This window comes from Nocardiopsis halophila DSM 44494 (assembly GCF_000341245.1).
GTDB lineage: Bacteria > Actinomycetota > Actinomycetes > Streptosporangiales > Streptosporangiaceae > Nocardiopsis_A > Nocardiopsis_A halophila.
This window is the reverse complement of record NZ_ANAD01000059.1, coordinates 1-55659: the sequence shown is the minus strand read 5'-3', so window position 1 is coordinate 55659 and position 55659 is coordinate 1. Positions and strand designations below refer to the sequence as shown.

General features: G+C 71.7%; 62 protein-coding genes, 3 tRNA genes and 1 pseudogene (1 of these 66 only partly in view). 62 read left to right on the top strand and 4 right to left on the bottom strand.

The features are described from left to right. The 6 genes from D450_RS0107490 to D450_RS0107465 all read left to right on the top strand — a co-directional run. Positions 1-120: the 3' portion of a hypothetical protein gene (locus tag D450_RS0107490; protein WP_017538054.1), read on the top strand. The gene continues 90 nt to the left of window position 1, outside the view; only the last 120 of its 210 coding nucleotides appear in the window; the start codon falls outside the window, past its left edge; the stop codon is at positions 118-120. 706 nt (positions 121-826) lie between these two features. Beyond that, positions 827-1054: a hypothetical protein gene (locus D450_RS0107485; RefSeq protein ID WP_017538053.1), complete on the top strand. Its 228-nt coding sequence runs from the start codon at positions 827-829 to the stop codon at positions 1052-1054. A gap of 60 nt (positions 1055-1114) precedes the next feature. Then, a complete protein-coding gene (locus tag D450_RS0107480; protein ID WP_017538052.1) occupies positions 1115-1345 on the top strand; it encodes a hypothetical protein in 231 nt (76 codons plus the stop codon). A 14-nt stretch (positions 1346-1359) separates the two neighbouring features. After that, on the top strand, positions 1360-1590 hold the full coding sequence (locus D450_RS0107475) for a hypothetical protein (protein ID WP_017538051.1): 231 nt from the start codon (positions 1360-1362) through the stop codon (positions 1588-1590). 15 nt (positions 1591-1605) lie between these two features. Beyond that, positions 1606-1839, top strand: a complete 234-nt coding sequence (locus D450_RS0107470; RefSeq protein WP_017538050.1) for a hypothetical protein — start codon at positions 1606-1608, stop codon at positions 1837-1839. Between the two features lie 10 nt (positions 1840-1849). Next, positions 1850-2101: a hypothetical protein gene (locus tag D450_RS0107465; protein ID WP_017538049.1), complete on the top strand. Its 252-nt coding sequence runs from the start codon at positions 1850-1852 to the stop codon at positions 2099-2101. Between the two features lie 127 nt (positions 2102-2228). Here the strand turns inward: D450_RS0107465 and D450_RS0107460 are convergent, their stop codons facing one another. Together D450_RS0107460 and D450_RS0107455 are read right to left on the bottom strand one after the other, a co-directional pair. Then, on the bottom strand, positions 2229-3434 hold the full coding sequence (locus D450_RS0107460; protein WP_017538048.1) for a lipid-transfer protein: 1206 nt from the start codon (positions 3432-3434) through the stop codon (positions 2229-2231). Beyond that, on the bottom strand, positions 3431-3874 hold the full coding sequence (locus D450_RS0107455; protein WP_017538047.1) for a Zn-ribbon domain-containing OB-fold protein: 444 nt from the start codon (positions 3872-3874) through the stop codon (positions 3431-3433). Before D450_RS0107455 ends, D450_RS0107460 begins: the two co-directional genes overlap by 4 nt. A gap of 149 nt (positions 3875-4023) precedes the next feature. Here D450_RS0107455 and D450_RS0107450 point away from each other — a divergent pair, with 149 nt between their 5' ends. The 12 genes from D450_RS0107450 to D450_RS0107395 all read left to right on the top strand — a co-directional run bounded on the left by D450_RS0107450 (position 4024) and on the right by D450_RS0107395 (position 18137). After that, a complete protein-coding gene (locus D450_RS0107450; RefSeq protein WP_017538046.1) occupies positions 4024-4515 on the top strand; it encodes a hypothetical protein in 492 nt (163 codons plus the stop codon). Between the two features lie 679 nt (positions 4516-5194). Next, positions 5195-5893, top strand: coding sequence for a DUF2397 family protein (locus tag D450_RS0107445; protein ID WP_241483086.1), 699 nt, complete (start codon positions 5195-5197; stop codon positions 5891-5893). Then, a complete protein-coding gene (locus tag D450_RS0107440; protein ID WP_017538044.1) occupies positions 5890-7092 on the top strand; it encodes a DUF2398 family protein in 1203 nt (400 codons plus the stop codon). Before D450_RS0107445 ends, D450_RS0107440 begins: the two co-directional genes overlap by 4 nt. After that, on the top strand, positions 7093-11598 hold the full coding sequence (locus D450_RS0107435) for a TIGR02680 family protein (protein ID WP_017538043.1): 4506 nt from the start codon (positions 7093-7095) through the stop codon (positions 11596-11598). Positions 11599-12335: 737 nt separating this feature from the next. Further along, a complete protein-coding gene (locus D450_RS0107430) occupies positions 12336-14474 on the top strand; it encodes an AAA family ATPase (protein ID WP_017538042.1) in 2139 nt (712 codons plus the stop codon). Between the two features lie 52 nt (positions 14475-14526). Continuing rightward, positions 14527-14599, top strand: a tRNA-Thr gene (locus tag D450_RS0107425). A 123-nt stretch (positions 14600-14722) separates the two neighbouring features. Then, a tRNA-Met gene (locus D450_RS0107420) sits at positions 14723-14795 on the top strand. 85 nt (positions 14796-14880) lie between these two features. Further along, a complete protein-coding gene (gene rpmG, locus D450_RS0107415) occupies positions 14881-15045 on the top strand; it encodes a 50S ribosomal protein L33 (RefSeq protein WP_026124401.1) in 165 nt (54 codons plus the stop codon). 71 nt (positions 15046-15116) lie between these two features. Beyond that, the gene (locus D450_RS0107410) at positions 15117-15605 is read left to right on the top strand and encodes a MaoC family dehydratase N-terminal domain-containing protein (RefSeq protein WP_017538040.1); all 489 of its coding nucleotides are present in this window, start codon (positions 15117-15119) and stop codon (positions 15603-15605) included. Further along, a complete protein-coding gene (locus D450_RS0107405) occupies positions 15602-16030 on the top strand; it encodes a MaoC family dehydratase (RefSeq protein ID WP_017538039.1) in 429 nt (142 codons plus the stop codon). Before D450_RS0107410 ends, D450_RS0107405 begins: the two co-directional genes overlap by 4 nt. Positions 16031-16158: 128 nt before the next feature. After that, positions 16159-17232 carry a UDP-N-acetylmuramate dehydrogenase gene (locus tag D450_RS0107400; protein ID WP_017538038.1) on the top strand — a complete coding sequence of 358 codons (1074 nt, stop codon included), beginning with the start codon at positions 16159-16161 and terminating at the stop codon, positions 17230-17232. 311 nt (positions 17233-17543) lie between these two features. Further along, positions 17544-18137: a TMEM165/GDT1 family protein gene (locus D450_RS0107395; RefSeq protein WP_017538037.1), complete on the top strand. Its 594-nt coding sequence runs from the start codon at positions 17544-17546 to the stop codon at positions 18135-18137. Here the strand turns inward: D450_RS0107395 and D450_RS0107390 are convergent. Together D450_RS0107390 and D450_RS0107385 are read right to left on the bottom strand one after the other, a co-directional pair. Beyond that, the gene (locus D450_RS0107390; RefSeq protein WP_017538036.1) at positions 18107-19198 is read right to left on the bottom strand and encodes an adenosine deaminase; all 1092 of its coding nucleotides are present in this window, start codon (positions 19196-19198) and stop codon (positions 18107-18109) included. The two genes, D450_RS0107395 and D450_RS0107390, sit on opposite strands and share 31 nt — an antisense overlap. A 121-nt stretch (positions 19199-19319) precedes the next feature. After that, a complete protein-coding gene (locus D450_RS0107385; RefSeq protein WP_017538035.1) occupies positions 19320-20528 on the bottom strand; it encodes a pyridoxal phosphate-dependent aminotransferase in 1209 nt (402 codons plus the stop codon). A 173-nt stretch (positions 20529-20701) separates the two neighbouring features. Here D450_RS0107385 and D450_RS0107380 point away from each other — a divergent pair. The 44 genes and pseudogenes from D450_RS0107380 to D450_RS29670 form a co-directional block, all read left to right on the top strand. Next, positions 20702-20774, top strand: a tRNA-Trp gene (locus tag D450_RS0107380). A 52-nt stretch (positions 20775-20826) separates the two neighbouring features. Then, on the top strand, positions 20827-21093 hold the full coding sequence (secE, locus tag D450_RS0107375) for a preprotein translocase subunit SecE (protein ID WP_017538034.1): 267 nt from the start codon (positions 20827-20829) through the stop codon (positions 21091-21093). A gap of 126 nt (positions 21094-21219) precedes the next feature. Further along, positions 21220-22002, top strand: a complete 783-nt coding sequence (gene nusG / locus D450_RS0107370) for a transcription termination/antitermination protein NusG (protein ID WP_026128429.1) — start codon at positions 21220-21222, stop codon at positions 22000-22002. A 209-nt stretch (positions 22003-22211) separates the two neighbouring features. Beyond that, entirely contained in the window at positions 22212-22643 is a 432-nt protein-coding gene (gene rplK, locus D450_RS0107365) for a 50S ribosomal protein L11 (protein WP_017538032.1), read from the top strand. Between the two features lie 67 nt (positions 22644-22710). After that, complete coding sequence (gene rplA, locus D450_RS0107360) at positions 22711-23412, top strand: 50S ribosomal protein L1 (RefSeq protein WP_017538031.1); 702 nt, start codon at positions 22711-22713, stop codon at positions 23410-23412. Positions 23413-23797: 385 nt separating this feature from the next. Next, positions 23798-24322, top strand: a complete 525-nt coding sequence (rplJ, locus tag D450_RS0107355) for a 50S ribosomal protein L10 (protein WP_017538030.1) — start codon at positions 23798-23800, stop codon at positions 24320-24322. 60 nt (positions 24323-24382) lie between these two features. Beyond that, the gene (gene rplL, locus D450_RS0107350) at positions 24383-24772 is read left to right on the top strand and encodes a 50S ribosomal protein L7/L12 (protein ID WP_017538029.1); all 390 of its coding nucleotides are present in this window, start codon (positions 24383-24385) and stop codon (positions 24770-24772) included. A gap of 542 nt (positions 24773-25314) precedes the next feature. Further along, positions 25315-28782 carry a DNA-directed RNA polymerase subunit beta gene (gene rpoB / locus D450_RS0107345; RefSeq protein WP_017538028.1) on the top strand — a complete coding sequence of 1156 codons (3468 nt, stop codon included), beginning with the start codon at positions 25315-25317 and terminating at the stop codon, positions 28780-28782. A 34-nt stretch (positions 28783-28816) separates the two neighbouring features. Next, entirely contained in the window at positions 28817-32692 is a 3876-nt protein-coding gene (locus tag D450_RS0107340) for a DNA-directed RNA polymerase subunit beta' (RefSeq protein ID WP_017538027.1), read from the top strand. Between the two features lie 166 nt (positions 32693-32858). Beyond that, complete coding sequence (locus tag D450_RS0107335) at positions 32859-35156, top strand: DUF4190 domain-containing protein (protein WP_026128428.1); 2298 nt, start codon at positions 32859-32861, stop codon at positions 35154-35156. Between the two features lie 506 nt (positions 35157-35662). Next, a complete protein-coding gene (rpsL, locus tag D450_RS0107330; protein WP_017538026.1) occupies positions 35663-36034 on the top strand; it encodes a 30S ribosomal protein S12 in 372 nt (123 codons plus the stop codon). Between the two features lie 2 nt (positions 36035-36036). Then, positions 36037-36507 (top strand): 30S ribosomal protein S7, encoded by a 471-nt coding sequence (rpsG, locus tag D450_RS0107325; RefSeq protein WP_017538025.1) that lies wholly within the window; start codon positions 36037-36039, stop codon positions 36505-36507. Positions 36508-36552: 45 nt separating this feature from the next. Further along, on the top strand, positions 36553-38667 hold the full coding sequence (fusA, locus tag D450_RS0107320) for an elongation factor G (RefSeq protein ID WP_017538024.1): 2115 nt from the start codon (positions 36553-36555) through the stop codon (positions 38665-38667). A gap of 53 nt (positions 38668-38720) precedes the next feature. Beyond that, positions 38721-39914, top strand: a complete 1194-nt coding sequence (tuf, locus tag D450_RS0107315; RefSeq protein ID WP_017538023.1) for an elongation factor Tu — start codon at positions 38721-38723, stop codon at positions 39912-39914. 223 nt (positions 39915-40137) lie between these two features. Then, positions 40138-40446, top strand: a complete 309-nt coding sequence (gene rpsJ / locus D450_RS0107310) for a 30S ribosomal protein S10 (protein ID WP_013156110.1) — start codon at positions 40138-40140, stop codon at positions 40444-40446. A 13-nt stretch (positions 40447-40459) separates the two neighbouring features. Continuing rightward, entirely contained in the window at positions 40460-41110 is a 651-nt protein-coding gene (rplC, locus tag D450_RS0107305) for a 50S ribosomal protein L3 (RefSeq protein ID WP_017538022.1), read from the top strand. A gap of 2 nt (positions 41111-41112) precedes the next feature. Beyond that, positions 41113-41784 (top strand): 50S ribosomal protein L4, encoded by a 672-nt coding sequence (rplD, locus tag D450_RS0107300; protein ID WP_017538021.1) that lies wholly within the window; start codon positions 41113-41115, stop codon positions 41782-41784. Beyond that, positions 41781-42071 carry a 50S ribosomal protein L23 gene (gene rplW, locus D450_RS0107295; RefSeq protein ID WP_017538020.1) on the top strand — a complete coding sequence of 97 codons (291 nt, stop codon included), beginning with the start codon at positions 41781-41783 and terminating at the stop codon, positions 42069-42071. Before rplD ends, rplW begins: the two co-directional genes overlap by 4 nt. 63 nt (positions 42072-42134) lie before the next feature. Continuing rightward, a complete protein-coding gene (rplB, locus tag D450_RS0107290; RefSeq protein WP_026124405.1) occupies positions 42135-42974 on the top strand; it encodes a 50S ribosomal protein L2 in 840 nt (279 codons plus the stop codon). A 12-nt stretch (positions 42975-42986) separates the two neighbouring features. After that, a complete protein-coding gene (rpsS, locus tag D450_RS0107285; protein ID WP_026124406.1) occupies positions 42987-43265 on the top strand; it encodes a 30S ribosomal protein S19 in 279 nt (92 codons plus the stop codon). 75 nt (positions 43266-43340) lie between these two features. Continuing rightward, the gene (gene rplV, locus D450_RS0107280; protein ID WP_026124407.1) at positions 43341-43694 is read left to right on the top strand and encodes a 50S ribosomal protein L22; all 354 of its coding nucleotides are present in this window, start codon (positions 43341-43343) and stop codon (positions 43692-43694) included. Further along, the gene (gene rpsC / locus D450_RS0107275; RefSeq protein WP_017538016.1) at positions 43694-44524 is read left to right on the top strand and encodes a 30S ribosomal protein S3; all 831 of its coding nucleotides are present in this window, start codon (positions 43694-43696) and stop codon (positions 44522-44524) included. Before rplV ends, rpsC begins: the two co-directional genes overlap by 1 nt. 5 nt (positions 44525-44529) lie before the next feature. Beyond that, entirely contained in the window at positions 44530-44946 is a 417-nt protein-coding gene (gene rplP / locus D450_RS0107270) for a 50S ribosomal protein L16 (protein WP_017538015.1), read from the top strand. Continuing rightward, the gene (gene rpmC, locus D450_RS0107265; protein ID WP_017538014.1) at positions 44946-45197 is read left to right on the top strand and encodes a 50S ribosomal protein L29; all 252 of its coding nucleotides are present in this window, start codon (positions 44946-44948) and stop codon (positions 45195-45197) included. Before rplP ends, rpmC begins: the two co-directional genes overlap by 1 nt. Continuing rightward, positions 45194-45469 carry a 30S ribosomal protein S17 gene (rpsQ, locus tag D450_RS0107260; protein ID WP_017538013.1) on the top strand — a complete coding sequence of 92 codons (276 nt, stop codon included), beginning with the start codon at positions 45194-45196 and terminating at the stop codon, positions 45467-45469. Before rpmC ends, rpsQ begins: the two co-directional genes overlap by 4 nt. 101 nt (positions 45470-45570) lie before the next feature. Further along, a complete protein-coding gene (gene rplN, locus D450_RS0107255; protein ID WP_017538012.1) occupies positions 45571-45939 on the top strand; it encodes a 50S ribosomal protein L14 in 369 nt (122 codons plus the stop codon). Between the two features lie 3 nt (positions 45940-45942). Continuing rightward, positions 45943-46248: a 50S ribosomal protein L24 gene (gene rplX / locus D450_RS0107250; RefSeq protein ID WP_017538011.1), complete on the top strand. Its 306-nt coding sequence runs from the start codon at positions 45943-45945 to the stop codon at positions 46246-46248. Then, complete coding sequence (gene rplE / locus D450_RS0107245; RefSeq protein ID WP_017538010.1) at positions 46248-46823, top strand: 50S ribosomal protein L5; 576 nt, start codon at positions 46248-46250, stop codon at positions 46821-46823. The genes rplX and rplE overlap by 1 nt, the downstream gene beginning before the upstream one ends. Before the next feature lie 11 nt (positions 46824-46834). Beyond that, the gene (locus D450_RS0107240; RefSeq protein WP_017538009.1) at positions 46835-47020 is read left to right on the top strand and encodes a type Z 30S ribosomal protein S14; all 186 of its coding nucleotides are present in this window, start codon (positions 46835-46837) and stop codon (positions 47018-47020) included. Positions 47021-47282: 262 nt separating this feature from the next. Next, positions 47283-47681 carry a 30S ribosomal protein S8 gene (rpsH, locus tag D450_RS0107235; protein WP_017538008.1) on the top strand — a complete coding sequence of 133 codons (399 nt, stop codon included), beginning with the start codon at positions 47283-47285 and terminating at the stop codon, positions 47679-47681. Positions 47682-47698: 17 nt separating this feature from the next. Further along, on the top strand, positions 47699-48235 hold the full coding sequence (gene rplF / locus D450_RS0107230; RefSeq protein ID WP_017538007.1) for a 50S ribosomal protein L6: 537 nt from the start codon (positions 47699-47701) through the stop codon (positions 48233-48235). 2 nt (positions 48236-48237) lie between these two features. Beyond that, positions 48238-48624, top strand: coding sequence for a 50S ribosomal protein L18 (rplR, locus tag D450_RS0107225; RefSeq protein WP_017538006.1), 387 nt, complete (start codon positions 48238-48240; stop codon positions 48622-48624). A gap of 51 nt (positions 48625-48675) precedes the next feature. Further along, positions 48676-49278, top strand: coding sequence for a 30S ribosomal protein S5 (rpsE, locus tag D450_RS0107220; protein WP_017538005.1), 603 nt, complete (start codon positions 48676-48678; stop codon positions 49276-49278). Between the two features lie 2 nt (positions 49279-49280). Next, the gene (gene rpmD / locus D450_RS0107215) at positions 49281-49466 is read left to right on the top strand and encodes a 50S ribosomal protein L30 (RefSeq protein WP_017538004.1); all 186 of its coding nucleotides are present in this window, start codon (positions 49281-49283) and stop codon (positions 49464-49466) included. Beyond that, positions 49463-49927 (top strand): 50S ribosomal protein L15, encoded by a 465-nt coding sequence (gene rplO / locus D450_RS0107210; protein ID WP_017538003.1) that lies wholly within the window; start codon positions 49463-49465, stop codon positions 49925-49927. Before rpmD ends, rplO begins: the two co-directional genes overlap by 4 nt. Before the next feature lie 293 nt (positions 49928-50220). Then, positions 50221-51534 carry a preprotein translocase subunit SecY gene (gene secY / locus D450_RS0107205; RefSeq protein WP_017538002.1) on the top strand — a complete coding sequence of 438 codons (1314 nt, stop codon included), beginning with the start codon at positions 50221-50223 and terminating at the stop codon, positions 51532-51534. Next, positions 51534-52184 (top strand): adenylate kinase, encoded by a 651-nt coding sequence (locus tag D450_RS0107200; protein ID WP_026124408.1) that lies wholly within the window; start codon positions 51534-51536, stop codon positions 52182-52184. Before secY ends, D450_RS0107200 begins: the two co-directional genes overlap by 1 nt. Beyond that, complete coding sequence (map, locus tag D450_RS0107195) at positions 52184-53008, top strand: type I methionyl aminopeptidase (RefSeq protein ID WP_017538000.1); 825 nt, start codon at positions 52184-52186, stop codon at positions 53006-53008. The genes D450_RS0107200 and map overlap by 1 nt, the downstream gene beginning before the upstream one ends. Positions 53009-53108: 100 nt before the next feature. Continuing rightward, a complete protein-coding gene (locus tag D450_RS0107190; RefSeq protein WP_017537999.1) occupies positions 53109-53567 on the top strand; it encodes a DUF1707 SHOCT-like domain-containing protein in 459 nt (152 codons plus the stop codon). A gap of 223 nt (positions 53568-53790) precedes the next feature. After that, on the top strand, positions 53791-54012 hold the full coding sequence (infA, locus tag D450_RS0107185; protein ID WP_017593374.1) for a translation initiation factor IF-1: 222 nt from the start codon (positions 53791-53793) through the stop codon (positions 54010-54012). 64 nt (positions 54013-54076) lie between these two features. Continuing rightward, complete coding sequence (rpmJ, locus tag D450_RS0107180; protein ID WP_017537997.1) at positions 54077-54190, top strand: 50S ribosomal protein L36; 114 nt, start codon at positions 54077-54079, stop codon at positions 54188-54190. 163 nt (positions 54191-54353) lie between these two features. Then, entirely contained in the window at positions 54354-54731 is a 378-nt protein-coding gene (rpsM, locus tag D450_RS0107175; protein WP_017537996.1) for a 30S ribosomal protein S13, read from the top strand. Positions 54732-54795: 64 nt separating this feature from the next. Then, a complete protein-coding gene (gene rpsK / locus D450_RS0107170) occupies positions 54796-55203 on the top strand; it encodes a 30S ribosomal protein S11 (protein ID WP_017537995.1) in 408 nt (135 codons plus the stop codon). A gap of 133 nt (positions 55204-55336) precedes the next feature. Then, positions 55337-55659, top strand: a pseudogene (locus D450_RS29670) (DNA-directed RNA polymerase subunit alpha); the annotation flags it as partial.

The following is a 55659-nucleotide window of genomic DNA, read 5'->3' as shown; positions in this document are numbered from 1 at the left end:
GACGGCATGGTCCGGATCCTCGTGGCCCCGACCTGGGCCGAGCTGCTCGGCTCCGAGACGACGCTTCCCACCCCGGTCGAGGAGCTGAGCGCGCGGCGGGACGAGCGCCGGCGCGGCTGAGCGGCGGAGCGGAACGGGGGACCCCGGAAAGCTCCGGAACGGCGGGCGTCCGAGTGCGGAGCTGTGTACGCTGGACCCGCCCTCAGGCGTTCGAGCGGTGCAGTGGGAGCAGCGGCACGCGATTCGTGCGTGCTCCCGCCCGCCTGTGGTCCGCCGGATCCGTCGTGCGGACCCGCCTTCCGACCCCGTTAGGGGCCCACCTGCTCTCCGACTCTTCCGCGCCTCCGGCACCCCCGGCGTGTCGGAGCGGAGCACTTCGTGCCCCCATCACCCCGGTCCGGTGACCGTCCGCCGTCGGCGGGGCCGGATATGGGTAGGACCGAAACCCGCAGCGCGCCCGTGGCCGGGTGCAGCAGCCGTGTGCCCGGACCCGCATCGGTCCGAATCCTCCCGCGCGCCGCCTGGCGCCCCCGCGCCGGGCGTCCCGACCGCCCGGTCCGGCGCCGCGCCCCCGCCTCCGCCGACGCGACGCCCCCGACCGGGCACCCGGAATGCCGGAAATGGTGCCGCGTTTTCTCTCCCCATTCCCTCCGTATTGCGGATCCATGGTCGAAGAAGGGTGAAGAGGACATTTTGAATCCGCCGTTTCGGCGTTGACAAAATACGCTGCGTAGTCCCATGATTACTCACGTCCACCGCGGGGGAGCGTCCGCACGGCGCGCCCTTATCTATCCGCCTCCTTAGGGAATCTTCCGGGGGAATCGCAATGAAGAAGCTGACCGCCGCCGGCCTGCTCGCCGGCGCCGCCATGGGTGCCGTTCTGATGGCCGCCCCGGCCCAGGCCACCGACCAGGAGTACAACTCCAACCTGCAGGGCGTGCCGATCCAGGTCTGCAACGCCAACGTCGGTGTGCTCGGCGCGGCCGTCCCGGTCCTGTCCCCGCAGACCACCGGTGACTGCACCAACGGCCCGATCCTGACGAAGGTCGGCTAGAGCGGCAGCACCCGATAACGGGTGACGATTCCAGACATACTTTTCCAGAGGGGAAATCCGATGATCCGCAAGATCTCCGCCGCCGGCCTGGTGGCGGGTGCCGCGATGGGCGCTTTCCTGATGGCCGCTCCGGCCCAGGCGACCGACCAGGAGTTCAACTCCAACCTGCAGGGCATCCCCGCGCAGGTCTGCAACGCCAACGTGGGTGCCGCCATCGGCGCGGCCGTGCCGGTCGTCTCGCCGCAGACCACCGGTGCCTGCACCAACGGCGCCATCTCCTCGCTCGTCTAGGAAGGAACGACCTGATGATCCGCAAGATCTCCGCCGCCGGCCTGGTCGCCGGCGCCGCCATGGGCGCGCTCATGATGGCCGCTCCCGCCCAGGCGACCGACCAGACGTTCAACCAGAACCTGCAGGTCGTCCCGGTCCAGGTCTGCAACGCCAACATCGGCGTGCTCGGCGCCGCGGTGCCGATCCTGTCCCCGCAGACCACCGGCGACTGCACCAACGGCCCCATCTCGACGATCGTCGAGTAGCGAGAGGAATCACCCATGATCCGCAAGTTCACCGTCGCCGGCGCGCTCGTCGGCGCCGCGGCCGGCGCCGTCCTGATGGCCGCCCCGGCCCAGGCCACCGACCAGGACTTCAACTCCAACCTGCAGGGCGTGCCCGCGCAGGTCTGCAACGCCAACGTCGGTGCCGCGATCGGCTTCGCCGTCCCGGTGCTGTCGCCCCAGTCCACGGGCGCCTGCACCAACGGCGCGATCTCCACGCTCGTCAAGTAGGGAGACGCAGATGCTGCGTAAGGCCACCGTCGCCGGCATGCTCGTCGGCGCCGCGGCCGGCGCCGTCCTCATGGCGGCCCCGGCTCAGGCGACCGACCAGACGTTCAACCAGAACCTGCAGGTTCTGCCCGTGCAGGTCTGCAACGCCAACGTCGGCGTGCTCGGCGCCGCGGTGCCGGTCCTGTCGCCGCAGACCACCGAGGACTGCACCAACGGGCCGGTCCAGACCGTCGTCGACGAGGGTGACGGCTACCGCCACTGACGCGTGATCCGGGCGCGCGGCCGCGACCGCCGGAGCGCCGCCGCCCGGACCGCCGCCGGTCGGCTCGTGGGCCCCTTCCCCGCTCCGGGGAGGGGGCCCGTTCGCGTGCGGTGCGCGCCCGTGGTGCTCAGCGGGTCAGCACGGTCGCCGACCCGTGTCCGAACAGCCCCTGGTTGACCGCGATCCCGACCCGCGCTCCCTCCACCCGGCGCCCGGCCTCGGCCCGTCCGCGCAGCTGGTCGGCGATCTCGCACACCTGGGCGATCCCCTGGGCCGGGACGGCCTCGCCGAAGCTCGCCAGCCCGCCGCCGGGATTGACCGGGATCCGCCCGCCCACCCGGGTCGCCCCCTCGTGCAGCAGCTTCTCGGCGCCGCCGCAGGGGCACAGCCCGATCTCCTCGTACCAGTCCAGCTCCATCGCGGTCGACAGGTCGTAGACCTCGGCCAGGTCCAGGTCCTCCGGGCCGACGCCGGCCTCCTCGTAGGCCGCGTGCGCATTGGCCGCCCGGAAGCGCGGGGCGCCCGTGACCCGGCCCCCGTCCCCGCGCCGGGGCGGGTCGCCCGCCAGGTAGGGCATCTCCGGCTCGGCCACCGGGTAGGCGGGGACGGCCGCCGACAGCCCGGACACCCGCACCGGGCCGGCGCCCCGCCGCCGCGCGTCCTCGGTGCGCACCAGCACCAGCGCGGCCCCGCCGTCGCTGGTCGCGCAGACGTCCAGCAGGTGCAGCGGGTCCGCGACCACGGGGGAGGCCAGCACCTCCTCGGGGGTGGTGCGCGCCCGGTAGCGGGCCCGGGGGTTGGCCGATCCGTGCGCGGCGTTCTTGGCCTTGACCGCGGCGAAGTCCTCGGGCCGTGCGCCGTACAGCTCCATCCGGCGCCGGGCGGCCAGCGCGAAGTAGAGCGGGTTGGCCGCCCCGAGCAGGCGGAAGCGCAGCCAGTCGGGGTCGTCGGGGCGGTCGCCGCCCAGCGGGGCGAGGAAGCCCTTGGGGGCGGAGTCGGCCCCCACCACCAGCGCCGTGTCGCTCAGCCCGGCGAGCAGCCGCGCGCGGGCGGCCGCGATCGCCTGGGCGCCGGACGCGCAGGCGGCGTAGGAGCTGGCGACCTGCTGGCCCCGCCAGCCCAGGGCGCGGGCGAAGACGGCCCCGGCGACGAACCCGGGATAGCCGCCCCGGACGGTGGCCGCGCCGGAGACGAAGTCGACCTCACCGGGGTCGGTCCCGGCGTCGGCGAGGGCGGCCCGCGCCGCGACCGCCCCGTACTCGGTGAAGGGGCGCCCCCACTTGCCCCACGGGTGCATGCCGGTGCCGATGACGCACACCTCTCCGCCGCTCACCGGTCCTCCTCCCGCGGTCCGTCCGCGGGCAGCGGCCGCCAGTGCCAGACCGGGTGGCGCTCGCCTCCGGGTCCGGCGGCCGTGCCCTCGACCAGTTCGGCGGGCAGGCCCACCCGCAGGGCGGACAGGTCGGTGCCGGGCGGGGCCTGGCCGAGCACGATGGGTCCGGGGCCGTCCAGTTCGACGGCGAGGAGGACGAACGGCTCGAAGGGGTCGGTGGGCGGGACGAACGGGGGCGGCGGCCGGTACCGGCAGTCGGTGAAGGACCAGACGCGGCCGCGGCGGGGCAGGGGCGCCTCCTCCGTCGGCCCGCCGGGGCAGTGCGGGTCGCGGCAGTGGTCGGGGTCGGGCGGGAAGGCCACGGCGCCGCAGGCGGTGCATCGGCTGCCGACCAGGTGCGGCCCGTCGGGGCCGCGGGCCAGCCAGTGGGCGGTCTCCATGGGCCAGATATAGCACCTAACGCTTGCTTGGTATAGGGGGCGGGCGGCGGGCGGATCGGGGCCGCGCAGGGCGGCATCCGGCGAATCCGGCGAAGCCGCACGTAGGATTACGGTGAGTGACGATGCTCGGCGTTCCGAGGGAGGACCCCATGAAGCCGACACGCACCATCACCGCCGCGGCGGGAGCGGCCGCCGTCGCCCTGGCCGCGGGGTGCGGCGCGGGCGGGGGCGCGGCCCAGCAGCCCACCCCCGAGACGACCGGGGGAGTCGACCCGTCGCCGGCCGGGGGGACCCGCGACGGCGGAGAGGCCTACGTCTTCAACACCCACGGCGACGAGCAGGGCTCCACCGACCAGGAGCCGCAGGACCTGACCGCATCGGAGTTCACCGCCTTCAACGACCTGGAGTGGAGCGAGTGGGGCACCGAGCGGGCCGTCGGCGAGGGCGACCTGTCCGGCACCTGGTGCCTGCCGCAGTGCCAGAAGGACCCGTACCGGGTCCCGGTCGAGCTGACCGATCCGGAGGAGTTCGACGGGAAGAGCTATTTCACCGCCTACGAGGTGGGTGAGACCGACGAGCTCCCTGACGAGGAGCGGCAGGCCATGGAGGAGGCCGACGGCGGCAGGCTGATGCGCCCGTGACCGAGCCCGCCCCGCCCCGGGCGGGCGGGGCCATCGATCGTGGTGAGGTCACCACTCGATCGCACATCGGGTGGCGATATCGCCACCCGATGCACGGGCCGGGCCGCCCGTCCGCACCACGGACCCGGCGCCCGGCCAGCGGGCGTGAGCGGGGCACCTGCTGCTCCGTCGTCGCCCTTTCGCCTGGATCGCGAGAGACCCGGCAGCTGTCGAGCAGGTCCGGGAAGCGCCCGCCTCTTGGGCCGTAGGGGCGGCGGACAACGGCCGGATCCCTGATGAGGCCTGCCTGAACGACTGCGGGCGCGGGTGGGCGTCCGTGGCCGGTCGGCCGCCGCCCTCCCCGGCGGGCCCCGCCCGCGCGCTCCGTGTTCATCGGTGCGTGCCCGTCGGTCCGTATCCGTCAGGACGAGGGGCCCAGACCCCGTGTCGGCCCAAGCACCGGCCTCGGCGCCCCTCATGCATCCCCTGATGCTCTCCTCATGCCCCGGACGCCGGAATCCGGCACGGCCGGACGACCGGCACCCCGCCCAGCGCCCCTGCCGACGCCCGCATCGGCCCCGCATAATTCCCAAGGTGTGCATAACTCCCAGCTCACCGGCGTGATTTCGGCCGCCCGGCGGGCACCGGGACGGGCAATCGGGGCACGGCGGTCGCCGGGGGTCTTTAGGCTGCTGAAGTGATGGGTGACTCAGCAGTGGACGAGGCGGCCGGGAGCGGGCGGGCGACCGGCCGGCACGGGCGCGCCGCCCTCCTGCGGCTGGCCCGGTGGTTCGACTCCGCCGATACCGCGCGCGCCGACGCGCTCTACGCCGCGGCCTTCGCCGCCTGGCCCGCGCGCCGCCTCGGCGGCGCCGGCGACGAGACGGCCCCGGCCACCGGCAGCTGGTGGAACGCCCCCCGCGCGCACGCCGCGCCGCCGCGCCCCGCGGGCCCCGTGCCCACCGAGCCCGCCGCCGACCACTCCGCCCAGCGGGCCGCGCTGCACGCCGCCGCCGAGTCCCGCGCGCACTGGCGCCGCGCCGCCGCCGCCGAGGTGCACCGCGCCCTGGCCGAGCGCACCGAAGGCGGCGCCCGCATCGCGCTCGACCCCGCCGCCGCGGGCGTGCTCATGGAGCTGCTCACCGCCGCCCTGGGGTCGGGCGACCCCGAGCGCGCGCCCGTCACCGCCGGAGACATGGAGCTGGAGGTCCGCCTGCACGCCGGCCCCGCCCCCGACGCGCGCCTGACCCTGGCCTCCCCCGACGGCGAGCTGCACCTGGACGGGCTGTGGCTCCAGGTCACCGACTACCGCACGACCCGGGTCCCGGACGACACCCCGGCCGACGCCCCGGCAGGCGACGGGCCCCACGACGGTCCCGAGCAGGAGCCCCCGGAATGATCGACGACATCGCGCTCACCGGGGAGCGGCAGGCGGCCGCCCGGCGGCTGCTGCGCACCCCGGTCCTGTCCGCCCGCACCCACCCCCGCGACCTGGCGCTCGTCCGCGCCCACTCCGACTGGCTGGTGCAGCGCTTTCGCCGTGTCCTGGGCTACGAGCTGGTCGTCGAGGCCGACCACGCCCGGCTGGTCAAGGCCGCCCCGCCGCAGGACGCCCCGCCGCCGCGCCGGGCGAGCGGCGCCCCACTCACCCCGCGCGCCTACACCTACCTGGCCCTCACCCTGGCCGCCCTGCCCGAGTGCGCCGCCTCCACCGGCACCGGCGAGGTGGCCGACCGGGTGCGCGCCGCCGCCGCCGAGGCCGGGCTGGCGCACGACCCCGAGGCGCGCGCCGCCGAGCGCCGCGCCTTCGCCGCCGCCCTGCGCCACCTGGCCTCCTGGGGGGTGCTCGCCGAACGGGAGGAGGGCGCCCTGGCCGACTACGCCGCCGGGAGCCGCCCCGCCGCCGCCCTGGACGCCGACGCCGAGGCCGCCCGCCGGGCGCTCGCCCACCCGCCGCACTCGGCCTCGGGCCCCGAGGAGTTCCTGGAGTCCGCCCGCGACCCCGACCCCGCGGCCGACGCCGACGGCGAGGTCGCGCTCCGCCGCCTGCTGGCCGAGCAGGCCGTCGTCTACCGGGAGGACCTGCCCGAGCGCCAGCGCGGCCGACTCGCCCGCCACCAGTGGCGCGCCGCGGCCGAGCTCGGCGCGCTCCTGGGGTGCGAGACCGAGGTCCGCGCCGAGGGTGTGGCGCTGATCACGCCCGACGGCCGGGACGAGGCCCTGCTGCCCGGCGAGGGCGCGGAGGGCCGCGCCGCGCTTCTGCTGGTGCGCGGCCTGGCCGGGCGGGTGCGCCCGCCGGCCACCCCGGCCCGCGCCGCCGAGGTCCCCGAGGCGGTGCTGGAGGAGGAGCTGGCGGCGGCGCTGCCGGACGGGCCGGGCCGCCGCGACCTGCGCGCCCGGGTGCTGCGGCGGCTGTGCGGGGCCGGGCTGCTGCGGGCGCCGGACGGCGGCGGCCGACAGGGGTGGGAACTGCTCGCGGCCGCCGCCCGGTACGGCCCGCAGGGGGCGCGGATCCGGGACAATGGCCCGGATCGCCCGGTTCCGGCCGCGGCGGGGACGGGCGCACCCAGCGGCACCGACGAAAGCGGAGGGCGGTAGATGAGCGACACCGGCACGGCCCCGGACCCGGCCGGCCCCGCCGAGCAGCAGGTGTCCGCCGACGAGCAGGTGACCGCACCGCTGCCGGTCGTCGGCCGCTCCGCCCGCCGGCGCCACCGGCTGCGCCGGGCCGGCATCCACAACGTCTGGCACTACGACGACCAGGTCTTCTCCTTCGCCGACGGGCGGCTGCTGCTGCGCGGACGCAACGGCGCCGGCAAGTCCAAGGCCCTGGAGATGCTGCTGCCGTTCCTGCTGGACGGCGACGCCCGGCGGCTCGACACCACCGGCACCGGCCGCACCAGCCTGCGCTGGCTGATGCAGGACGGGCGCAGCGCCCCGGTCCTGGACGACGACGAGGACGGCGAGGAGCGCGGGGAGCGCGCGGAGGAGGCCGACGCCGCCGACAGTGCCGACGGCGCCGACGGCACTGATGCCGCCCCCGGCGACGCCGGCCCCGGTGCCCCCGACGGCGCCCCCGCCGCGCGTGTGGGCTACCTGTGGATCGAGTTCGCCCGGGACGCCGCCCGGGGCGAGACCGACGGCGCCGGGGAACCCGAGGGCCCCGGCTCCCCCGACCGCCTCACCCTGGGCGCCGCCGTCACCGCCGTGCCCGGGGAGGAGCCCCGCCGGCTGTACTTCGTCACCGGCCGCACCGTCGGCGAGGACCTGGAGCTGGTCCGCGACGGCCGCCCCGTCCCCGTCGAGCGGCTGCGCGCCGAGCTCGGCGCCGACGACTGCTACGACTCCGCCCCGGCCTACCGGGCCCGCGTCATGCGCGACCTGTTCGGCCTGGAGGACCCGGTCCGCTACCGCAACCTGGTCCACCTGCTCTACCGGCTGCGCCGCCCCACCATCGGGGAGCGCCTGGAGGCCGGCGAGCTGGTCTCGGTGCTGGCCGAGGCCCTGCCGCCGATGGACGAGGCCGTGCTCGACCAGGTCGCCCGCAACGTCGCCGACCTGGAGGAGGCCCGCGACCGCCGCACCGCGCTCACCGGGGCCGCCGAGCACGTCCGGACCTTCCTCGAGGGCTACCGCTCCTACCTGCACGGGGTGCTCGGCCGCCGCACCGCCCGGGTGCGCGGCCTGCTGGAGGACTACCAGCGCCGGGACGCCGAGGCCGCCCGGCTGGAGGAGGAGCTGGACCGGCTGGTCACCGAGGAGGCCGCAGCCCAGGAGGAGCGCGACCGCAGCCGGCGCACCCGGGACACCGCCGCCTCCGACGCCGCCACGCTCACCGCCGCCGGCCGGGCCGAGCCCGCCCCCGCCGAGGGCGAGCTGCAGGCGCGCGACGCCGCCGTCGCCGCCTACATCCGGGCCGCCGAGGCCGCGTGGACCGCCGCCGGGTACGCGCTCACCCGCGAAGAGCGGGCGGTGGCCGCGCTCGCCACCGGGACCGGCGCCGTCGAGCGCAGCCTGGAGGGCCTGGAGGAGCTGCACGCCGAGGCCGCCGAGTCGGCCCGTGCCGCCGGCATGGACCCCGCCCTGCTCGGCCGGGTGCCCCGCCCCGTGCACACCGTGCTCGCCCCCCGCGAGTCCACCACCCACGTCGACTTCGAGGGTCTGGAGCGCGCCGTGGAGCGCGACCCGGTTCCCGGCATCGACCTGGAGGCGCTCCGCTCCGGCCTGGCCGACCTGCACGACCGGCTCTGCCGGGCCGAGGCCCATGCCGCCGAGCGGGCCGCCGCCGTCACCGCGCTCGGCGCCGCGGCCGCCCGCCGGGACGCCGCCGAGCGGCGCGCCGAGGCGCTGGAGGGCGAGGCGGAGGCCGCCGACGCCGCCCTGGAGCGCGCCCGCGCCCGCGAGGCCGACGCCGTCCGGGCGCTGGGCGAGGCCGGGGGGCACTACGCCGAGCGGGTCCGCGCCTGGGCCCAGGCCCTCGCCGAGGACTTCCCCGAGGCCGCCGGGGCCGCCTCGGCCCTGGAGGAGCTCGTCCACCTGCCGCCCGGCGGGGGAGAGGCGGTCGACGCCGACCTGTGCGCCCGGGTCGAGCAGGCCGCCCACGCCCTCGTCGACGACTTGCTCAAGGAGCTGCGCGCGCGCCGGGACACCTCCCTGGGCGAGGAGCGCGAGCTCGTCACCGAGCTGGACGAGCTCTCCGAGCGCAAGCGCCGGGCCGCCGACGCCGGCCCGGACGGCACCCCGCTGTACCTGCTGGTCGACTTCGCCGACGGGCTCAGCGACGCCGAGAAGGTCGGCCTGGAGGCCGCCCTGACCGCCTCCGGGCTGCTCGACGCCCGCCTGGCCCCCGACGGCACCGCCCACGGCGTCGGGGACGGCGCCCTGGACGGGGCCGTGCTGGTGCCCGGCCGCCCCGCCGACGGCGCCGGCCTGCTCGACGTGCTCCGGGTCGCCGAGGGCGCCGCCGAGGAGTTCGGCGTGCCCCGGGACCGGGTCGAGGCGCTGCTGTCCTCGGTCGCGCTGCTGCCCGCCGAGGGCGGGCCGGCCGGCGACCCCGCGCCCCGGCACCGCCGGCTGCGCGACGGCGAGCGGCCCCCGGCCGCCTGCGCCGTCTCCGTGGACGGCCGCTGGCGCCTGGGGGTGGCCTCCGGCGCTGCCGGGCAGCTGCCGGTCGCCCCCGAGCGGATCGGCGCCGACGCCCGGGCCGCCGCCCGCGACCGCCGCCTGGCCAACGTCGACCGGCGCATCGACATCGCCGAGGCGCTGCTCGCCGAGGCGGGCGAGCGCCGCGCCGAGACCGAGCGCGCCCAGGACCGCCTGGTGGCCGCCGCCCGCGAGCTGCCCGGCCCCGCCGGGCCGGACCGCGCCCGCGCCGCCCTGGAGGCCGCCCGGTCCTGGCTGGACGCCGCCCTGCAGGAACGGGACCGCGCCCAGGAGGCCGCCGAGGACGCCCGCGGCACCGCCCTGGGCCTGCGCACCCGTGTGCGGGAGGAGGCCGAGGCCGCGTCGCTGCCCACCGACCCCGGGGAGGCCGCCGCCACCGGAGCCGCCGTGGAGGGCCTGCGGGTGCGCACCGCCGCCGCCCTGCGCGACCTGCGCGACCTGGCCGCGCTGCTGGAGGAGCACCGCGTCGCGGTGGAGGACTGGCGCCAGGCCCGCGCCGACCGGGTGGTGGCCGAGGACGCCCGCACCGCCGCCATCGGCGACATGATCACCGTGCGCCGGGACATCGAGCTCACCGACCGGGCACGCGCCGCCGACCCCGACCGCCTGGGCACCGCCGTGGACGAGGTGCGCGGCCGGATGGACGAGGCCGCCGCCCGCGTGCCGGACCTGGAGCGCGCCGCCCAGCGCGCCCGCGACGAGCGCATCGCCGCCGAGACCCGGCTCGCCGCCGCCGCGGCCGAGCGCGCCGGGCAGGCCGAGCGGGCGCTGGCCGCCGGGGACCGGCTGCGCGCCGCGCTGTGCGGCGCCGACGGCGCCCCCGACACCGACCTGCTCGCCGCCGCCGGGCTGGAGGAGGCCGCCCCGGCCCTGGAGGGCGGCGCCGAGCCCGGGGCCGGCGAGGACGAGCGGCTGGCCGCGCTGGAGGAGCTGGTCGCGGCGCTGGAGAAGGGCCTGGAGGGCGGCGCCGGCGCCGAGGAGGTCGACGACAGCGGGCTGCTGCGCCGCCGCGAGGAGCTGCACGAGGCGCTGGGCCGGTACGCCGCCGCCCGCACCTCTGTCGCCGAGGTGCACGGGGTCAAGCGGGTCACCGTGCACGACGACTCCGGAGCCGACGGGGTGAGCGCGTACGCCGCCCGGCTGGAGCGGATGCGCGCCGAGGCCGAGGAGGCGGCCCTGCTGCGCGAGGAGGAGGCCTACGAGCGCCACCTGCTCGGCGAGCTGGCCGAGCACCTGGCCCGCCGCATCGACGAGGCCCGCGAGCTGGTGGCGGCCATGAACGGGGTGCTGGAGGGGGTGACCACCTCCCAGGGCATCGGCGTGCGCATCGGCTGGGACCTGGCCCCCGACGCCGACGAGGACGTGCGCGCGGTGGTGCCGCTGCTGGCCCGGCCCGCGCACCGGCGCAGCCGGGTGGAGACCACCCGGCTGCGGGACGCGCTGCGCCGCTGCATCGAGTCCATCCGCCGGCTGGACCCCAGCGCCACCGGCGGCGCCCAGCTCCGCCAGGCGCTGGACTACCGGTCGTGGTTCTCTTTCGAGGTGCGGGTGACCGACGCCGCCCGCCCGGGCCGGGAGCGGCGGCTGAGCCACCGCACCGGGCTCAGCCAGGGCGAGCAGCGGGTGGTGGCCTACCTGGTGCTGTTCGCCGCGGCGGCGGCCCAGTACGACTCGCTGGCCAAGAGCGCGCCGCACGCGCCGCGGCTCATCCTGCTCGACGACGCCTTCGCCAAGGTCGACGAGCCCACCCACGGCCGCCTGCTGGGCCTGCTGGTGGAGCTGGACCTGGACTTCGTGCTCACCTCGGAGCGGGTCTGGGGCTGCTTCGCCAGCGTGCCGAGCCTGCACGTCTACGAGTGCCTGCGCGACCCGTCCGAACCGGGCATCGCCACCCTGCACTTCACCTGGGACGGCACCCGCAGACGCATGGTCGGGGCCTGAGCGGGGGCCGGCCGTGCACGGCACGCTCCGCCCCTGCCGCCGCCCCTTTCACGGGCGCCGGGACTGCAGAACGTGGATGCGCGAGCATGCCACCAGTGCCGAGGCCGGCTCCGCCACGAGCACCTCGACGTGGGCGTCTCCCGCGGACCGGACGTGGTCGAGTGCGCCCGCCCCGTCACCTTCCCGAGCAGTCCCGCAACGGGACCCCGGCCTCCGTGCCCGGTATGACTCTCCGCCCCCGGTCGCCCATGGTCCGGGGGTGGTGTCACCGGGCACGGAGGCGCCGCGAGACCGCTGATAGAAGCACGATCCGCCCCGCGGGCAGGACCTTCGTGATGTGGATGCCGGCACACGGCGCCCAGGCGAGGCCGGGAGGACACCGACCAGGATCAGGAGCGCCCATGGCCGACCCCCCACCGACGACATCGGCGTCTACCTCGGCCTGGACGTCGGCAAAGGCGAGCACCACGCCCGGGGGCCATCGCCACCCGGCGGTCCTCGGAGGCCGTCGGAGTGCGGACGTCCGGCTCCGTCCGGGCTCGCGCCGTTCCGGCCGCACACGCCGGGCGTGCTCGGTATGCTCCGGCCCCGTGTCTCCGGGCCCGTCGTCCCGTGCCCCTCCCCGGGACCCGCCTGCCGGGCCCGGACCGGGCGGGACGGGCGGCCCCCGGGCTGACCCGGTACGCCCCGAACGCGCATACTGTCCCTTCGTACCGGAACCGACGACGGAGGCGGGTGTGGTGACGACGCTGACCACCGGCGCTGAGACGTTCGCCGAGGAACCGCCGCCGCCCGACGGGGCGGCCACCGCCGCCGCGGTGCTGGGCCTGCTCGCCCGCTCCCCCCTCGACAACGGGGCCCGCGGCTGGGTGCTGGCGGCCCTGAGCGGCGAAGAGGCGCTGGAGGCCCTCGCCGGGGGCGGCCCCGCCCCCGAGCCCTCCCAGGTCCTGCACGGCGCCCCCGAGCCGCAGCGCGACCCCGGGGCCGTGCCGCGCCCGGTCTTCCTCTCCCGCATCGGGGTGCAGGGCTTCCGGGGAATCGGCAGCCCCGCCGCGCTGGAGCTGACGCCCGGCCCCGGGCTGACCGTGGTGGTCGGCCGCAACGGGTCGGGCAAGTCCAGCTTCGCCGAGGCAGCCGAGGCCGCCCTCACCGGCCGCAACCTGCGCTGGGACGCCATGCCCACCGCCTGGCGGGACGGCTGGCGCAACCTGCACCACCCCGAGCGCACCGAGGTCACCGTCACGCTGGCCGCCCCCGGGGCCGACGGCCCCCTGCGCGCCACCCGGGTGTGGGACGGCGACAGCGTCCGCTCCGCCCGCGGCCGCGTCGAGCTGCCCGACGGCTCCTCCGGCCCGCTCAGCTCCCTGGGCTGGGGCCCCGACCTGGACCGCTACCGCCCCTTCCTCTCCTACGACGAGCTCGGCCGGGCCGTGAACGGCCGGGCCGCCGAGCTCTACGACACCCTCACCGCGGTCCTGGGCCTGACCGGACTGGCCGACGCCGAGCGGGGCCTGGCCAAGACCTGTTCGCGGCTGGCCCGGCTGCGCGACCGCCCGCGCCGCGACCTGGACCACCTGCTGGCGCGGCTCGGCGAGGCCACCGACCCGCGCGCCGCGCGGGCCGTGGAGCTCCTCGGCGAGCAGGGCCCCGGCGCCCCCGACCTGGACCGGCTGGCCGCGCTGGCCGCCGACGACGGCCCCGCCGACCCCGAGGCCGAGCGGGTGCTGCGCCGCCTGCGGCGGCTGTCGGTGCCCGAGCGCTCCCTGATCGCCGACGTGGTCAACGAGCTGCGCGGCGCCGCCATGGAGCTGGCGATGGCCGCCGGGACCAAGGGCGACCGCGCCCGCGGCGTGGCCGACCTGCTCTCCCGCGCCCTGGAGCACCACGAGCGCCACCCCGCCGACTCCGCCTGCCCCGCCTGCGGCGCCGAGGGCGCCCTCGGCGAGGAGTGGGTGCGGCGCGCCCGGGCCGAGATCGACCGGCTGCGGCCGGTCGCCGAGAGCGCCTCGGCGGCCTACGAGCGCGCCGAGGCCGCCCGGGACCAGGCCCGGTTCCTCATGGCCCCCAAGCCGTCCTGGCTGCCCGCACAGAGCGATCTGGGGCGCATCTGGAGCGAGTGGGAGGAGGGCGCCGGCATCACCGACCTGGTGGAGCTGGCCGAGCACATCGAGAGCACCGGGCGGCGCCTGCGCTCGGCCGCCCTGGCCGCCCGCAAGGACGCCGGGCGGCGCCTGGACGACCCCGCCGGGGACTGGGGCGAGTACGCCGAGATGCTCGCCGCCTGGGTGGAGGACGCGCGCGCGGCGGTCAAGGCCGACGGGCTCCTGGTCTCCGCCCACGAGGCGCTGGACTGGTTCTCCGCCGCGGCCAAGGAGATCCGCGACGAGCGGCTGCGCCCGCTGGCCGCGCAGACCGAGCACGTCTGGCAGCGGCTGCGCCAGGAGCGCCACATCGACCTGGAGTCGCTGCGCCTGGTCGGGCGGGGCGCCCGCCGGCGCGTGGCCGTGGACGTGGCGGTCGACGGCGCCGAGGGGGAGGGCAACGCCCCCGGGCTGCTCAGCCAGGGCGAGTTCCAGGCGCTCGCGCTGTCCATCTGCCTGCCCCGCACCCTGGCCGCCGGCAACCCCTTCGGGTTCCTGCTCCTGGACGACCCCGTACAGGCCATGGACACCGAGACGGTGGAGGGTCTGGCCGGGGTGCTGGCCGAGGTCGGCGCGCACCGGCAGATCGTCGTGTTCACCCACGACACGCGGCTTCCGGACGCGCTCAGGAGGCTGGGGCTCCCCGCCGACCTGCGCGCCATCGAGCGCGATTCGCTGTCCAACGTCCGGGTCGCGCCTCCCGATTTGGCAGAGCACCCCCAGAGGCCTGTATAGTCATGACCAACGCAAGGGCGGAACCCCGGAAGGGGAGAAGCCGCAGGAGCGTGCCCCTTTAGCTCAGTCGGCAGAGCGTCTCCATGGTAAGGAGAAGGTCTACGGTTCGATTCCGTAAAGGGGCTCTACCACCTCGATGAGGTTCCTTCCCCACTCAGGTGGACGGTCGGCGGGGGGCCATGATCCCTCCCGGCCGGGTCGAGAGACGGGTATCCTCACCCAGTGAGGTCCGTTTCCCGGACCGTCGCGGCGGAGTAGCTCAGTCGGTAGAGCAAGCGGCTCATAATCGCTGTGTCGTCGGTTCAAGTCCGGCCTCCGCTACTACCCGCACGGCCCCTGCCCATTGTCAGGGGTCATCGCGGGTCTTTTTCAGTGTTCACCGTCACCAGCAGAAAGGCACTCCGACGTGGCTGCCACTGACGTGAGGCCGAAGATCACCCTGGCCTGCCAGGAGTGCAAGCACCGCAACTACATCACGCGGAAGAACCGTCGGAACCACCCCGACCGTCTCTCGCTGAAGAAGTTCTGCCCCAACTGCCGGCGGCACAACGAGCACCGCGAGACCCGTTAACCGCGGAAGAGCAGCGCACATGGCCCAGTGAGCCCCGGCTCGCTGGGCCATACGTGTGAGAGAAGGAGCCCATGGCGATCAACCGTGCCTTCCTCGGCCGCGCCTACCCCGCGCCCGAGCCCTACGAGGTCACCCGCGGGAAGATCCGCGAGTTCGCCGAGGCCGTCGGCGACCCCAACCCGCTCTACAGCGACCCGGCCACCGCCCGCGACGAGGGCCACCCCGACGTCGTGGCGCCGCCCACGTTCCCCATCGTGCTGGGCATGGCCGGCGCCGGGCGCGCCGTCACCGACCCCGAGCTGGGCCTGGACTTCTCCATGGTGGTCCACGGGGAGCAGCGCTTCCGCTACACCAGGCCGGTGCGGGCCGGGGACGTGCTGGACGCGGTGACCCGGATCACCGACATCCGCAGCCTCGCGGGCAACGAGCTGATCACCCTGGAGAGCGAGATCACCGACCCCGAGGGCGCCCACGTGGTCACCGCGGTCAACATGCTCGTGGTCCGCGGCGCCGCGGACGGGGCCGGGGCGACGTCCGAGGCGAAGGAGGGGGACGCGTGACCGCCGCCGTCCGCTACGACGAGGTCGAGGCCGGGACCGAGCTCGGCGAGCGCACCTTCCCCGTGCGCCGCGTCGACCTGGTCCGCTATGCCGGGGCCTCCGGCGACTTCAACCCCATCCACTGGAACGACCGCACCGCCAAGGCGGTCGGCCTGCCCGGCGTCATCGCCCACGGCATGTTCACCATGGCCGAGGCCGTGCGCCTGGTCACCGACTGGGTCGGCGACCCCGGCGCGGTCGTGGAGTACGGCACCCGCTTCTCGGCCCCCGTGGTGGTGCCCGACGACGACGAGGGGGCCGAGATCACCGTCTCCGGGGTCATCAAGGAGAAGCGCGGGGACAACCAGGTCCTCGTCGCCCTGACCGTGCGCTCGGGCGGCACACGGGTGCTGGCCCGCCCCACCGTCGTCGTCCGCCTCGCCTGATCGACCCCGCGTTGAACTCGGGGAAGTCGGCCTTGAGAGGGTCCTGATAAGGCCGACTTCCCCGAGATCAACGCGAAAGGGCCGGCCGGTGATGTCCGGTCGTCCGACAGCCTCTGAGAGGGATCCCCGTGTCCGCTGCACCCGCCGCCGGTGTCCGGCTGGCCGACCACACCACCCTGCGCCTGGGCGGCCCGGCCGCCCGGTTCGTCTCCGCCGCCACCACCGGTGAGCTCACCACCGCCGTCGCCGAGGCCGACGCCGCCGGCGGCCCCCTGCTGGTGCTCGGCGGCGGCAGCAACCTCGTCGTCGCCGACGAGGGCTTCGCGGGCACGGTGGTCCTGGTCGGCACCGGCGGGGTGCGGACCGAGGCCGGGAGCGCCGCGGGCACCGTCCGGGTGCGCGCCGAGGCCGGCGTGGAGTGGGACGGGCTCGTCGAGCGGTGCGTCGCCGACGGCCTCAGCGGCGTCGAATGCCTCTCCGGCATCCCCGGGCGGGTGGGCGCCACCCCCATCCAGAACGTCGGCGCCTACGGGCAGTCCGTCTCCGAGACCGTCGCCGAGGTCGTCGTGTACGACCGCGAGCGCGGCGAGCGGCGCGCCATGGCCCCCGCCGAGTGCGGCTTCGCCTACCGCGACAGCGTCTTCAAGGGCTCCGACCGCTACGTGGTCTGCGAGGTCGTCTTCGAGCTGGAGTCCTCCGCGCTCAGCGCCCCCGTGGCCTACGCCGAGCTCGCCCGGCGCCTGGGCGTCGGGCAGGGCGAGCGGGTCCCCGCCGCCGACGCCCGCGCCGCCGTGCTGGAGCTCCGCCGCGGCAAGGGCATGGTCCTGGACCCCGACGACCCGGACACCCGCAGCGCCGGCTCGTTCTTCACCAACCCGATCCTCACCGAGGCCGAGTTCGAGGACCTGCGCAAGCGCGCCGCCGACCTCCTCGGCCCCGGCGCCGAGCCGCCCGCCTTCCCCGAGGCCGGCGGCCGCGTCAAGACCTCCGCCGCCTGGCTGATCGACAAGGCCGGCTTCTCGAAGGGCCACGGCTCGGGGCCGGCGCGGATCTCCACCAAGCACACCCTGGCCCTGACCAACCCCGGCGGCGCCACCACCGGCGACCTGCTCGCCCTGGCGCGCGAGGTGCGCGCGGGCGTGGCCGACCGCTTCGGCGTCACGCTGGTCAACGAGCCCGTCATGGTGGGCGTGCGGCTCTGACCCGCGCGGCCCCGCCCGCCCCTCCCAAAAAGGAAGTTGGGGGCGGCCAACTTCATTCTTCGCCGAATTTCCCGCTCGCGGGAAGGCGTCTCCATGAATTGTGTTCGGAATTTCGCCCGTCCTAGGGTCGAAACAACCGAAGGGGAGTAGTCCCCAATTCCCGCCGTCGACACACTGGCCGGGCCCCGTGCCCGGCCCGGCCGCGGGAGCCCGCCGCACGGGCGGACGAGACCTTCGGCCCGGTAACGGACGCCACCGGGCCGAAAGGGCGTCCCCTCGCGCCCCGGCACACCGGGCGAAAGGCGGACCGAATGGATTTCCTCCCCGCGCTGGCGGCGGGCACCGTGGTGGTGTTCCTCGCCGAGATGGGAGACAAGACGCAGCTGGTGGCGCTCTCCCTGGCCAGCCGCTACCGCTGGTGGACCGTCCTGGCCGGGATCACCGCCGCCACCGTCGCGGTGCACGGGCTCAGCGTCCTGCTGGCCGAGGCCGCCGGCCTGGCGGTCCCCACCGAATGGGTCACCCTCATCGCGGGCCTGGCCTTCATCGGGTTCGGGCTGTGGACCCTGCGCGGCGACGAGATGACCGAGGCCGACGAGCGGCGCGCCGCGTCCCGGCGGGTCCGGTCGGCCTTCCTCACCGTCGCCACCGTCTTCTTCGTCGCCGAACTGGGCGACAAGACCATGCTCGCCACCGTGACCGTGGGCACCCAGTACCACTGGCTGCCGGTCTGGATCGGTTCCACCGTCGGCATGGTCGCCGCCGACGCCGTCGCGATCGCCCTGGGGGCGGTGCTCGGCAAGAAACTCCCCGAGCGGGCCGTGCAGATCGCTGCCGCCGTCCTGTTCTTCCTGGCCGGGGGCGCGATGACGCTTCAGGGCGCGTTGACGCTGTCGGGGCTGTGACCGGTGCCGCCTCCGGACGCCCCCTCTCGCGCGCCGGGCTCCCCGGGGGAGCGGGACAGCCATTCGTCCACCCCGGCGAGCATCTCCTTGCGCAGCCACTCCGGCGCGCCCGACCCCCGGATCGACATCCGCGCCAGCTCCGCCAGCCCGGTGTCGCCGAACCCGAAGACCGACCGCGCGATCTCGTACTGCTCGGCCAGCCGGGGCCCGAAGAGCAGCGGGTCGTCGGCGCCGAGGGCGATCGGGACGCCCCCGTCGAAGAGCCGCCGCAGCGGCACGTGCGCCACGTCGGAGACCACGCCCAGGCTCACGTTGGAGGAGGGGCACACCTCCAGCGTCACCCCCTGTGTGGCGATCCGCTCCACCAGGTAGGGGTCGTCCACGGCGCGCACCCCGTGGCCGACGCGGTCGGCGGCGAGCTCGTCCAGGCACTCGCGCACGCTGCGCGGCCCCTGCAGCTCGCCCCCGTGCGGCGCGGACAGCAGCCCCGCGCGCTTGGCGATGCGGAAGGCGCCCTCGAACTCCAGGGCGCGCCCCCGCCGCTCGTCGTTGTTCAGCCCGAAGGACACCACGCCCTTGTCGGCGTACTGCCGGGCCAGGCGAGCCAGCGCCTTGGCGTCCATCGGGTGCCGGGTGCGGTTGGCCGCCACCATCAGCCCGATGTGCACCCCGGTCTCCCGCTCGGCGGCGCGGGCTGCGTCCAGGACCAGCTCCAGGGCGGCGGTGAGACCGTCGAACCGGGCGGCGTACCCGCTGGGGTCGACCTGGATCTCCAGCCAGCGCGCCCCGGCGGCCGCCTCGTCCTCGGCCGCCTCCCGCAGCAGCCGGCGGATGTCCTCCGGCTCGCGCAGGACCGACCGGGCGATGTCGTAGAGCCGCTGGAACCGGAACCAGCCGCGCTCGTCGGCCGCGCTGAGGTGCGGCGGCCACTCCTCGGCCAGGGCCTGGGGGAGGTGGACCCCGTGCCGCGCGGCGAGCTCCACGAGCGTGGAGTGGCGCATGGAGCCGGTGAAGTGCAGGTGCAGATGGGCTTTCGGCAGCAGCGCGATGGGGCGTTCCATGACGCAATGGTGCCGTATCGGCGCGGGCGCCGCCCGGTGCCTCGTGCGAAATGAGACGCGCCGCACGCCCCGGAGGAGGGCGTGCGGCGCGTCGCGTCGGGTCCGGCGGCCGGTGGGCGGCTCAGGCGGCCTCGCCCAGCAGCTTCTGGATCCGGCCCACGCCCTCGGCCAGGTCGGCGTCGCCGAGCGCGTAGGACAGCCGCAGGTAGCCCGGGGTGCCGAAGGCCTCGCCGGGGACCACCGCGACCTCGGCCTGTTCCAGGATCAGCTTCGCCAGCTCGGCGGAGTCCTGCGGCCGCACGCCGCGGATCTCCTTGCCCAGCAGCCCCTTGACCGAGGGGTAGGCGTAGAACGCGCCCTGCGGCTCCGGGCAGACCACGCCGGGGATGTCGCCCAGCATCCGCACGATGGTGCGGCGGCGCCGGTCGAAGGCCTCGCGCATGCGCTCCACCGCCGACAGGTCGCCGGTGACCGCGGCCAGCGCCGCGGCCTGGGAGACGTTGGCCACATTGGAGGTGGCGTGCGACTGCAGGTTGGAGGCGGCCTTGACGACGTCCTTGGGGCCGATCACCCAGCCCACCCGCCAGCCGGTCATGGCGTAGGTCTTGGCGACGCCGTTGACGACCACGGTGCGGTCGGCCAGCTCGGGGACCTCCACCGGCATCGAGGAGAACCGGGCGTCCCCGTAGACGAGGTGCTCGTAGATCTCGTCGGTCATCACCCACAGGCCCGCCTCGGCCGCCCAGCGGCCGATCCCGCGCACCTGGTCGGGGGCGTACACCGCGCCGGTCGGGTTGGAGGGGGACACGAACAGCAGCACCTTGGTGCGCTCGGTCCGGGCCTGCTCCAGCTGCTCGACGGTGGCCAGGTAACCGGTGGACTCGTCGGTGACCACGTAGCGCGGAACGCCGCCGGCCAGCTTGATCGACTCGGGGTAGGTGGTCCAGTACGGGGCGATGACGATGACCTCGTCGCCCGGGTCCAGCAGCGTGGCGAAGGCCTCGTAGATCGCCTGCTTGCCGCCGTTGGTGACGAGCACCTGGGAGGGCTCCACCTCGTAGCCGGAGTCGCGCAGCGTCTTGGCGGCCAGCGCCTCCTTCAGCTCGGGCAGCCCGCCCGCCGGGGTGTAGCGGTGGAAGCGCGGCTCACGGGCGGCCTTGACCGCCGCCTCCACGATGTAGTCGGGGGTCGGGAAGTCCGGCTCGCCGGCGCCGAAGCCGATCACGGGGCGGCCCTCGGCCTTCATGGCCTTGGCCTTGGCGTCCACGGCGAGCGTCGCCGACTCGGAGATGCCGCCGATGCGTTGCGAGATACGAGGTCGGTCACTCATGGGCCCATCGTTGCACGCGGTGAGCGGGTCCGGCCCGCTCGGGTTGGCCCGCAGGGCCGATAGGCAATAGACTCAGGCGACCCGGCGGGGCGGACGCGTACGGCGGAGCGGTGGCTCCGGGTGCGCATCCGGGCGCGGAACCGGCTATGGTGGGTACCGCGCGGACGCCGCGAAGGGCAGTGGCTCAATTGGTAGAGCACCGGTCTCCAAAACCGGCGGTTGGGGGTTCGAGTCCCTCCTGCCCTGCAAGGACAGATGTGGATGAGGTGCGCATCGGACCCGACACTAAGGACCTCTGGTGACTCAGACCAACGCCGACGCCAAGCCCGGCAAGGAGCCCCAGCGTCGTACCGGTCCGGTGACCTTCACCCGCCAGGTCGTCGGAGAGCTGCGCAAGGTCCGCTGGCCTACGCGCCGCGAGCTCATCACCTACACGATCGTCGTGATCGTCTTCGTTGTCATCATGGTCGGCTACGTCTCGCTCCTCGACTTCGGCTTCGGCGAGGCCGTCACCTGGCTCTACGGGACGCTCGGGAGCAGCGGCGGCGAGCAGGCCCCCTTCTAGCGCCCCTCCCGCCCCGGCCGCGCCTGGTCACGGTGCGCCCTGTGACGCCGTAAGCTGGCAGGACCGGCACCGGCCGCCACGCGCGCGGGTGCCCGGCGGGCGTAACCGACGAGAGAAAGAGCAGCCGTGTCCGAGTCCCCACTGACCTCTGGCGACCTCCCGGAAGAGGACCTTGATCAGGTGTCAGAGGAAGAGGCCGGCCAGCGCGCCGAGGAGGAGCAGCAGGAGCCGGGCGCCGAGGACGGCGCCGACGGCTCCGGCGGCCCCGAGGCCGAGTCCCAGGCCGAGGGGGAGGCCGACGAGGCCCCCAGGCTCGACCCGGTCGAGGAGTTCAAGATCGAGCTCCGGCTGCTTCCCGGCGACTGGTACGTCGTGCACACCTACGCGGGCTACGAGAACCGCGTGAAGGCCAATGTCGAGAGCCGCACCCAGTCGCTCAACATGGAGGACTACATCTTCCAGGTCGAGGTGCCCACCCAGGAGGTCACCGAGGTCAAGGGCGGCAAGCGGCAGCAGGTCACCGAGAAGGTGCTTCCCAGCTACGTCCTGGTGCGCATGGAGCTGACCGACGAGTCGTGGTCGGCCATCCGCAACACCCCGGGCGTCACCGGCTTCGTGGGCCTGTCCAACCGGCCGGCGCCGCTGAGCGTCCAGGAGGTCGCCGACCTGCTGGCGCCCGAGGCGGAGGAAGAGCCGGAGCAGGCCAAGCAGGGTGAGCGGCCCGAGCCGCGCGGCGACGTCGCCTACGAGGTGGGCGAGTCGGTCACCGTGATGGAGGGGCCCTTCGCCACGCTCCCGGCGACCGTCAGCGAGATCAACCCCGACACCCAGAAGCTCAAGGTGCTGGTCTCCATCTTCGGCCGAGAGACCCCGGTGGAGCTGGGCTTCAACCAGGTCTCCAAGATCTGAGCACCGCTCGCCCGGACCGCGGGCGGCCGTGCCCCGCCGCCCGCGCGAGCACGTAGACTTGGTGGGTCCGCCTTCTGGGCGGACCCACCGCGCTCTGCCCAGCGCAGGGCCCCTGTCGGCCCCGCTCCGCGCGGTCCGTGCGCCCTGCGCACACCCTCCGGCGCGCCCGAGGGGCCGAGAAGCAACGCAGATCAGGCAAAGGACCCGATATGCCTCCGAAGAAGAAGAAGATCGCGGCGCTCGTCAAGGTTCAGCTGCCCGCGGGCCAGGCCACCCCGGCCCCGCCCGTCGGTACCGCGCTGGGCCCGCACGGCGTCAACATCATGGACTTCTGCAAGCAGTACAACGCTGCGACCGAAGCCCAGCGCGGGAACGTCATCCCCGTAGAGATCACCATCTACGAGGACCGCTCGTTCTCCTTCATCACCAAGACCCCGCCGGCGCCCAAGCTGATCATGAAGGCCGCCGGCGTCGACAAGGGCTCCACCGACCCGGGGCGCACCACGGCCGGCAGCATCAGCGCCGACCAGATCCGCGAGATCGCCCAGACCAAGCTGCCCGACCTCAACACCGACGACGTCGAGGCCGCCAGCAAGATCGTCGAGGGCACCGCCCGCTCCATGGGCTTCGTGATCAAGTAGCCCCCGCCGTCGACCGTGGCAGGGTCCTGCGCGGCCCGCTCACCACACATCTCGTCAGGAGAACCGCATGAAGCGCAGCAAGAACCACCGCAAGGCCAGCTCCCTGGTCGACCGCGACCGCCTCTACGGGCCGGTCGACGCGATCAAGCTGGCCAAGGAGACCTCCACCGCCAAGTTCGACGCCACCGTCGAGGTGGCCCTGCGCCTGGGCGTCGACCCGCGCAAGGCCGACCAGATGGTCCGCGGCACCGTCAACCTTCCGCACGGCACCGGTAAGACCGCTCGGGTCCTGGTCTTCGCCACCGGCGAGAAGGCCGAGGCCGCACGTGCCGCGGGCGCCGACTACGTCGGCGACGACGACCTGGTGCAGGAGATCCAGAACGGCTTCCTCGACTTCGACGCCGTGGTGGCCACGCCGGACCTGATGGGCAAGGTCGGTCGCCTGGGCCGGGTTCTGGGCCCCCGCGGCCTGATGCCCAACCCCAAGACCGGGACGGTCACCCCGGACGTGGCCAAGGCCGTGTCCGACATCAAGGGCGGCAAGATCGAGTTCCGTGTCGACCGGCACAGCAACCTGCACTTCATCATCGGCAAGGCCTCCTTCGCCGAGGAGCAGCTGGCGGAGAACTACGCCGCCGCCCTGGAGGAGGTCCTGCGGCTCAAGCCGTCGGCCGCCAAGGGGCGCTACATCAAGTCCGCGAACATCACCACCACGATGGGCCCGGGCATCCCGGTCGACCCGTCGGTGACCCGCGTCGCCGCCGAGTAGCCTCGGCCCCCTGCTCTGGGCCCCGGACCGCGTGCGGTCCGGGGCCCTGCCGTTTCCCCCGGTCGTGCCGCCCGGTCCCCCGGCCCGCGCCGGTGTGCCTCCGCCCACACCTTCCGGCGCACGTGCCGGGGCGCTTTCCGGATGCCCTAAGATGGTGAGTGCCGAAGACCGCCGGTCGCCGCCCTCAGGGCGGCCCAAGGTCCCGACGAGGTCGGGCGGCCTGCGCAGGTGTGATGTGAGCTCTTCCGATACGTGTGCGCGATCCCCGGATCCGTGCGTCCTCGGTCGTGCCCCGCGCCCCTGCGCCGGGGCTTTTTTCATGCCGCGCCCGCCCGCCTCGCCCAGGTCCCTGGAACCCCCGGCGTTCACTGTTGGAAGGAGTCCCATGGCGAGGCCGGATAAGGCAGCCGCGGTCGCCGAGCTCACCGAGGAGTTCACGAGCTCCCAGGGCGCCGTGCTTGCCGAATACCGGGGGCTCAGTGTGGCGCAGATGGGCAAGCTGCGCCGCAGCCTCGGCCAGAACGCGCGGTTCCGCGTCGTGAAGAACACCCTCGGCAAGATCGCGGCCAAGGAGGCCGACCTTGACGAGAAGGCCCTCGAGATGTTCGAGGGGCCGTCGGCCATCGCCTTCGTCCGCGGTGACGTGGTCGAGGCGGCCAAGGGCCTGCGTGACTTCGCGAAGGAGAACCCGCCTCTGGTGATCAAGGGCGGCTACATCGACGGCAAGACGATGGGCCCCGAAGAGATCACCAAGCTGGCCGACCTTGAGTCCCGCGAGGTCATCCTCGCGAAGCTGGCGGGCGCCCTCAAGGCCAAGCAGGGCCAGGCCGCCGCCACGTTCGAGGCCCTCCCGCTCAAGTTCGCTCGCCTCGCGCAGGCGCTGCAGGACAAGAAGTCGGACGAGGCCTAAGACGACCATGGCACGGCGCCGAGGGGCGCGCGTGTTCGGGAAGAAAGAGAGATCGCAATCATGGCGAAGCTCAGCAACGAAGAGCTCCTCGGCGCCTTCGAGGAGATGACCCTTCTCGAGCTCTCCGAGTTCGTCAAGCTGTTCGAGGAGAAGTTCGACGTCGAGGCCGCCGCTCCGGCCGCCGTCGTCGCCGCCGCCCCGGGTGCTGGCGACGCCGGTGCCGCCGAGGAGGAGGAGAAGGACGAGTTCGACGTCATCCTCGAGTCGGCCGGCGACAAGAAGATCCAGGTCATCAAGGAGGTCCGCGGCCTCACCAGCCTGGGCCTGAAGGAGGCCAAGGACCTGGTCGACAACGCCCCCAAGCCGCTGATGGAGGGCGTCAACAAGGAGAACGCCGACAAGGCCAAGGAGGCCCTGGAGGGCGCCGGCGCCACCGTCACCCTCAAGTAGGGCCGAGCGGCCGCCCCGCACGCGGGGCCGCCGCGCCGCAGGGAGGCCGTCCCGGAACACCGGGGCGGCCTTCCTCGTTCCACCGGGCGCGCCTCCGCGCCGCCCGTCGCCGCCGCTCTTTGCCCGCGTTCGACCGACCCTTGGAAGTGAAGATTCCTTCCCCGATGTCTCCTCCCTCACACCCGCCCTGTCCTGTGGGACCTCTCACGGGCATCGGGCGAGGCCGCCAGGCCCCTCCGGGCTTGACGGATCCGCCTGAGGGAGCGATGCTGCGTGGTGTCGTGACTGACTCCGGGGGATGCGGTTGGACAGCGGTGTAGTATTCGGCTACACTGCCCTTTTGCGCTGCCCTTTGACGACCCCTGTGCCGGTGTCCGTGCGTTCCGCGCCCTGATCACCCGTGGTCTCGGCCCACCGACTGCACGTGCCACCTCGACGGCGGAGGCCACCGGGAGCCCCGGAGGCTTCCCCCATCGAACAACGACCCGGGTCGTCCGGCGTGCGCGCGCATCAACCGCCACAAGCCTTCGGAAGGACCCCTGTTGGCAGCCTCGCGCAACGCCTCCGCTAACGCCCTTGGTCCGAACCGCGTTTCGTTCGCCCGCATCCACGAACCGCTCGAGGTCCCCGACCTTCTCGCGCTGCAGACCGAGTCCTTCGACTGGCTGCTGGGCAACGAGAAGTGGCGCGCCCGAGTCGAGGCCGCCCTCGAGGCGGGCCGCAAGGACGTTCCGGAGCAGTCCGGTCTCGAAGAGATCTTCGAGGAGATCAGTCCGATCGAGGACTTCTCGGGCACGATGTCGCTGTCGTTCCGCGACCATCGGTTCGAGCCGCCCAAGTACTCCGAAGAGGAGTGCAAGGACAAGGACATGACGTACTCCGCGCCGATGTTCGTCACCGCGGAGTTCATCAACAACGACACCGGCGAGATCAAGAGCCAGACGGTCTTCATGGGCGACTTCCCGCTCATGACCGTCAAGGGCACCTTCATCATCAACGGCACCGAGCGTGTCGTCGTCTCGCAGCTGGTCCGCTCTCCGGGCGTGTACTTCGACCGGCAGGTCGACAAGACCTCCGACAAGGACCTGTTCGGCTGCAAGGTCATCCCGTCCCGCGGCGCGTGGCTGGAGTTCGAGGTCGACAAGCGCGACTTCGTCGGCGTCCGCATCGACCGCAAGCGCAAGCAGGCGGTCACCGTGCTGCTCAAGGCGCTCGGCTGGACCACCGACCAGATCCTGGAGCGCTTCGGCCACTACGAGTCCATCCGCAACACGCTGGAGAAGGACCCCACGGCCGGCACCGACGACGCGCTGCTGGACATCTACCGCAAGCTGCGCCCGGGGGAGCCCCCGACGAAGGAGTCGGCGCAGGCCCTGCTGGAGAACCTGTACTTCAACCCCAAGCGCTACGACCTGGCCAAGGTCGGCCGCTACAAGATCAACAAGAAGCTCGGGCTGGACACGGACTTCACCCAGGGCACCCTGACCGAGGACGACATCGTCGCCACGGTCGACTACCTGGTGCGGCTGCACGCCGGCGAGGAGTCGATGGACACCGCGATCGGCGAGCGGCCGATCGAGACCGACGACATCGACCACTTCGGCAACCGGCGCCTGCGCACGGTCGGCGAGCTCATCCAGAACCAGGTCCGGCTGGGCCTGGCCCGGATGGAGCGCGTCGTCCGCGAGCGCATGACCACCCAGGACGTCGAGGCGATCACGCCGCAGACGCTGATCAACATCCGGCCGGTCGTCGCCTCCATCAAGGAGTTCTTCGGCACCAGCCAGCTGTCGCAGTTCATGGACCAGACCAACCCGCTGGCCGGGCTGACCCACAAGCGCCGCCTCTCGGCGCTGGGCCCGGGCGGTCTGTCCCGTGAGCGCGCGGGCTTCGAGGTCCGCGACGTCCACCCGTCGCACTACGGCCGCATGTGCCCCATCGAGACGCCGGAAGGCCCGAACATCGGCCTGATCGGCTCGCTGGCCGGCTACGGGCGGGTCAACTCCTTCGGCTTCGTCGAGACGCCCTACCGCAGGGTCGTCGACGGGCGGGTCACCGAGGAGGTGGTCTACCTGACCGCCGACGAGGAGGACCGCTACGTCATCGCCCAGGCCAACACCCAGGTGGAGGCCGACGGCACGTTCAGCGAGTCCCGGGTGCTCGCGCGCACCAAGGGCGGCGAGTTCGAGGCCGTCGCCGGCGGCGAGGTGTCCTTCATGGACGTCTCCCCGCGCCAGATGGTCTCCGTCGCCACGGCGATGATCCCGTTCCTGGAGCACGACGACGCCAACCGCGCGCTCATGGGCTCCAACATGCAGCGCCAGGCGGTGCCGCTGCTGCGCGCCGAGGCGCCGAAGGTCGGCACCGGCATGGAGTACCGCGCCGCCACCGACGCCGGCGACGTGGTGCTGGCCGAGAAGGCCGGCGTTGTCGAGGACGTGACCGCCGACTACATCACGGTCATGGACGACGAGGGCGGCCGCAAGACCTACCGCCTGGGCAAGTTCCGCCGCAGCAACCAGGGCACCTGCTTCAACCAGCGCCCGGTCGTCGACGAGGGCGTCCGGGTCGAGGCGGGCCAGGTCCTGGCCGACGGCCCCTCGACCGACCAGGGCGAGATGTCGCTGGGCAAGAACCTGCTCGTGGCGTACATGTCCTGGGAGGGCCACAACTACGAGGACGCCATCGTGCTGTCCCAGCGGCTGGTCCAGGACGACGTCATGTCCTCGATCCACATCGAGGAGCACGAGGTCGACGCCCGCGACACCAAGCTGGGCCCGGAGGAGATCACCCGCGAGATCCCCAACGTCAGCGAGGAGGTCCTCGCCGACCTGGACGACCGCGGCATCATCCGGATCGGCGCCGAGGTCGTCGACGGCGACATCCTGGTCGGCAAGGTCACCCCCAAGGGCGAGACCGAGCTGACCCCGGAGGAGCGCCTGCTGCGTGCCATCTTCGGTGAGAAGGCCCGCGAGGTCCGCGACACCTCCCTGAAGGTGCCGCACGGCGAGTCCGGCAAGGTCATCGGCGTGCGCGTGTTCAGCCGCGAGGAGGGCGACGAGCTGCCGCCCGGCGTCAACGAGCTGGTCCGCGTCTACGTGGCGCAGAAGCGCAAGATCACCGACGGCGACAAGCTGGCCGGCCGCCACGGCAACAAGGGCGTCATCGCCAAGATCCTGCCGCAGGAGGACATGCCGTTCATGGAGGACGGCACCCCGGTCGACATCGTCCTCAACCCGCTGGGCGTGCCCGGCCGGATGAACGTCGGCCAGATCATGGAGATCCACCTGGGCTGGATGGCGGCCAACGGCTGGCAGGTCGACGACGGGCCCGAGGAGTGGAAGCAGCGGCTGCGCGCCATCGGCGCGGGGGAGGTCCCCCCGGGCAGCACCGTGGCCACCCCGGTCTTCGACGGCCTGCGCGAGGACGAGATCACCGGCCTGCTCCAGGCGGTGCTCCCCAACAGCGACGGCGACCGCCTCATCAACGCCGACGGCAAGGCCGTGCTCTACGACGGCCGCACCGGTGAGCCGTTCGACGAGCCGATCGCGGTGGGCTACACCTACTTCCTGAAGCTGCACCACCTGGTGGACGACAAGATCCACGCCCGTTCCACCGGTCCGTACTCGATGATCACCCAGCAGCCGCTGGGCGGCAAGGCGCAGTTCGGCGGGCAGCGCTTCGGAGAGATGGAGGTCTGGGCGCTGGAGGCCTACGGGGCCGCGTACGCGCTGCAGGAACTGCTCACCATCAAGTCCGACGACGTCCTGGGCCGCGTGAAGGTGTACGAGGCCATCGTCAAGGGCGAGAACATCCCGGAGCCCGGCATCCCCGAGTCCTTCAAGGTGCTCATCAAGGAGATGCAGTCGCTCTGCCTGAACGTGGAGGTGCTGTCCAGTGACGGTATGTCCATCGAGATGCGAGACACCGACGAGGACGTCTTCCGTGCGGCGGAAGAACTGGGTATCGACCTGGGTCGGCGCGAGCCGAGCAGCGTCGAAGAGGTCTGACTTCCGCAAGCTTCGAGAGCAGGGGACGAATTAAGTGCTCGACGTCAATTTCTTCGACGAGCTGCGCATCGGCCTGGCCACGGCCGACGACATCCGCCAGTGGTCGCACGGTGAGGTCAAGAAGCCGGAGACGATCAACTACCGCACCCTGAAGCCGGAGAAGGACGGGCTCTTCTGCGAGAAGATCTTCGGCCCGACCCGGGACTGGGAGTGCTACTGCGGTAAGTACAAGCGGGTCCGCTTCAAGGGCATCATCTGCGAGCGCTGCGGTGTCGAGGTCACCCGGGCCAAGGTGCGCCGCGAGCGCATGGGCCACATCGAGCTGGCCGCTCCCGTGACCCACATCTGGTACTTCAAGGGCGTTCCCAGCCGCCTGGGCTACCTGCTGGACCTGGCTCCCAAGGACCTCGAGAAGATCATCTACTTCGCCGCCTACATGGTGACGTGGGTGGACAACGAGGCCCGCGAGCGCGACCTGGCCTCCCTGGAGGCCCAGGTCTCGGTCGAGCGGCGGCACCTGGAGCAGCGCCGCGACTCCCAGGTCGAGGAGCGGCACAAGAAGCTCGAGGCCGACCTGGCCGAGCTGGAGGAGCAGGGCGCCAAGGGCGACGCGCGGCGCAAGGTCCGCGAGTCGGCCGAGCGCGAGATGCGCCAGATCCGCGACCGCGTGCAGCGCGAGATCGACCGCCTCGACGAGGTCTGGAACCGCTTCAAGGGCCTGAAGGTCCAGGACCTTGAGGGCGACGAGATGCTCTACCGCGAGATGCGGGACCGCTTCGGCAAGTACTTCCGCGGCGGCATGGGCGCCCAGGCCATCCAGGAGCGCCTGGCCAACTTCGACCTCGACGCCGAGGCCGAGAAGCTGCGCGAGACCATCCGCAGCGGCAAGGGCCAGAAGAAGGCCCGCGCCCTCAAGCGGCTCAAGGTCGTCTCGGCGTTCCTGAACACCCGCAACAGCCCGATGGGCATGGTGCTCGACTGCGTCCCGGTGATCCCGCCGGACCTGCGCCCCATGGTCCAGCTGGACGGCGGGCGGTTCGCCACCTCCGACCTGAACGACCTGTACCGCCGGGTCATCAACCGGAACAACCGGCTCAAGCGCCTGCTCGACCTGGGCGCTCCCGAGATCATCGTCAACAACGAGAAGCGGATGCTGCAGGAGGCCGTCGACGCGCTGTTCGACAACGGCCGCCGCGGCCGCCCGGTCACCGGGCCGGGCAACCGTCCGCTGAAGTCGCTGTCCGACATGCTCAAGGGCAAGCAGGGCCGGTTCCGGCAGAACCTGCTGGGCAAGCGCGTCGACTACTCCGGCCGTTCGGTCATCGTCGTCGGCCCCACGCTCAAGCTGCACCAGTGCGGCCTGCCCAAGCAGATGGCGCTGGAGCTGTTCAAGCCGTTCGTGATGAAGCGCCTGGTCGACCTGAACCACGCGCAGAACATCAAGAGCGCCAAGCGGATGGTGGAGCGGTCCCGCCCGGTGGTCTGGGACGTCCTCGAAGAGGTCATCACCGAGCACCCGGTGCTGCTCAACCGTGCGCCCACGCTGCACCGCCTGGGCATCCAGGCCTTCGAGCCGCAGCTGGTCGAGGGCAAGGCCATCCAGATCCACCCGCTGGTGTGCACCGCCTTCAACGCCGACTTCGACGGCGACCAGATGGCGGTCCACCTGCCGCTGTCCGCCGAGGCCCAGGCCGAGGCGCGACTGCTGATGCTGGCCACCAACAACATCCTCAAGCCCTCCGACGGCAAGCCCGTCACCATGCCCACCCAGGACATGATCATCGGGCTGTACTACCTGACCACCCTCAAGGAGGGCGGCAAGGGCGAGGGCCAGGCCTACAGCAGCCCGTCCGAGGCCATCATGGCCTACGACGGCGGGGAGCTGGACCTGCAGGCCATGGTGCGGCTGCGGGTGCCCGGCGACGTGGTGCCGCCGGCCGACTGGGAGGCCCCCGAGGGCCACGTCCCCGGCGAGCCCTACATGCTCCAGACGACCCTGGGCCGGTACCTGTTCAACGAGACCACCCCGGCGGACTACCCGTTCGTCAACTACCAGGTGGGCAAGAAGCAGGTCTCGGCGCTGGTCAACGAGCTGGCGGAGAACTACCCCAAGGTGCAGGTGGCCACCACGCTGGACGCCTTCAAGGACGCCGGCTACAAGTGGGCCACCCGCTCCGGGCTGACCATCGGCATCGGGGACGTGCTCACGCCGCCGCGCAAGGACGAGATCATGGAGTCCTACGAGCGCCAGGCGGACAAGATCCAGCGCGAGTACGACCGCGGTCTGATCACCGACGACGAGCGCCGCCAGGAGCTCACCGAGATCTGGACCAAGGCGACCAACGACGTCGCCAAGGAGATGGAGGACAACTTCCCCGCCGACAACCCGGTGTGGATGATGGTCCAGTCGGGTGCCCGGGGCAACCCGATGCAGGTCCGCCAGATCGCCGGTATCCGCGGCCTGGTCTCCAACACCAAGGGTGAGACGATCCCGCGTCCGATCAAGGCCTCCTACCGCGAGGGCCTGTCGGTGCTGGAGTACTTCATCTCCACGCACGGCCAGCGCAAGGGCCTGGCGGACACGGCACTGCGCACCGCCGACTCCGGGTACCTCACCCGGCGCCTGGTGGACGTGGCCCAGGACGTCATCGTCCGCGAGGTCGACTGCCACACCGACCGCTCGCTCTGGCACGAGGTCGGTGAGAAGAACGCCGCCGGCACCGTGGTGCGCAAGCACAACGTGGAGAACACCGGCTTCGGCCGGACCATCGCCGAGGACGTCGTGGTCGACGGCGAGGTGCTGCTGCCCGCGGGCACCGACACCTCCGAGGGCGTCATCGACAAGCTGGTCGAGGCCGGCGTGGAGCGGGTGCGCGTGCGCTCCTCGCTCACCTGCGAGGCCAAGATCGGCGTGTGCAGCGCCTGCTACGGCCGCTCCATGGCCACCGGCAAGCCGGTGGACGTCGGTGAGGCGATCGGCATCATCGCGGCGCAGTCCATCGGTGAGCCCGGCACCCAGCTGACCATGCGGACCTTCCACATGGGCGGTTCGGCCGGCCAGGACATCACCCACGGTCTGCCGCGTGTCACCGAGCTCTTCGAGGCCCGCATCCCCAAGGGTGTGGCGCCCATCGCCGAGCTCGACGGGCGGATCCGCATCGAGGAGACCGAGAAGAGCCGGAAGATCATCCTGATCCCGAACGACGGCTCGGACGAGATCTCCTACCCGGTGCCGATGCGCGCCCAGCTCCTGGTGGAGGAGGGCTCGCACGTCACCGTGGGCCAGCAGCTCATCCAGGGCGCGATCAACCCGCACGAGGTGCTCCGCATCCAGGGCCCGCGCGCGGTGCAGCAGCACCTGGTCAACGAGGTGCAGGAGGTCTACAAGTCGCAGGGCGTCTCGATCCACGACAAGCACATCGAGATCATCGTGCGGCAGATGCTCAAGCGGGTGAACATCCTGGAGTCGGGCGACACCGAGCTGCTGCCCGGCGAGATGGTGGACCGGCCCAAGTTCGAGTCGGTCAACCGCCAGGTGGTGGCCGAAGGCGGTCAGCCCGCCGCCGGCCGCCCGGTCCTGCTGGGCATCACCAAGGCCTCGCTGGCCACCGAGTCGTGGCTGTCGGCGGCCTCCTTCCAGGAGACCACCCGGGTGCTCACCGAGAACGCCATCCACGGCAAGAGCGACCCGCTGGTGGGCCTCAAGGAGAACGTCATCATCGGTAAGCTCATCCCGGCCGGTACCGGTATGCCGCAGTACCGCAACGTCCGGGTCGAGCCGACCGAGGAGGCCAAGGCCTCCATGTACTCGGTCGCGGGCTACGAGGAGCCCAGCGAGTACACGTTCGGCCAGGGCACCGGTGAAGCGGTGCCGCTGGAGGAGTACGACTTCGGGCCCTACAACCGGTAGGGCCGGATCCCGCCCCGGCGGGACGGAGTTCGGAGAGATCGGTTGACCGATCCGGTGNGGGGGGGGGGGCCCCCCCGCCGTTCGCTGTGTCCGCTGGGCCCGCCGGGTCCGCGCGGATCTGTCAGGGGAGTCGAGCGCACATGCGCGGTCGGGAGAACGAGGACCAGTGACGGACAACGGGGGAGGGCGGTACCGACCGCCCGACGAGGAGTCTCGGCCCGCGGACGACGCGGGCTCGTGGTTCACGCCCAGCGGCGACCGGTACCGCACCCAGGCCGGCTACCAGGACCCCTACGAGGAGGGCGGCGAGGCCCAGGAACCGGGGGCACCGGGCGCACCGGATGCGCCGGGCGGTTCCGAGCGGCCGACCGGGGGGTTCCCGGCCGGCGGCGGCTACCCGAGCACCGGCGGGCAGCGCCCGCCGATGGCCGAGCCCTACCCGTCGGCCCTGGACGGCCCGCTCGCGGGCGATGCGCCCGCACCGCCGCCGATGCCGCCGCCCACCGGTGCACCGGTGGGCCGGCCGTACACGCCCGAGCCCGAGGCGCCCCCGGCGCCCGAGCGCCCCGACGGCGTGGAGCTGGGGTCGGGCGCCTGGCCGTCCGCGGCCTCCTTCGGCACCGCCCCGGACGGCCCGCAGCCGCCGCCGCGCCCCGAGCCGCCGCGCCCTGAGCCGGCGCCCGGGCCCGAGGCGCCGGTGTGGAACGTGGAGACCGGCGCCTGGCCGTCCGCGGCCTCGGCCGCGCCCGCGGCCGACGGGGGCGGCGACGGCCCCGACGCCACCGACGCCACCGACGCCACCGACGCCACCGACGGCGGCGCCGGGGCGCCCGCGGCGTTCACCGGAGGCGGGTGGCCGAGCGCGGCCCCCGGCCCGGGGGAGTCGGACGGTCACGGGGAAGGACCGTCCGGCACGCCCGGGAACGACCCCCTGTCGGGTCCGCAGCCGCACCTGCCGCCCGAGCAGGCGGCTCTGAGCAGTGGTCCGAGCGGGAACACGTGGGCGTTCGGCGGTTCGGGGGAGCCTCCGAACGCCGCGTCCGCCCCTGCCCCGGAACCGGCTCCGGCACAGCCTCCGAGCGACGGGGGAGCGGGCCACGGCGGCCTGGGCACCGGAAGCGGAAACACGTGGGCGTTCAGCAGGGACGACTACGACCTGCCCACGGACGTGCGCGACGCCGCGATGCGCGCCGAGGAGCGCCGCAGGGCCGAGCAGGAGTCCGCCCGGGAGCCCTATATCCCGCAGGACACCTACCGGCAGGAGCCCTACCCGCAGGAACCGGCGCTGCAGGACCCGTCCCCCCGGGAACAGGGCGGGTACGGCGACTACGACCCGCTCGCCCCCGGAGGCCCGTGGGCAGGCCGGGCCGCGCCGCCCTCGCAAGAGCCGCAGGAGCCGCAGGGCCCCGACCCGGTTCGGCCCCCGGCGGACGGCCTGGACCCGTCGGACCCGCTCGGGTCGATCGCCGCGCAGCAGCGTTCGGCCCGGGAGGCGGAGGAGGCCTACGGCGAGGCCCCCGCCGAGGACCGGTGGGGCGGTCCGCAGCAGTGGGGATCGGCGCCTTCGGGTGATGAGGAGTACGGTTCGGGTCCGGCTCAGGTGCCGGGTGCCTGGGGCTCGGAGGGGGCCCAGGGCCCGTCCTTCGAGGGGACGCAGGCGATGCCCCCGGTGGGCCGTGACGACCCGCTCGGCACCCCGGACCCGCTCGGCGGCCCGCAGCGGTGGGGATCGGCGCCTTCGGGTGATGAGGAGTACGGTTCGGGTCCGGCTCAGGTGCCGGGTGCCTGGGGCTCGGAGGGGGCCCAGGGCCCGTCCTTCGAGGGGACGCAGGCGATGCCCTCGGTGGGGCATGACGATCCGCTCGGCACCCCGCAGCAGTGGGGGACCGATCCGGCGGCCACGGCCCTTTCGGAGCAGGGGTACCCGGAGCACGGCCGCTCGGACCGGCGCTACGACGGCGCCTATGACGAAGGGCCCGAAGGGTACGGCGCCTACGAACAGGGCGGCCCCGGGCACGACGGCTACGACGGCGCCTACGACGGCGCTTACGACGACGGCTACGGGCACGACGACGGGCGCGTCCAGGACGGCGGCGGCCCCGGGCGGCGCGGCCGGCGGGACCGGCTGGCCGAGGAGTTCCCCGGCTTCGGCGACCGCCCGCCCGGCGGGAACGCCGGGGACGACTACCCGGGCTACGACAGCATCGACGACGTGTGGGCCGAGCCGGACACCGGCGCCGCCGCCGCGATGTGGCTCGGCGTCATCGGCCTGGTCCCCGGCATCGGCCTGTTCACCTCGATCGCGGCCGTCATCGTCGGTCCGCGCGCGGTGCGCCGGATCCGCTCCTCGCGCGGGGAGTACGAGGGCGAGGGCCAGGCGCGCACCGGGACGATCCTGGGCTGGGTCGGCCTGGGGCTGTTCCTCGTCGAGGCGCTCGCGGCGGCGGCCTTCCTGCTGCTTTAGCGGCCGTCGGAGCGGCGGCGCGGTCGGCGCCCGGACCGGGCGCCGACCGCGCGGGGCCGGGGGTGATCCCGGTCGCACCGGTGCGGCGGTGCGCACATCAGGGGGCCGCGGTCCGATAATGCGCCCGAGCACTGCCCGGGGGTCGTTACACTGGGAGACGACCTACGGCTGATATGAGGTCCGAGGAACAGCGGTACCCGAGGGGCCGGACCCGTTTTGACCGGGCACAACCCCTTCGGTACCCTTGACCTTCGTGCCCGTGAGCCAACGGGTCACAGCGCGTGCGCTCGTCGCGCCGCCCTTCGGGGCCGGTCGCGAGTCCGGCGCCGCGTGACACCTCCTCCCATGACATTCGACCGCCAGGTCGGGCGTATTCGGTGTCGGCCGTCCCCGGGACAGAGCCCGACACGCCCGGATGCGGGGGTCGGGGGGAACGGGAAATCCAGCAGGTCGATAGCGACAAGGCTACGAGAACCGGCGTAGGTCACGAGGAAGACGGAGACGCGGTGCCCACCATCCAGCAGCTGGTCCGCAAGGGCCGACAGGACAAGGTCGCAAAGAACAAGACCCCGGCGCTGAAGGGGAGTCCGCAGCGTCGTGGTGTGTGCACGCGTGTTTACACCACTACGCCCAAGAAGCCGAACTCCGCGCTGCGCAAGGTCGCCCGTGTGAAGCTGAGCAGCGGGATCGAGGTCACGGCCTACATCCCCGGCATCGGCCACAACCTGCAGGAGCACTCCATCGTGCTCGTGCGCGGCGGCCGTGTGAAGGACCTGCCGGGTGTCCGCTACCGGATCGTCCGCGGTTCGCTCGACACGCAGGGCGTCCGTAACCGCAAGCAGGCGCGCAGCCGTTACGGCGCTAAGAAGGAGAAGTAAGCATGCCGCGCAAGGGCCCGGCGCCGAAGCGCCAGCTGATCACCGACCCGGTCCACGGATCGCCGCTCGTCACCGCACTGATCAACAAGGTGCTGCTGGACGGCAAGCGTTCCCTCGCCCAGCACATCGTCTACGGGGCGCTGGACGGCGCGCAGGAGAAGACCGGTCAGGAGCCCCTGGTCGTCCTCAAGCGCGCGCTGGACAACGTCAAGCCCTCCCTCGAGGTCCGCAGCCGGCGCGTCGGCGGTGCCACCTACCAGGTCCCGGTCGAGGTCCGCGCCTCCCGGAGCACCACCCTCGCCCTGCGCTGGCTCGTCACCTACTCGCGCCAGCGCCGCGAGAAGACCATGACCGAGCGCCTGATGAACGAGCTGGTCGACGCGAGCAACGGGCTCGGCGCCAGCGTCAAGCGGCGTGAGGACACGCACAAGATGGCGGAGTCCAACAAGGCCTTCGCTCACTACCGCTGGTAATCCCCGCGGTCTACTCGATACCTGAGACCGAGAGAGACGAGCCACATGGCTACCACCGCTCTTGACCTTGCCAAGGTCCGCAACATCGGGATCATGGCTCATATCGACGCGGGCAAGACCACGACGACTGAGCGGATCCTGTTCTACACCGGTGTGACCCACAAGGTGGGCGAGGTCCACGACGGCGCCGCCACGATGGACTGGATGAAGGAGGAGCAGCAGAGGGGCATCACGATCACCTCTGCCGCCACCACCACCCACTGGGACGACTACACCATCAACATCATCGACACGCCCGGCCACGTGGACTTCACGTCCGAGGTCGAGCGGTCGCTGCGTGTTCTGGACGGCGCAGTCGCGGTCTTCGACGCCAAGGAGGGCGTGGAGCCGCAGTCGGAGCAGGTCTGGCGCCAGGCCGACCGGTACGAGGTGCCGCGCATCTGCTTCGTCAACAAGATGGACAAGATCGGCGCGGAGTTCCAGCGCTGCGTGGACATGATCCGCGAGCGCCTGAACGCCACCCCGATGGCGATTCAGCTGCCGATCGGCGCGGAGTCGGACTTCAAGGGCGTCATCGACCTGGTCCGCATGAAGGCCTACGTGTGGAACGCGGAGGCCAAGCTCGGCGAGGCCTACGACACGATCGAGATCCCCGACGAGTACGTCGACGCCGCCCGCGAGGCGCGCGACACCATGATCGAGACGCTGGCCGAGGCCGACGACGAGATCATGGAGCTCTACCTGGAGGGCACCGAGCCCACCATCGAGCAGATCGTGCCCGCCATCCGCCGCGCCACCATCGCCGGCACCGCGATCCCGGTCACCTGTGGTTCCGCGTTCAAGAACAAGGGCGTGCAGCCCCTGCTCGACGCGGTGGTCGCCTACCTGCCCGCGCCGGCCGACATCAGCGGCGTCCAGGGCCACGACCCCAAGGACGAGTCCGAGGAGCGTTCGCTCGTTCGCAAGCCCAGCCAGGAGGAGCCCTTCTCCGCGCTGGTCTTCAAGATCATGAGCGACCCGCACCTGGGCAAGCTGACCTACATCCGCGTCTACTCGGGCGTGCTCGAGGCCGGGACCCAGGTCCTCAACAGCCTCAAGGGCCGCAAGGAGCGCATCGGCAAGATCTACCGGATGCACTCCAACAAGCGCGAGGAGATCCAGAGCGTCGGCGCCGGCGACATCGTCGCCGTCATGGGCCTCAAGGACACCACCACCGGCGAGACCCTGTGCGAGCAGGCGAACCCGATCGTGCTGGAGTCCATGACCTTCCCGGTCCCGGTCATCGAGGTGGCCATCGAGCCCAAGACCAAGAGCGACCAGGAGAAGCTGTCCCTGGCGATCCAGCGGCTCTCTGAAGAGGACCCGACCTTCCAGGTCAAGACCGACGAGGAGACCGGCCAGACCATCGTGTCCGGCATGGGCGAGCTCCAGCTCGAGGTCCAGGTCAACCGGCTGCGGGACGAGTTCAAGGTCGAGGCCAACATCGGCCGTCCCCAGGTCGCCTACCGCGAGACCGTCCGGAAGAAGATCGAGAAGGTCGAGTACACCCACAAGAAGCAGACGGGTGGCTCGGGCCAGTTCGGTCGCGTCATCATCGACCTGGAGCCGCTCGCGGCCGACGGTGACGGTGACAGCGCCGGTTACGAGTTCGTCAACAACATCACCGGTGGCCGCATCCCGCGGGAGTACATCCCGTCGGTGGACGCGGGCTGCCAGGAGGCCGCCGAGTTCGGCGTCCTCGCCGGGTACCCGATCGTCGGGGTCAAGGTGACCCTGCAGGACGGCCAGTACCACGACGTGGACTCCTCCGAGCTCGCCTTCAAGGTCGCCGGTTCCATGGCGTTCAAGGACGCCGCCCGCCGGGCGAAGCCGGTCATCCTGGAGCCGGTCATGGCGGTGGAGGTCACGACGCCCGAGGAGTACATGGGCGACGTGGTCGGTGACCTGAACAGCCGCCGCGGTCAGATCCAGTCCATGGAGGAGCGCGGAGGCAGCCGGGTCGTCAAGGCTCAGGTGCCCCTGTCGGAGATGTTCGGCTACGTGGGGGACCTGCGCAGTCGGACGCAGGGCCGGGCCAACTTCACCATGGTCTTCGACTCCTACGCCGAGGTTCCCTCGAGCGTGCAGGAAGAGATCGTGGCCAAGGCCCGCGGTGAATAACCGCGAACACGTAACCAGTCAGCTAGCAACCCTGTACGTCTAGGAGAGATCCAGTGGCGAAGGCAAAGTTCGACCGGAGCAAGCCGCACGTCAACATCGGCACGATCGGGCACATCGACCACGGCAAGACCACGCTGACCGCGGCCATCACCAAGGTCCTGCACGACGCGTACCCGGAGATGAACCCGTTCACGCCGTTCGCGGACATCGACAACGCTCCTGAGGAGCGCGAGCGCGGCATCACCATCTCCGTCGCCCACGTCGAGTACCAGACCGAGGCGCGCCACTACGCGCACGTGGACTGCCCCGGCCACGCCGACTACGTGAAGAACATGATCACCGGTGCGGCGCAGATGGACGGCGCCATCCTGGTGGTCGCCGCCACCGACGGCCCGATGCCGCAGACCAAGGAGCACGTGCTCCTGGCCCGCCAGGTCGGCGTCCCCTACATCGTCGTCGCCCTGAACAAGGCCGACATGGTGGACGACGAGGAGATCTTCGAGCTCGTCGAGATGGAGATCCGCGAGCTCCTCAGCGAGTACGAGTTCCCCGGTGACGACGTCCCGGTCGTCAAGGTCTCCGCGCTCAAGGCGCTGGAGGGCGACGCCGACGCCGCCCAGGGCGTGCTCGAGCTGATGAACGCCGTCGACGAGAAGATCCCCGAGCCGGCGCGCGACACCGACAAGCCGTTCCTGATGCCGATCGAGGACGTCTTCTCGATCACCGGCCGCGGCACCGTCGTCACCGGCCGCATCGAGCGCGGTGTCATCAACGTCAACGAGACGGTCGACATCGTCGGCATCAAGGAAGACAAGCAGACCACCACGGTCACCGGCGTCGAGATGTTCCGCAAGCTGCTCGACCAGGGCCAGGCCGGCGACAACGTCGGTCTGCTGCTGCGCGGCACCAAGCGCGAGGACGTCGAGCGCGGCCAGGTCGTCATCAAGCCGGGCACCACGACCCCGCACACCGAGTTCGAGGGCCAGGTCGTCATCCTGTCCAAGGACGAGGGCGGCCGCCACACCCCGTTCTTCAACAACTACCGGCCCCAGTTCTACTTCCGGACCACCGACGTCACCGGCGTCGTCACGCTCCCGGAGGGCACCGAGATGGTGATGCCCGGTGACAGCACCGGCATGACCGTCCAGCTGATCCAGCCGGTCGCGATGGAGGAGGGCCTGAAGTTCGCCATCCGCGAGGGTGGCCGGACGGTGGGCGCCGGTCGCGTCACCAAGATCCTCAAGTAGAGGACGACCGTATGCGGCGGTCGGGCCGCCGACCGGCCCGGCCGCCGCACCATGAACGACGTCATCGGGCTCTGTAGCGGTGATGCACCTCAGGGGACAGCCCTGCAGCGGTTTCTCAGGTGAATAGAGCCAAACAACGACAGGGCGCCCCCTGACGGGGCCCGGGCCGGCTCGCCGGCACGGCGCCTCTACGGACACTGAAGCGAAGGACGAAAAGGCCACCATGGCGGGACAGAAGATCCGCATTCGGCTCAAGGCCTATGACCACGAGGTCATCGACAGCTCGGCTCGCAAGATCGTCGAGACCGTGACGCGGACCGGCGCGCAGGTCGCTGGCCCGGTGCCGTTGCCGACGGAAAAGAACGTTTACTGCGTCATCCGCTCTCCGCACAAGTACAAGGACTCGCGGGAGCACTTCGAGATGCGCACGCACAAGCGGCTGATCGACATCATCGACCCGACGCCGAAGACCGTCGACTCGCTCATGCGTCTCGACCTGCCGGCCGGCGTCGACATCGAGATCAAGCTTTAAGGGACGCACAGACATGGCCACCAAGCAGATCAAGGGAGTCCTGGGCGAGAAGCTCGGCATGACCCAGGTCTTCGACGACTCGGGCAAGATCGTGCCCGTGACCGTCCTGAAGGCCGGCCCGTGCGTCGTGACGCGCGTTCGGACTCCGGAGACCGACGGCTACACCGCCGTCCAGCTCGGCTACGGCAAGGTCAACCCGCGCAAGGTGAACAAGCCGCTCGGCGACTACCTGCGCAAGCACGACCTGACGCCGCGCCGCCACTACGTCGAGGTCCGCACCTCCGACGCCACCGAGTACACGCTCGGCCAGGAGCTGACCGCCGAGGACTTCGAGACCGGCCAGCTGGTCGACGTCACCGGCCGCAGCAAGGGCAAGGGCTTCGCCGGTGTCATGAAGCGCCACGGCTTCCGCGGCCTGAAGGCCTCGCACGGTGCGCACAAGGTGCACCGCTCGCCGGGCTCCATCGGCGGCTGCGCCACGCCCGGGCGCGTGTTCAAGGGCATGAGGATGGCCGGCCGGATGGGCAACGCCCGTACGACCGTGCAGAACCTCAAGGTTCAGGCGGTCGACGCGGAGAAGGGCCTCATCCTGGTCAAGGGTGCGGTGCCCGGTCCCAACGGCGGGCTGGTGCTCGTCCGCACCGCCGCGAAGGGGGAGAACTGATTATGGCGACGATCGAGGTCAAGGGCCCCGACGGCGCCGCCGGCCGGAGCGTCGAGCTCCCGGAGGCGATCTTCGAGCAGCAGGCGAACATCCCGCTGATGCACCAGGTCGTCAACGCGCAGCTGGCCGCGGCCCGGCAGGGGACCCACGCCACCAAGACCCGCGGCATGGTCCGCGGCGGTGGCAAGAAGCCCTACCGGCAGAAGGGCACCGGCCGGGCCCGCCAGGGCTCGACCCGCGCTCCGCAGTTCGCCGGCGGTGGGACCGTGCACGGCCCCCAGCCGCGCGACTACGCCCAGCGCACGCCCAAGAAGATGAAGGCCGCCGCGCTGCGCGGCGCCCTGTCGGACCGGGCCCGCAACGGCCGGGTGCACGTGCTCAGCACCTTCGTCCCCGACGAGGTGTCGGCCAAGCGCACCCAGACCGCGCTCAAGGCCCTGCGCCAGGTCACCGATTCCGACAAGGTCCTGGTGGTCCTGGACCGCAACGACGAGACCAACCGCCTCGCGCTGCGCAACCTCGCCGAGGTGCACATCCTCGACGCGGACCAGGTGAACACCTACGACGTCCTCGACGCCGACGACGTGGTCTTCACCGAGCGCGGGTACGAGGAGTTCCTGGCGCACGCTTCGGGTGCCTCGCAGGCCCGGAAGCCGGAGGAGGACGACCAGTGAGGATCCCCGACCCTCGGGACATCATCGTCGAGCCGGTGATCTCCGAGAAGAGCTACGGGCTGCAGGACCAGAACCAGTACACGTTCATCGTGCGCCCGGACGCCAACAAGACGCAGATCAAGATCGCGGTCGAGAAGATCTTCGAGGTGAAGGTCGCGAGCGTGAACACGATCAACCGTCCCGGCAAGCGCAAGCGCACCCGCTTCGGTTACGGGAAGCGTCCCGACACCAAGCGCGCGATCGTGACGGTCGCCGAGGGCGACCGGATCGACATCTTCGGGGTCTGATCCGCGCAGCCTGCGGCCGGACACCGCTTCAACCAGCAATTCGCGAAGGAATGCACGAAGAAGATGGGCATTCGTAAGTACAAGCCGACGACGCCGGGTCGTCGCGGCTCCAGCGTGAGCGACTTCGTCGAGGTCACGCGTTCGGAGCCGGAGAAGTCCCTGGTGCGTCCGCTCCACTCCAAGGGCGGCCGCAACGGCCACGGCCGTATCACCACGCGCCACCAGGGCGGCGGCCACAAGCGCGCCTACCGTGTCATCGACTTCCGTCGGCACGACAAGGACGGCGTCCCCGCGAAGGTCGCGCACATCGAGTACGACCCGAACCGGACCGCCCGCATCGCCCTGCTGCACTACGTGGACGGCGAGAAGCGCTACATCCTGGCGCCCGCCGGCCTGAAGCAGGGCGACCGGGTCGAGAACGGCCCCGGGTCCGACATCAAGCCCGGGAACTGCCTCCCGCTGCGCAACATCCCCACGGGTACGTTCGTGCACGCGGTCGAGCTCAAGCCGGGCGGCGGCGCCAAGCTGGGCCGCTCCGCCGGGTCGCAGATCCAGCTCCTGGCCAAGGAGGGCAACTACGCCACGCTGCGCATGCCCTCCGGTGAGATGCGGATGGTGGAGGTCACCTGCCGCGCCACCGTCGGACAGGTCGGCAACGCCGAGCAGTCCAACATCAACTGGGGCAAGGCCGGCCGCATGCGGTGGAAGGGCCGCAGGCCCACCGTCCGCGGTGTGGTCATGAACCCGGTCGACCACCCCCACGGCGGTGGTGAGGGCCGTACCTCGGGCGGCCGCCACCCGGTCAACCCCGCCGGTAAGAAGGAAGGCCGGACCCGTCGCAAGAACAAGGCCAGCGACAAGTACATCGTGCGGCGTCGGCGCAGCGGCAAGAAGAAGCGGTAAGGAGCACGTCTGATGCCACGTAGCCTTAAGAAGGGCCCCTTCGTGGACCACCACCTGGCCAAGAAGGTGGAGGACCAGAACGAGAAGGGCACCAAGAACGTCATCAAGACGTGGTCGCGGCGCTCCATGGTCGTCCCGGAGATGATCGGGCACACCATCGCCGTGCACGACGGCCGCAAGCACGTCCCGGTCTTCATCTCCGAGGCGATGATCGGCCACAAGCTCGGCGAGTTCGCCCCCACGCGCACTTTCCGGAGCCACGTCAAGGAAGACCGCCGTAGCCGCCGTTAGCGGTTGCACCGATCGACAAGGACCATGTTCCCCACGGTGAGTGGGGAGGAGATTTCCGTGAGCGAGGGAAAAGCGATGGGAACGAGGGCACAGGCGCGGTTCGTCCGCGTCACGCCCCGCAAGGCCCGCCGGGTGGTGGACCTGATTCGCGGGTTGCCCGCTGACGAGGCACAGGCGGTCCTCCGGTTCGCGCCGCAGTCGGCGAGCGAGCCGGTGGGGAAGGTGCTGGCGAGTGCGATCGCCAACGCCGAGCACAACGACAAGCTGGACCGCGAGACCCTGGTCGTGGGGCGTGCCTGGGTGGACGAGGGCCCGACGCTGAAGCGGATCCGTCCGCGTGGCTTCGGGCGCGCTTTCCGGGTCACCAAGCGCACGAGCCACATCACCGTGGTCGTGGAGCCCAGTGAGACCAAGGAAAGGACCCGATAGTGGGGCAGAAGATCAACCCGCACGGGTTCCGGCTCGGGGTCACGACTGACTACAAGACCCGCTGGTACGCCGAGAAGCAGTACAAGGACTACGTCAAGGAAGACGTGGCCATCCGCCGCATGCTCAACCGCGGCATGGAGCGGGCCGGAATCAGCAAGGTCGAGATCGAGCGGACCCGCGAGCGCGTGCGCGTGGACATCCACACCGCCCGCCCCGGCATCGTCATCGGCCGGCGCGGCGCGGAGGCCGACCGCCTCCGCAGCAACCTGGAGAAGCTGACGGGCAAGCAGGTCCAGCTCAACATCCTCGAGGTGAAGAGCCCGGAGACCGACGCCCAGCTCGTCGCCCAGGGCGTGGCCGAGCAGCTGGCCAGCCGGGTGGCGTTCCGCCGCGCGATGCGCAAGGCCATGCAGAGCGCCTCCAAGAGCGGCGCCAAGGGCATCCGCATCCAGTGCAGCGGCCGTCTCGGCGGTGCCGAGATGTCGCGGTCGGAGTTCTACCGCGAGGGCCGCGTGCCGCTGCACACGCTGCGCGCCGACATCGACTACGGCTTCTTCGAGGCCCGTACGACGTTCGGCCGCATCGGCGTGAAGGTGTGGATCTACAAGGGCGACGCCCCGGCCACCCGTGCCGAGCGCGAGGCCCAGCAGGCCGCACAGCGCGCCCCGGGCGGCGGAGGCGGCGGCCAGCGCCGCGAGCGTCCGGGCCGTCGCCGTCGCGGCGGCCAGGGCGGCCAGGGCGGCGGCCAAGGGCAGCCGGCCGAGGCCAAGTCCAGCGCGCCCGCCGACGCGGCTCAGGGCGCCGAGAAGTCCGGGAACGAGGGGAGCTGAACGAGATGCTCATTCCCCGGAAGGTCAAGTACCGCAAGCAGCACCACCCGGACCTGCGCGGCCGCGCCAAGGGTGGGACGACGGTCAACTTCGGTGAGTTCGGTATCCAGGCCCTGGACGCCGCCTACGTCACCAACCGGCAGATCGAGGCCGCTCGTATCGCCATGACCCGTCACATCAAGCGCGGCGGCAAGGTGTGGATCAACATCTTCCCGGACCGCCCGCTGACCAAGAAGCCGGCCGAGACCCGGATGGGTTCCGGCAAGGGCTCGCCCGAGTGGTGGGTCGCCCCGGTGAAGCCGGGCCGAGTGATGTTCGAGCTGTCCGGCGTGCCGGAACCGGTGGCCAAGGAGGCCATGCGTCGGGCCATGCACAAGCTCCCGATGCGGTGCAAGTTCGTGAAGCGGGAGGTGTGGGAGTAATGGCGAAGTCCCCGACCGCCCAGGAGCTGCGCGTCCAGTCCCAGGAGGACCTGGTCGGCAAGCTCAAGGAGGCGAAGGAAGAGCTGTTCAACCTGCGCTTCCAGGCTGCCACCGGGCAGCTCGACAACAACGGCCGACTGCGCACCGTCAAGCGCGAGATCGCGCGGATCTACACGGTCCTGCGGGAGCACGAGCTGGGCATCATGCCGCTGGCCGAGTCGGCTGAGAAGACGAAGGAAGCAGCCGAATGAGCGAGATCGACGAGCGGACCGCTCGCAACTACCGCAAGGTGCGCGAGGGCTACGTCGTCAGCGACAAGATGTCGAAGACCGTGGTCGTCGAGGTCGAGGACCGTGTCAAGCACGCGCTGTACGGCAAGGTCATCCGCCGCACCACCAAGTACAAGGCCCACGACGAGAACGAGATCTGCGGCGTCGGCGACCGGGTCCGGATGATGGAGACCCGCCCGCTGTCGGCGACCAAGCGCTGGCGCGTCGTGGAGATCCTGGAGAAGGCTAAGTAGACCCCTGCCTCGGCGGCCGGTTGGTGGAGATCGGCCGCCTAAGGGGTGAGACCACCTAGCAGTGCGGGCAGTGCGCCCGCGCGCACATATCAGGAGCAGACGTGATTCAGCAGGAGTCGCGACTCAAGGTCGCCGACAACACGGGGGCCAAGGAGATCTTGACCATCCGTGTCCTCGGTGGCTCGGGTCGGCGCTACGCGGGCATCGGCGACACCATCGTGGCGACGGTGAAGGACGCCCTTCCCGGCGCAGGCGTGAAGAAGGGCGATGTCGTCAAGGCTGTCATCGTGCGCACCGTCAAGGAGCGCCGCCGGCCCGACGGCTCCTACATCCGCTTCGATGAGAACGCCGCCGTGCTCATCAAGGACGGTGGGGACCCGCGAGGCACCCGCATCTTCGGTCCGGTCGGACGTGAGCTGCGGGACAACAAGTTCATGCGCATCATCTCGCTAGCGCCGGAGGTGCTCTAGGCGATGAAGGTCAAGAAGGACGACGAGGTCATCGTCATCGCCGGCAAGGACAAGGGTGCCACCGGGAAGGTCATCAAGGCCCTTCCCAAGGAGCAGCGTGTCGTCGTCGAGGGCGTCAACCTCATCAAGAAGCACAGGAAGGCGAACCCGGCGAGCGGCCAGCAGGGCGAGGTCGTCACGCAGGAGGCCCCGATCCACGTGAGCAACGTCGCCCTCGCCGAGGACGGCAAGGGCATCCGGGTCGGCTACCGCTTCACCGAAGACGGCAAGAAGGTTCGCGTCTCGCGCCGTACCGGTAAGGACATCTGATGACGGTCACCAACGACATCGAGGCTCCGGCGATGCCTCGTCTCAAGGAGAAGTACCGCTCCGAGATCATGCCGGCGCTGCGCGAGGAGTTCGGGATCGCCAACGTCATGCAGATCCCCGGCCTGACCAAGGTCGTGGTGAACATGGGCGTGGGCGAGGCCGCGCGCGACGCCAAGCTGATCCAGGGCGCCGTCGCCGACCTGTCGGCGATCACGGGCCAGAAGCCCAAGATCAACCGGGCCAAGAAGTCCATCGCGCAGTTCAAGCTGCGCGAGGGGCAGCCCATCGGCGCCGCCGCCACGCTGCGCGGCGACCGCATGTGGGAGTTCGTGGACCGGCTGGTCTCCCTGGCCCTGCCGCGCATCCGGGACTTCCGCGGGCTCAACCCGAACCAGTTCGACGGCAAGGGCAACTACACCTTCGGCCTCACCGAGCAGGTCATGTTCCACGAGGTCGACCCGGACAAGGTCGACCGGCCGCGGGGCATGGACATCACGGTCGTGACCACTGCGACCACGGACGACCAGGGGCGCAGCCTGCTCAAGCGCCTCGGGTTCCCCTTCAAGGAAGCCTGAGGGAGGCGACCATGGCAAAGAAGGCGCTGATCGCCAAGGCGAACAGGAAGCCGAAGTTCGCCGTCCGCGCGTATACTCGTTGCTCGAAGTGCGGGCGTCCGCGTGCCGTCTTCCGCAAGTTCGGCCTGTGCCGCATCTGCTTCCGCGAGATGGCGCACAAGGGTGAGCTGCCGGGCATCGCCAAGTCGAGCTGGTAGCAGCCGCCGGCCGGGCGCCGTCCCGGCCGTAGGAGCGGATCGCGGAGCCGCCGCGCCGCCCCCTCCCCGGAGTGGCCGGGCGCGGGCGGGCGCGGCGACCACCACGTAACACGATGGACAGAACAAGGGCCCGGGCACCGGTGCGTCCGGTGGCCGGCCCGTGACCACGCCGTAGGTCCTAGAGGTGCCCCGGAAAGGGGAACAGGCGGGAAGGGACCCGTCTGTCCTTGGGGAAACCGCGGTGAGGAAGGGCCAGTCGGCCATGACGATGACCGACCCGATCGCAGACATGCTCACGCGTCTGCGCAACGCGAATTCGGCGCACCACGACACCGTGGCGATGCCGTATTCCAAGATCAAGGCGCACATCGCCGAGGTCCTCCAGCAGGAGGGCTACGTCCAGGGCTGGAGCGTCGAAGAGGCGCAGGTCGGAAAGACCCTGGTGGTGGAGCTCAAGTACGGCCCCACTCGGGAGCGTTCGATCGCCGGCATCCGGCGCGTGTCCAAGCCGGGCCTGCGCGTCTACGCCAAGAAGGACAACCTTCCGCGCGTTCTGGGCGGTCTCGGCACCGCCATCATCTCGACGTCCGGTGGCCTGATGACCGACAAGCAGGCCAAGAAGAACGGCGTGGGCGGCGAAGTCCTCGCCTACGTCTGGTAATAGGGAGAGATTTCAGCATGTCGCGTATCGGTCGACTGCCGATTTCGGTCCCCAAGGGCGTCGAAGTCACGATTGACGGGCAAGACGTCACTGTCAAGGGGCCGAAGGGCACTCTGCACCACACCGTTACCGACCCGATCACGGTCGAGCTGGAGGACGGCGAGGCCGTCCTGAGCCGCCCGGACGACCACCCGGAGAACCGGTCGCTGCACGGTCTGAACCGTGCGCTGCTGGCCAACCTGGTCGAGGGCGTCTCCAAGGGCTTCAGCAAGACCCTGGAGATCCACGGCGTCGGCTACCGCGTCCAGGCGAAGGGCTCCAACCTGGAGTTCTCGCTGGGCTACAGCCACCCGGTCGTGATCGAGCCGCCGGAGGGGATCACCTTCCGTGTGGAGAAGCCGACTCTGCTGCACGTCGAGGGCATCGACAAGCAGCTGGTGGGCCAGGTCGCCGCGAACATCCGTCGTCTGCGCAAGCCCGACCCGTACAAGAAGAAGGGCGTGCGGTACGCGGGCGAGCGGATCCGTTCCAAGGCCGGAAAGGCTGGTAAGTAGCCATGGCGAAGAGCACGACCGCGGTCCGCAAGGGCACGGCCGCGCGCACTGCTTCGCGTGCGCGGCGCCACCTTCGGGTCCGCAAGAAGATCAACGGCACGCCGGCGCGCCCGCGCCTGGTCGTCACCCGCTCCTCCAAGCACATGGTCGCCCAGATCGTGGACGACACCAAGGGCCACACCCTGGTCTCGGCCTCCACCATCGAGGCGGGGCTGCGCGCCCAGGAGGGCACCAAGTCCGAGAAGTCGCAGAAGGTCGGCGAGCTCCTGGCGCAGCGCGCCAAGGAGGCCGGCATCAGCGCGGTCGTCTTCGACCGCGGCGGCAACCGCTACCACGGCCGCATCGCGGCGCTCGCCGAGAGCGCCCGGTCCGGCGGGCTGGAGTTCTGATCCGATGAACCCGGTCCACAGCAAGTACACCGACGGGAAGAGGAACCACTGATGGCTGCAGCTCCGCGGCGCGGCGCCGGTGGCGAGCGGCGAGACCGCCGCGACGATCGCCGCGGCGGCGCCGCAGACAAGGGTGTCTCCTACATCGAGAAGGTCGTGACCATCAACCGGGTCGCCAAGGTCGTCAAGGGCGGCCGGCGGTTCAGCTTCACCGCGCTGGTCGTCGTCGGCGACGGCAACGGCATGGTGGGCGTGGGTTACGGCAAGGCCAAGGAAGTTCCGGCCGCCATCGCCAAGGGCGTGGAGGAGGCGAAGAAGAACTTCTTCCGCGTCCCCCGCATCCAGGGCACCATCACGCACCGGGTCCAGGGCGAGGACGCCGCCGGCGTCGTGCTGCTGCGCCCGGCCGCGCCGGGTACCGGTGTCATCGCCGGCGGTCCGGTCCGCGCCGTGCTGGAGTGCGCGGGCGTCCACGACGTGCTGAGCAAGTCCCTCGGCTCGTCCAACGCCCTGAACATCGTGCACGCCACCGTCGCCGCGCTCAAGGGCCTGGGCCGTCCCGAGGAGATCGCGGCCCGCCGCGGCCTGCCGATCGAGGACGTCGCGCCGGCCGCCATGCTGCGCGCCCGTGCGGAAGCGAAGGCGGGGGCCTGACGATGGCGAAGCTCAAGATCACCCAGGTGCGGTCGAAGATCGGCGGCACGAAGAAGCAGCACGAGAACCTGCGCTCTCTCGGCCTCGGCAAGATCGGCCGGTCGGTCGTCCGTGAGGACGGTCCGCAGCTCCGCGGGCAGGTCGGCGTCGTGGCGCACCTCGTGAATGTCGAGGAGGTCAGCGAATGAGCGACAACGACCCCGGCGAGCTGCTCAAGCTCCACCACCTGCGCCCGGCTCCGGGCAGCAACAAGTCCAAGATCCGCAAGGGTCGCGGCGAGGCCTCCAAGGGCAAGACCGCGGGTCGCGGCACCAAGGGCACCAAGGCCCGCTCCACGGTGCCCGTCGGCTTCGAGGGCGGTCAGATGCCCCTGATCCGGCGGCTGCCGAAGCTGCGCGGGTTCAGCAACGCCCGGTTCCGCACCACCTACCAGGTCGTGAACCTGGACCGGATCGCGGAGCTGTTCCCCGAGGGGGGCGAGGTCACCGTCGAGGGCCTGGTCGCCAAGGGCGCGGTGCGCAAGAACCAGCCCGTCAAGGTGCTGGGCACCGGTGAGATCTCGGTGGCCGTCCAGGTGAGCGCCAACGCGTTCTCCGCCTCGGCCAAGGAGAAGATCGCCGCCGCCGGTGGTTCCACCACCGAGCTGTAGGCGCATCGATCCGATCCGCCACGAGTGATGCGGGGGCGTCGGCCGGCGAGACCCACCCAGGGTGGGAGCCGGCGGGCGCCCCCGCGTGCTACCCGGGTCCGGTCCGCCTTCACCAGGACGATCCCGCCCCGGACCCGAAGGGCTGTTACAGTGCCTTACTGCCTGACGCCTAACTGTTCGACCGATGACTCCAGGGCCCCGGGGCCGCCCCCGGTGCCGCCGCTCTACGACGATTCAGGATCGGCCGCGATGTCTCGAACCGGTTCCGCCGCCGAAGCCGCGCAGGAGGAGACGTGCTAGGAGCGTTCGTCCGTGCGTTCCGCACGCCCGACCTGCGTAACAAGCTGCTGTTCACCATTTTCATCCTGACCATCTTCCGGCTGGGCTCGGTCATCCCGGCGCCGGGGATCAACTCCGCGGCGATCAGAGAGCAGCTGGAGTCGGTGCAGGCCGCCGACGAATCAGGGATCTATTCGCTGATCAACCTGTTCAGCGGCGGGGCCCTGCTGCAGCTGGCGGTCTTCGCGCTGGGCATCATGCCCTACATCACCGCGAGCATCATCATCAACCTGCTCACGGTGGTGATCCCGCGGCTGGAGGCCCTCAAGAAGGAGGGCCAGCCCGGCCAGGCGAAGATCACCCAGTACACCCGGTACCTCACCCTGGCCCTGGCCATCCTGCAGTCGACCAGCTTCATCGCGATGGCGCGCAGCGGGCAGCTCTTCCAGGGGCAGATCCCGGTGCACACCTACATGCCCAACGACGACCTGCTGACCCTGATCACCATGGTGTTCACCATGACGGCGGGGACCGCGGTCATCATGTGGTTCGGTGAGCTGATCACCGAGCGCGGCGTGGGCAACGGCATGTCCCTGATGATCTTCACCCAGGTCATCGCGATGTTCCCGTCCTCGATCGGGACCATCTGGCAGGAGCAGGACACCTGGGTGTTCGTGCTCATCTGCATCGCGGGCCTGGTGCTGATCGCCGGCGTGGTCTTCATCGAGCAGGCGCAGCGCCGCATCCCGGTGCACTACGCCAAGCGCATGGTGGGCCGGCGGATGTTCGGCGGCAGCTCGACCTACATCCCGCTGAAGGTGAACCAGGCCGGCATCATCCCGGTCATCTTCGCCTCCTCGCTGCTCTACCTCCCGCAGCTGGCCATCGGCCTGTTCGGCCAGGACAGCGACAACCCCGTTGTGGGCTTTCTCAACGAGTACTTCGTGACCGGCACGCACCCGGTCTACATGGCGACCTTCTTCGTCATGATCGTGGGTTTCGCGTTCTTCTACGTGGCCATCACCTTCAACCCCGCCGAAGTCGCCGACAACATGAAGAAGTACGGTGGGTTCATCCCGGGTATCCGGCCCGGGCGTCCGACCGCGGAGTACCTCGAGTACGTGCTCAACCGGCTGACGACCCCCGGATCGCTGTACCTCGGGTTCATCGCTCTGCTGCCGATGGTGGCGATGGGCGCCTCCGGGGCGACCCAGAACTTCCCGTTCGGCGGCACGAGCATCCTGATCATGGTCGGTGTCGGGCTGGACACGGTGAAACAGATCGAGTCTCACCTCCAGCAGCGGAACTACGAAGGTTTCTTGCGATAGTGCGTGCCGTACTTGTTGGGCCCCCTGGTGCCGGGAAAGGCACCCAGGCCCAGATCCTGGCGTCAGAACTGTCCATCCCCAAGGTGTCCACGGGCGACATCTTCCGGGCCAACGTGAGCGGCGGTACCGAGCTCGGCAAGAAGGCCAAGAGCTACATGGACCGCGGCGACCTCGTCCCCGACGAGGTCACCAACGAGATGGTGCGGGGCAGGCTCGCCGAGGAGGACGCCCGCGAGGGCTTCCTGCTCGACGGCTTCCCGCGCAACGTGCCCCAGGCCGAGACGCTGGACTCCATGCTCAAGGACATGGGGACGGCGCTGGACGCGGTCCTGGAGCTCAAGGTGGACGAGGAGGAGGTCGTCAAGCGCCTCTCCGGCCGCCGCTCCTGCCGGGAGTGCGGCCGCGTCTACCACGTCGACTACGACCCGCCCCGGGCCGAGGACGTCTGCGACGCCTGCGGCGGCGGGCTCTACCAGCGCGACGACGACCGCGAAGAGGTCATCCGGCACCGCCTGGAGGTCTACCGGGAGCAGACCGAGCCCCTGGTCGCCTACTACCGGGACAAGGGCGTGCTGGTCGCGATCGGGGCCACTGGCTCCGTCGAGGACGTCACCGCCCGCGCTCTGGCCGCGCTGGGGCCGGACGCCTGATGTTCCGCAGATCCAAGCCGGACATCCAGATCAAGACGCCGGAGCAGATCCGCATGATGCGGGAGGCCGGCAAGGTCGTGGCGCGCGCCCTGAACGCGGTGCGCGCCGCGGCCGCCCCCGGGCTGAGCACCCTGGACCTGGACGCCGTCGCCGAAGAGGTGATCCGCGGCGCCGGGGCCGTGCCCTCGTTCAAGGGCTACCAGGGCTTCCCGGGGTCCATCTGCACCTCGGTCAACGAGGAGGTCGTGCACGGCATCCCGCGCGCCTCCAAGGTCCTCGCCGAGGGCGACGTGGTCTCGGTCGACTGCGGCGCCATCCTGGAGGGGTGGCACGGCGACTCGGCGGTCACCGTCCCGGTCGGCACCGTCTCCGACGACGACCTGCGGATGATGGACGTGTGCCGGGAGTCCATGTGGCGCGGCATCGCCGAGCTGCGGCCCGGGCGGCGCCTGGGCGACATCGGCCACGCCATCGACTCCTACATGGCCTCCCAGGGGTCCTGGGGCAACGTCCAGGAGTACGGCGGGCACGGCATCGGCACCGAGATGCACATGGAGCCGCACGTGCTCAACCACGGCCGCCCCGGCAAGGGGCTGCGCCTGGAGGAGGGCATGTGCCTGGCCATCGAGCCGATGGCCAACCAGGGCACCCGCAACGTCGCGGTGCTCGAGGACGAGTGGACCGTGGTCACCCGGGACGGCCGCCGCTCGGCGCACTTCGAGCACACGGTCGCGGTGACCGCGCAGGGCCCGATGGTGCTCACCGCCCGCGAGGACGACCGGCCCGAGATCGAGAAGCGCTCCTTCCCCGACCCGGGCTGGTAGGCCCCGCGCCCGCGGAGGCGGCGGCCGGGGGGCGGCGCCGGATAGGATCGAGGCCGTCAGCCGACTCCGCGGGGGTCGATTCCATGGAGGAGGGGGCACCGTGGCCGAGGACGCCCCGAAGGCCGCCGGTCCGGCCGACTCCGAACGGGACCGCGCCGCGCGCCTCCTGCAGGAGCACTTCGCGCAGGGGCGGCTCGACGGCGGCGAGTTCAGCTCCCGCCTGGAGCGGGTCTACAAGGCCTCGGACGCGCGCGAGCTGGAGGCCGCCGTCTCCGACCTGCCCTCCTCGCCCGAGCCGCCGCGGCCGGCCCGTGCGGCCGGGGGCGCGGGCGGCGGGAGGAGCCTGCTGCGCGATCCGGCGCTGCTCATCCCCTGGGGCCTGTGGGCCGGGGTGAACACCCTGTGCTTCACCATCTGGCTCATCCTGTATCTGACCGGTCAGAGCGACGGATACCCGTGGTTCCTGTGGGTGCTCGGTCCGTGGGGTATCGTGATGGCGTTCATCACACTCGGACTCGCCGCGGTCTACCGCGGCGGCGGTACCGCGGCCGGCGACTGACGCGGCGTCCTCCCCGCTCGCGGAGGGCGTTAGACTGGGATGGCCCACACTCGGGCCGTTGGGTCAGCGTGCCTTACTTCCGCATCCGCAGGAATCTCCGCGTATGCTGTCGCGGTTGACCTGATCGTCAATGTCCGAATCAGCAGTGTGCCCGGTGTCCGTCCACGGACGCCCGGCCGCCAGCCCCTGCCTTCGGCGGGGAGATTCTCGAAGCGTGGAGGATATGGCTAAGAAAGACGGCGCCATCGAGATCGAGGGCTCCGTTATCGAGTCCCTGCCCAACGCAATGTTCCGAGTGGAGCTCGACAACGGGCACAAGGTGCTTGCCCACATCAGCGGCAAGATGCGGATGCACTACATCCGTATTCTCCCCGACGACCGCGTCGTCGTGGAGCTGAGCCCGTACGACCTCACCCGCGGGCGCATCGTTTACCGCTACAAGTAAGGCCGCGCCGCGCAGCCGTCCGGCGGGAGCCGGGCGGGCGGGGCGGCACGAGTTCGGAGACACCATGAAGGTCAAGCCGAGCGTCAAGAAGATCTGCGCGAAGTGCCGAGTGATCCGCCGCCACGGCCGGATCATGGTCATCTGCTCGGACCCGCGCCACAAGCAGCGCCAGGGCTGAGCCCCTCGCGCGTCTTCTCGACGGCGACGAATTCCAGACGGACCTGTCCCGGTCCCCGCGGTGCGCGGGGACAACCCCCGGTCGGAGGCCGGGGCGCTCGTCAGGGCGGCGAGCGGCAATGGGACGGGCAAGACCTCCGCACAGTACGAAGGAGTACGCCCATATGGCACGCCTCGCAGGCGTCGACCTCCCCCGTGACAAGCGGGTGGAGATCGCTCTCACCTACGTTTTCGGTATCGGCCGGACCCGTGCGGCCGAGACCCTGAAGAACACCGGTGTCAGCCCCGACACCCGTGTCCACGAGCTCTCCGAGGACCAGCTCGTCCAGATCCGCGACTGGGTCGACGCCAACTACCAGGTCGAGGGCGACCTGCGGCGCGAGGTCCAGGGCGACATCCGTCGCAAGATGGAGATCGGCTGCTACCAGGGCATCCGGCACCGCCGCGGTCTGCCGGTGCACGGTCAGCGCACGCAGACCAACGCCCGCACCCGCAAGGGCAAGAAGAAGACCGTGGCCGGCAAGAAGAAGCCGAAGAAGTAGTCCGTCCGGACCTCGACCACCGGGTCCGGCGCCGACGGACCGACGATCTTGGGAGTAATCAGGTATGCCGCCTAAGGGCCGCCAGCAGGGCGCCGCGCGCAAGGTGCGCCGCAAGGAAAAGAAGAACATCGTCCACGGGCATGCTCACATCAAGAGCACGTTCAACAACACGATCGTGAGCATCACCGACCCCACCGGTGCGGTGATCTCGTGGGCGAGCTCCGGGCAGGTCGGCTTCAAGGGGTCGCGCAAGTCCACCCCGTTCGCCGCCCAGATGGCGGCCGAGGCCGCCGCGCGCCGCGCCCAGGAGCACGGGGTGCGCAAGGTGGACGTCTTCGTCAAGGGTCCCGGCTCCGGCCGTGAGACCGCCATCCGCTCGCTGCAGGCCACCGGCCTGGAGGTGGGCTCGATCCAGGACGTCACGCCGACTCCGCACAACGGCTGCCGTCCGCCCAAGCGCCGCCGGGTCTGACCCCGGCGCGCTCGCCGCGCCCGCCCGGCCTCGTTCGGCCGGGGAGCGGGTAGGTAGTTGATGAGGTCCCGCATCCGCGGGGCCGTCCAGTGGCCGTCAAATAGCGGGCGGCCGTGGGAAGGGAACACCGAACATGCTCATCGCCCAGCGTCCGGCGCTCTCGGAGGAGAGCCTGTCGGAGCTCCGCTCCAAGTTCGTGATCGAGCCCCTGGAGCCGGGCTTCGGCTACACCATCGGCAACTCGATCCGGCGGACCCTGCTGTCCTCGATCCCCGGTGCGGCCGTCACCAGCATCCGCATCGAGGGCGTCGAGCACGAGTTCACCACCGTGCCCGGCGTCAAGGAGGACGTCACCGAGATCATCCTGAACCTCAAGGGCCTGGTCGTCTCCTCGGAGCACGACGAGCCGGTTCTGATGTATCTGCGCAAGCAGGGCCCCGGCGTGGTGACCGCTGC

Coding starts and splice junctions, on each gene's coding strand:
- D450_RS0107485 (WP_017538053.1), top strand. CDS start 827: ATGAAGAAGCTGACCGCCGCCGGCCTGCTCGCCGGCGCCGCCATGGGT.
- D450_RS0107480 (WP_017538052.1), top strand. CDS start 1,115: ATGATCCGCAAGATCTCCGCCGCCGGCCTGGTGGCGGGTGCCGCGATG.
- D450_RS0107475 (WP_017538051.1), top strand. CDS start 1,360: ATGATCCGCAAGATCTCCGCCGCCGGCCTGGTCGCCGGCGCCGCCATG.
- D450_RS0107470 (WP_017538050.1), top strand. CDS start 1,606: ATGATCCGCAAGTTCACCGTCGCCGGCGCGCTCGTCGGCGCCGCGGCC.
- D450_RS0107465 (WP_017538049.1), top strand. CDS start 1,850: ATGCTGCGTAAGGCCACCGTCGCCGGCATGCTCGTCGGCGCCGCGGCC.
- D450_RS0107455 (WP_017538047.1), bottom strand. CDS start 3,874: ATGGAGACCGCCCACTGGCTGGCCCGCGGCCCCGACGGGCCGCACCTG.
- D450_RS0107450 (WP_017538046.1), top strand. CDS start 4,024: ATGAAGCCGACACGCACCATCACCGCCGCGGCGGGAGCGGCCGCCGTC.
- D450_RS0107445 (WP_241483086.1), top strand. CDS start 5,195: ATGGGTGACTCAGCAGTGGACGAGGCGGCCGGGAGCGGGCGGGCGACC.
- D450_RS0107440 (WP_017538044.1), top strand. CDS start 5,890: ATGATCGACGACATCGCGCTCACCGGGGAGCGGCAGGCGGCCGCCCGG.
- D450_RS0107435 (WP_017538043.1), top strand. CDS start 7,093: ATGAGCGACACCGGCACGGCCCCGGACCCGGCCGGCCCCGCCGAGCAG.
- D450_RS0107410 (WP_017538040.1), top strand. CDS start 15,117: ATGGCGATCAACCGTGCCTTCCTCGGCCGCGCCTACCCCGCGCCCGAG.
- D450_RS0107395 (WP_017538037.1), top strand. CDS start 17,544: ATGGATTTCCTCCCCGCGCTGGCGGCGGGCACCGTGGTGGTGTTCCTC.
- D450_RS0107390 (WP_017538036.1), bottom strand. CDS start 19,198: ATGGAACGCCCCATCGCGCTGCTGCCGAAAGCCCATCTGCACCTGCAC.
- D450_RS0107385 (WP_017538035.1), bottom strand. CDS start 20,528: ATGAGTGACCGACCTCGTATCTCGCAACGCATCGGCGGCATCTCCGAG.
- rplK (WP_017538032.1), top strand. CDS start 22,212: ATGCCTCCGAAGAAGAAGAAGATCGCGGCGCTCGTCAAGGTTCAGCTG.
- rplA (WP_017538031.1), top strand. CDS start 22,711: ATGAAGCGCAGCAAGAACCACCGCAAGGCCAGCTCCCTGGTCGACCGC.
- rplJ (WP_017538030.1), top strand. CDS start 23,798: ATGGCGAGGCCGGATAAGGCAGCCGCGGTCGCCGAGCTCACCGAGGAG.
- rplL (WP_017538029.1), top strand. CDS start 24,383: ATGGCGAAGCTCAGCAACGAAGAGCTCCTCGGCGCCTTCGAGGAGATG.
- rpsG (WP_017538025.1), top strand. CDS start 36,037: ATGCCGCGCAAGGGCCCGGCGCCGAAGCGCCAGCTGATCACCGACCCG.
- fusA (WP_017538024.1), top strand. CDS start 36,553: ATGGCTACCACCGCTCTTGACCTTGCCAAGGTCCGCAACATCGGGATC.
- rpsJ (WP_013156110.1), top strand. CDS start 40,138: ATGGCGGGACAGAAGATCCGCATTCGGCTCAAGGCCTATGACCACGAG.
- rplC (WP_017538022.1), top strand. CDS start 40,460: ATGGCCACCAAGCAGATCAAGGGAGTCCTGGGCGAGAAGCTCGGCATG.
- rplD (WP_017538021.1), top strand. CDS start 41,113: ATGGCGACGATCGAGGTCAAGGGCCCCGACGGCGCCGCCGGCCGGAGC.
- rplB (WP_026124405.1), top strand. CDS start 42,135: ATGGGCATTCGTAAGTACAAGCCGACGACGCCGGGTCGTCGCGGCTCC.
- rpsS (WP_026124406.1), top strand. CDS start 42,987: ATGCCACGTAGCCTTAAGAAGGGCCCCTTCGTGGACCACCACCTGGCC.
- rplV (WP_026124407.1), top strand. CDS start 43,341: ATGGGAACGAGGGCACAGGCGCGGTTCGTCCGCGTCACGCCCCGCAAG.
- rplP (WP_017538015.1), top strand. CDS start 44,530: ATGCTCATTCCCCGGAAGGTCAAGTACCGCAAGCAGCACCACCCGGAC.
- rpmC (WP_017538014.1), top strand. CDS start 44,946: ATGGCGAAGTCCCCGACCGCCCAGGAGCTGCGCGTCCAGTCCCAGGAG.
- rpsQ (WP_017538013.1), top strand. CDS start 45,194: ATGAGCGAGATCGACGAGCGGACCGCTCGCAACTACCGCAAGGTGCGC.
- rplX (WP_017538011.1), top strand. CDS start 45,943: ATGAAGGTCAAGAAGGACGACGAGGTCATCGTCATCGCCGGCAAGGAC.
- rplE (WP_017538010.1), top strand. CDS start 46,248: ATGACGGTCACCAACGACATCGAGGCTCCGGCGATGCCTCGTCTCAAG.
- D450_RS0107240 (WP_017538009.1), top strand. CDS start 46,835: ATGGCAAAGAAGGCGCTGATCGCCAAGGCGAACAGGAAGCCGAAGTTC.
- rpsH (WP_017538008.1), top strand. CDS start 47,283: ATGACGATGACCGACCCGATCGCAGACATGCTCACGCGTCTGCGCAAC.
- rplF (WP_017538007.1), top strand. CDS start 47,699: ATGTCGCGTATCGGTCGACTGCCGATTTCGGTCCCCAAGGGCGTCGAA.
- rplR (WP_017538006.1), top strand. CDS start 48,238: ATGGCGAAGAGCACGACCGCGGTCCGCAAGGGCACGGCCGCGCGCACT.
- rpsE (WP_017538005.1), top strand. CDS start 48,676: ATGGCTGCAGCTCCGCGGCGCGGCGCCGGTGGCGAGCGGCGAGACCGC.
- rpmD (WP_017538004.1), top strand. CDS start 49,281: ATGGCGAAGCTCAAGATCACCCAGGTGCGGTCGAAGATCGGCGGCACG.
- rplO (WP_017538003.1), top strand. CDS start 49,463: ATGAGCGACAACGACCCCGGCGAGCTGCTCAAGCTCCACCACCTGCGC.
- map (WP_017538000.1), top strand. CDS start 52,184: ATGTTCCGCAGATCCAAGCCGGACATCCAGATCAAGACGCCGGAGCAG.
- infA (WP_017593374.1), top strand. CDS start 53,791: ATGGCTAAGAAAGACGGCGCCATCGAGATCGAGGGCTCCGTTATCGAG.
- rpmJ (WP_017537997.1), top strand. CDS start 54,077: ATGAAGGTCAAGCCGAGCGTCAAGAAGATCTGCGCGAAGTGCCGAGTG.
- rpsM (WP_017537996.1), top strand. CDS start 54,354: ATGGCACGCCTCGCAGGCGTCGACCTCCCCCGTGACAAGCGGGTGGAG.
- rpsK (WP_017537995.1), top strand. CDS start 54,796: ATGCCGCCTAAGGGCCGCCAGCAGGGCGCCGCGCGCAAGGTGCGCCGC.